At 33.3% G+C, this 57,671-nt stretch carries 52 protein-coding genes, 1 tRNA gene and 3 pseudogenes (2 of these 56 cut by a window edge); 21 read left to right on the top strand and 35 right to left on the bottom strand.

Annotated features, from left to right (window positions below; all coding sequences use genetic code 11):
- Together LQ189_RS00765 and LQ189_RS00760 are read left to right on the top strand one after the other, a co-directional pair.
- A protein-coding gene (locus tag LQ189_RS00765; RefSeq protein ID WP_230153879.1) for a nuclear transport factor 2 family protein crosses the window boundary here: on the top strand, nucleotides 1-61 show its final stretch. 152 nt of this gene lie to the left of the window's left edge; only the last 61 of its 213 coding nucleotides appear in the window; the start codon falls outside the window, past its left edge; the stop codon is at nucleotides 59-61.
- Nucleotides 58-210 carry a hypothetical protein gene (locus tag LQ189_RS00760; RefSeq protein WP_230153878.1) on the top strand — a complete coding sequence of 51 codons (153 nt, stop codon included), beginning with the start codon at nucleotides 58-60 and terminating at the stop codon, nucleotides 208-210. The genes LQ189_RS00765 and LQ189_RS00760 overlap by 4 nt, the downstream gene beginning before the upstream one ends.
- 77 nt (nucleotides 211-287) lie before the next feature.
- Here LQ189_RS00760 and LQ189_RS00755 read toward each other — a convergent pair whose 3' ends face one another.
- Entirely contained in the window at nucleotides 288-2,435 is a 2,148-nt protein-coding gene (locus tag LQ189_RS00755; RefSeq protein ID WP_230153877.1) for a M3 family metallopeptidase, read from the bottom strand.
- Between the two features lie 180 nt (nucleotides 2,436-2,615).
- On the opposite strand from LQ189_RS00755, the gene LQ189_RS00750 reads away from it, so the two are divergent.
- The 4 genes from LQ189_RS00750 to LQ189_RS00735 all read left to right on the top strand — a co-directional run bounded on the left by LQ189_RS00750 (nucleotide 2,616) and on the right by LQ189_RS00735 (nucleotide 7,193).
- Entirely contained in the window at nucleotides 2,616-4,379 is a 1,764-nt protein-coding gene (locus LQ189_RS00750; protein WP_230153876.1) for a DUF885 family protein, read from the top strand.
- 260 nt (nucleotides 4,380-4,639) lie between these two features.
- Nucleotides 4,640-5,374, top strand: a complete 735-nt coding sequence (locus LQ189_RS00745; protein ID WP_230153875.1) for a hypothetical protein — start codon at nucleotides 4,640-4,642, stop codon at nucleotides 5,372-5,374.
- A 47-nt stretch (nucleotides 5,375-5,421) separates the two neighbouring features.
- Entirely contained in the window at nucleotides 5,422-6,432 is a 1,011-nt protein-coding gene (locus LQ189_RS00740) for a sensor histidine kinase (RefSeq protein WP_230153874.1), read from the top strand.
- Between the two features lie 2 nt (nucleotides 6,433-6,434).
- Nucleotides 6,435-7,193, top strand: a complete 759-nt coding sequence (locus LQ189_RS00735) for a LytTR family DNA-binding domain-containing protein (protein WP_230153873.1) — start codon at nucleotides 6,435-6,437, stop codon at nucleotides 7,191-7,193.
- Nucleotides 7,194-7,322: 129 nt separating this feature from the next.
- Here LQ189_RS00735 and LQ189_RS00730 read toward each other — a convergent pair.
- Nucleotides 7,323-7,404 (bottom strand) — tRNA-Leu (locus LQ189_RS00730).
- Nucleotides 7,405-7,515: 111 nt separating this feature from the next.
- On the opposite strand from LQ189_RS00730, the gene LQ189_RS00725 reads away from it, so the two are divergent.
- Entirely contained in the window at nucleotides 7,516-8,904 is a 1,389-nt protein-coding gene (locus tag LQ189_RS00725; protein ID WP_230158593.1) for a dipeptidase, read from the top strand.
- A 303-nt stretch (nucleotides 8,905-9,207) separates the two neighbouring features.
- On the opposite strand, the gene LQ189_RS00720 is transcribed toward LQ189_RS00725, so the two are convergent.
- From LQ189_RS00720 to LQ189_RS00695, 6 genes are all read right to left on the bottom strand, one after another.
- Nucleotides 9,208-9,828, bottom strand: a complete 621-nt coding sequence (locus LQ189_RS00720; RefSeq protein WP_230153872.1) for a hypothetical protein — start codon at nucleotides 9,826-9,828, stop codon at nucleotides 9,208-9,210.
- A gap of 243 nt (nucleotides 9,829-10,071) precedes the next feature.
- Nucleotides 10,072-10,746 carry a HEPN domain-containing protein gene (locus LQ189_RS00715; protein ID WP_230153871.1) on the bottom strand — a complete coding sequence of 225 codons (675 nt, stop codon included), beginning with the start codon at nucleotides 10,744-10,746 and terminating at the stop codon, nucleotides 10,072-10,074.
- A complete protein-coding gene (locus LQ189_RS00710) occupies nucleotides 10,739-11,842 on the bottom strand; it encodes a DUF262 domain-containing protein (RefSeq protein WP_230153870.1) in 1,104 nt (367 codons plus the stop codon). The genes LQ189_RS00715 and LQ189_RS00710 overlap by 8 nt, the downstream gene beginning before the upstream one ends.
- A 385-nt stretch (nucleotides 11,843-12,227) precedes the next feature.
- A complete protein-coding gene (gene lgt, locus LQ189_RS00705) occupies nucleotides 12,228-13,052 on the bottom strand; it encodes a prolipoprotein diacylglyceryl transferase (RefSeq protein ID WP_230153869.1) in 825 nt (274 codons plus the stop codon).
- 17 nt (nucleotides 13,053-13,069) lie between these two features.
- On the bottom strand, nucleotides 13,070-13,429 hold the full coding sequence (locus LQ189_RS00700; protein ID WP_230153868.1) for a hypothetical protein: 360 nt from the start codon (nucleotides 13,427-13,429) through the stop codon (nucleotides 13,070-13,072).
- 348 nt (nucleotides 13,430-13,777) lie between these two features.
- Nucleotides 13,778-14,212, bottom strand: a complete 435-nt coding sequence (locus LQ189_RS00695; protein ID WP_230153867.1) for a hypothetical protein — start codon at nucleotides 14,210-14,212, stop codon at nucleotides 13,778-13,780.
- A 339-nt stretch (nucleotides 14,213-14,551) separates the two neighbouring features.
- Here LQ189_RS00695 and LQ189_RS00690 point away from each other — a divergent pair, with 339 nt between their 5' ends.
- The 5 genes and pseudogenes from LQ189_RS00690 (at nucleotide 14,552) to LQ189_RS00670 (ending at nucleotide 18,335) form a co-directional block, all read left to right on the top strand.
- On the top strand, nucleotides 14,552-14,977 hold the full coding sequence (locus tag LQ189_RS00690; RefSeq protein WP_230153866.1) for a hypothetical protein: 426 nt from the start codon (nucleotides 14,552-14,554) through the stop codon (nucleotides 14,975-14,977).
- 9 nt (nucleotides 14,978-14,986) lie between these two features.
- Nucleotides 14,987-15,361 (top strand): BlaI/MecI/CopY family transcriptional regulator, encoded by a 375-nt coding sequence (locus tag LQ189_RS00685; RefSeq protein WP_230153865.1) that lies wholly within the window; start codon nucleotides 14,987-14,989, stop codon nucleotides 15,359-15,361.
- Entirely contained in the window at nucleotides 15,358-16,710 is a 1,353-nt protein-coding gene (locus LQ189_RS00680) for a M56 family metallopeptidase (protein ID WP_230153864.1), read from the top strand. The genes LQ189_RS00685 and LQ189_RS00680 overlap by 4 nt, the downstream gene beginning before the upstream one ends.
- A 66-nt stretch (nucleotides 16,711-16,776) precedes the next feature.
- A pseudogene (locus tag LQ189_RS00675) lies at nucleotides 16,777-16,875 on the top strand (BlaI/MecI/CopY family transcriptional regulator); the annotation flags it as partial.
- Nucleotides 16,872-18,335, top strand: a complete 1,464-nt coding sequence (locus LQ189_RS00670; RefSeq protein ID WP_230153863.1) for a M56 family metallopeptidase — start codon at nucleotides 16,872-16,874, stop codon at nucleotides 18,333-18,335. The pseudogene LQ189_RS00675 and the gene LQ189_RS00670, both read left to right, overlap by 4 nt.
- A gap of 163 nt (nucleotides 18,336-18,498) precedes the next feature.
- On the opposite strand, the gene LQ189_RS00665 is transcribed toward LQ189_RS00670, so the two are convergent.
- From LQ189_RS00665 to LQ189_RS00600, 15 genes and pseudogenes are all read right to left on the bottom strand, one after another.
- Nucleotides 18,499-18,942, bottom strand: coding sequence for a hypothetical protein (locus LQ189_RS00665; RefSeq protein WP_230153862.1), 444 nt, complete (start codon nucleotides 18,940-18,942; stop codon nucleotides 18,499-18,501).
- Nucleotides 18,943-19,212: 270 nt separating this feature from the next.
- On the bottom strand, nucleotides 19,213-19,515 hold the full coding sequence (locus LQ189_RS00660) for a hypothetical protein (protein WP_230153861.1): 303 nt from the start codon (nucleotides 19,513-19,515) through the stop codon (nucleotides 19,213-19,215).
- Nucleotides 19,516-19,733: 218 nt separating this feature from the next.
- Nucleotides 19,734-20,084, bottom strand: a complete 351-nt coding sequence (locus LQ189_RS00655; protein WP_230153860.1) for a hypothetical protein — start codon at nucleotides 20,082-20,084, stop codon at nucleotides 19,734-19,736.
- A gap of 207 nt (nucleotides 20,085-20,291) precedes the next feature.
- A pseudogene (locus LQ189_RS00650) lies at nucleotides 20,292-20,624 on the bottom strand (IS1595 family transposase); the annotation flags it as partial.
- Between the two features lie 51 nt (nucleotides 20,625-20,675).
- Nucleotides 20,676-21,563 (bottom strand): IS3 family transposase, encoded by an 888-nt coding sequence (locus tag LQ189_RS00645; protein ID WP_255667909.1) that lies wholly within the window; start codon nucleotides 21,561-21,563, stop codon nucleotides 20,676-20,678.
- Between the two features lie 8 nt (nucleotides 21,564-21,571).
- Nucleotides 21,572-21,883: a transposase gene (locus LQ189_RS00640; RefSeq protein WP_158727651.1), complete on the bottom strand. Its 312-nt coding sequence runs from the start codon at nucleotides 21,881-21,883 to the stop codon at nucleotides 21,572-21,574.
- Between the two features lie 61 nt (nucleotides 21,884-21,944).
- Nucleotides 21,945-22,520, bottom strand: a pseudogene (locus LQ189_RS00635) (IS1595 family transposase); the annotation flags it as partial.
- A 515-nt stretch (nucleotides 22,521-23,035) separates the two neighbouring features.
- The gene (locus tag LQ189_RS00630) at nucleotides 23,036-23,920 is read right to left on the bottom strand and encodes a retroviral-like aspartic protease family protein (protein WP_230153858.1); all 885 of its coding nucleotides are present in this window, start codon (nucleotides 23,918-23,920) and stop codon (nucleotides 23,036-23,038) included.
- Nucleotides 23,921-23,928: 8 nt separating this feature from the next.
- A complete protein-coding gene (locus tag LQ189_RS00625; RefSeq protein ID WP_230153857.1) occupies nucleotides 23,929-25,506 on the bottom strand; it encodes a S41 family peptidase in 1,578 nt (525 codons plus the stop codon).
- Nucleotides 25,507-25,586: 80 nt separating this feature from the next.
- Nucleotides 25,587-26,384 carry an AraC family transcriptional regulator gene (locus tag LQ189_RS00620; protein WP_230153856.1) on the bottom strand — a complete coding sequence of 266 codons (798 nt, stop codon included), beginning with the start codon at nucleotides 26,382-26,384 and terminating at the stop codon, nucleotides 25,587-25,589.
- A gap of 118 nt (nucleotides 26,385-26,502) precedes the next feature.
- Nucleotides 26,503-26,718, bottom strand: coding sequence for a GNAT family N-acetyltransferase (locus tag LQ189_RS16285; RefSeq protein ID WP_370634829.1), 216 nt, complete (start codon nucleotides 26,716-26,718; stop codon nucleotides 26,503-26,505).
- Nucleotides 26,719-26,725: 7 nt separating this feature from the next.
- Nucleotides 26,726-27,046, bottom strand: a complete 321-nt coding sequence (locus LQ189_RS16280; protein ID WP_370634828.1) for a GNAT family N-acetyltransferase — start codon at nucleotides 27,044-27,046, stop codon at nucleotides 26,726-26,728.
- 55 nt (nucleotides 27,047-27,101) lie between these two features.
- Nucleotides 27,102-27,929 carry a M23 family metallopeptidase gene (locus LQ189_RS00610; protein WP_230153855.1) on the bottom strand — a complete coding sequence of 276 codons (828 nt, stop codon included), beginning with the start codon at nucleotides 27,927-27,929 and terminating at the stop codon, nucleotides 27,102-27,104.
- A 159-nt stretch (nucleotides 27,930-28,088) separates the two neighbouring features.
- Nucleotides 28,089-28,700, bottom strand: a complete 612-nt coding sequence (locus LQ189_RS00605) for a hypothetical protein (RefSeq protein WP_230153854.1) — start codon at nucleotides 28,698-28,700, stop codon at nucleotides 28,089-28,091.
- Nucleotides 28,701-29,083: 383 nt separating this feature from the next.
- The gene (locus tag LQ189_RS00600; RefSeq protein ID WP_230153853.1) at nucleotides 29,084-30,454 is read right to left on the bottom strand and encodes a saccharopine dehydrogenase family protein; all 1,371 of its coding nucleotides are present in this window, start codon (nucleotides 30,452-30,454) and stop codon (nucleotides 29,084-29,086) included.
- A gap of 180 nt (nucleotides 30,455-30,634) precedes the next feature.
- On the opposite strand from LQ189_RS00600, the gene LQ189_RS00595 reads away from it, so the two are divergent.
- The 3 genes from LQ189_RS00595 to LQ189_RS00585 all read left to right on the top strand — a co-directional run bounded on the left by LQ189_RS00595 (nucleotide 30,635) and on the right by LQ189_RS00585 (nucleotide 33,981).
- Entirely contained in the window at nucleotides 30,635-31,036 is a 402-nt protein-coding gene (locus LQ189_RS00595; RefSeq protein WP_230153852.1) for a DUF423 domain-containing protein, read from the top strand.
- A gap of 64 nt (nucleotides 31,037-31,100) precedes the next feature.
- Nucleotides 31,101-32,702, top strand: coding sequence for a phosphoenolpyruvate carboxykinase (ATP) (pckA, locus tag LQ189_RS00590; RefSeq protein WP_230153851.1), 1,602 nt, complete (start codon nucleotides 31,101-31,103; stop codon nucleotides 32,700-32,702).
- A gap of 178 nt (nucleotides 32,703-32,880) precedes the next feature.
- The gene (locus LQ189_RS00585; protein ID WP_230158591.1) at nucleotides 32,881-33,981 is read left to right on the top strand and encodes a DUF4407 domain-containing protein; all 1,101 of its coding nucleotides are present in this window, start codon (nucleotides 32,881-32,883) and stop codon (nucleotides 33,979-33,981) included.
- A gap of 91 nt (nucleotides 33,982-34,072) precedes the next feature.
- On the opposite strand, the gene LQ189_RS00580 is transcribed toward LQ189_RS00585, so the two are convergent.
- Nucleotides 34,073-35,059: an AraC family transcriptional regulator gene (locus LQ189_RS00580; RefSeq protein WP_230153850.1), complete on the bottom strand. Its 987-nt coding sequence runs from the start codon at nucleotides 35,057-35,059 to the stop codon at nucleotides 34,073-34,075.
- Between the two features lie 139 nt (nucleotides 35,060-35,198).
- On the opposite strand from LQ189_RS00580, the gene LQ189_RS00575 reads away from it, so the two are divergent.
- Entirely contained in the window at nucleotides 35,199-37,460 is a 2,262-nt protein-coding gene (locus tag LQ189_RS00575) for a TonB-dependent siderophore receptor (RefSeq protein ID WP_230153849.1), read from the top strand.
- A 19-nt stretch (nucleotides 37,461-37,479) separates the two neighbouring features.
- Nucleotides 37,480-38,865, top strand: a complete 1,386-nt coding sequence (locus LQ189_RS00570) for a hypothetical protein (protein WP_230153848.1) — start codon at nucleotides 37,480-37,482, stop codon at nucleotides 38,863-38,865.
- Between the two features lie 93 nt (nucleotides 38,866-38,958).
- Here the strand turns inward: LQ189_RS00570 and LQ189_RS00565 are convergent, their stop codons facing one another.
- Nucleotides 38,959-39,672, bottom strand: a complete 714-nt coding sequence (locus LQ189_RS00565; protein ID WP_230153847.1) for a PH domain-containing protein — start codon at nucleotides 39,670-39,672, stop codon at nucleotides 38,959-38,961.
- 121 nt (nucleotides 39,673-39,793) lie between these two features.
- Nucleotides 39,794-40,966 (bottom strand): glycosyltransferase, encoded by a 1,173-nt coding sequence (locus tag LQ189_RS00560; RefSeq protein ID WP_230153846.1) that lies wholly within the window; start codon nucleotides 40,964-40,966, stop codon nucleotides 39,794-39,796.
- 144 nt (nucleotides 40,967-41,110) lie between these two features.
- Here LQ189_RS00560 and LQ189_RS00555 point away from each other — a divergent pair, with 144 nt between their 5' ends.
- The 3 genes from LQ189_RS00555 to LQ189_RS00545 are packed head-to-tail and all read left to right on the top strand — an operon-like array spanning nucleotide 41,111 to nucleotide 46,969.
- A complete protein-coding gene (locus tag LQ189_RS00555) occupies nucleotides 41,111-44,203 on the top strand; it encodes a hypothetical protein (protein ID WP_230153845.1) in 3,093 nt (1,030 codons plus the stop codon).
- Nucleotides 44,203-45,432, top strand: a complete 1,230-nt coding sequence (locus LQ189_RS00550) for a hypothetical protein (protein WP_230153844.1) — start codon at nucleotides 44,203-44,205, stop codon at nucleotides 45,430-45,432. The genes LQ189_RS00555 and LQ189_RS00550 overlap by 1 nt, the downstream gene beginning before the upstream one ends.
- Nucleotides 45,416-46,969: a glycoside hydrolase family 2 TIM barrel-domain containing protein gene (locus LQ189_RS00545; protein ID WP_230153843.1), complete on the top strand. Its 1,554-nt coding sequence runs from the start codon at nucleotides 45,416-45,418 to the stop codon at nucleotides 46,967-46,969. Before LQ189_RS00550 ends, LQ189_RS00545 begins: the two co-directional genes overlap by 17 nt.
- On the opposite strand, the gene LQ189_RS00540 is transcribed toward LQ189_RS00545, so the two are convergent.
- The 3 genes from LQ189_RS00540 to LQ189_RS00530 are packed head-to-tail and all read right to left on the bottom strand — an operon-like array spanning nucleotide 46,966 to nucleotide 49,757.
- The gene (locus LQ189_RS00540) at nucleotides 46,966-48,144 is read right to left on the bottom strand and encodes a glycosyltransferase (RefSeq protein WP_230153842.1); all 1,179 of its coding nucleotides are present in this window, start codon (nucleotides 48,142-48,144) and stop codon (nucleotides 46,966-46,968) included. The genes LQ189_RS00545 and LQ189_RS00540 overlap by 4 nt on opposite strands.
- Nucleotides 48,145-48,161: 17 nt before the next feature.
- A complete protein-coding gene (locus LQ189_RS00535; protein WP_230153841.1) occupies nucleotides 48,162-49,442 on the bottom strand; it encodes a sugar isomerase in 1,281 nt (426 codons plus the stop codon).
- A gap of 24 nt (nucleotides 49,443-49,466) precedes the next feature.
- Entirely contained in the window at nucleotides 49,467-49,757 is a 291-nt protein-coding gene (locus LQ189_RS00530) for a hypothetical protein (RefSeq protein ID WP_086452843.1), read from the bottom strand.
- Between the two features lie 153 nt (nucleotides 49,758-49,910).
- On the opposite strand from LQ189_RS00530, the gene LQ189_RS00525 reads away from it, so the two are divergent.
- Nucleotides 49,911-51,971, top strand: coding sequence for a tetratricopeptide repeat protein (locus tag LQ189_RS00525; RefSeq protein ID WP_230153840.1), 2,061 nt, complete (start codon nucleotides 49,911-49,913; stop codon nucleotides 51,969-51,971).
- A gap of 471 nt (nucleotides 51,972-52,442) precedes the next feature.
- On the opposite strand, the gene LQ189_RS00520 is transcribed toward LQ189_RS00525, so the two are convergent.
- From LQ189_RS00520 to LQ189_RS00495, 6 genes are all read right to left on the bottom strand, one after another.
- Nucleotides 52,443-52,790 carry a hypothetical protein gene (locus tag LQ189_RS00520; protein ID WP_086452841.1) on the bottom strand — a complete coding sequence of 116 codons (348 nt, stop codon included), beginning with the start codon at nucleotides 52,788-52,790 and terminating at the stop codon, nucleotides 52,443-52,445.
- A 105-nt stretch (nucleotides 52,791-52,895) separates the two neighbouring features.
- The gene (locus LQ189_RS00515) at nucleotides 52,896-53,603 is read right to left on the bottom strand and encodes a LytTR family DNA-binding domain-containing protein (protein WP_086452840.1); all 708 of its coding nucleotides are present in this window, start codon (nucleotides 53,601-53,603) and stop codon (nucleotides 52,896-52,898) included.
- 12 nt (nucleotides 53,604-53,615) lie between these two features.
- The gene (locus LQ189_RS00510; RefSeq protein WP_086452839.1) at nucleotides 53,616-53,933 is read right to left on the bottom strand and encodes a histidine kinase; all 318 of its coding nucleotides are present in this window, start codon (nucleotides 53,931-53,933) and stop codon (nucleotides 53,616-53,618) included.
- Complete coding sequence (locus LQ189_RS00505; protein ID WP_230153839.1) at nucleotides 53,920-54,957, bottom strand: ATP-binding protein; 1,038 nt, start codon at nucleotides 54,955-54,957, stop codon at nucleotides 53,920-53,922. Before LQ189_RS00505 ends, LQ189_RS00510 begins: the two co-directional genes overlap by 14 nt.
- Nucleotides 54,957-56,093, bottom strand: coding sequence for an FIST signal transduction protein (locus LQ189_RS00500; RefSeq protein ID WP_230153838.1), 1,137 nt, complete (start codon nucleotides 56,091-56,093; stop codon nucleotides 54,957-54,959). The genes LQ189_RS00505 and LQ189_RS00500 overlap by 1 nt, the downstream gene beginning before the upstream one ends.
- On the bottom strand, nucleotides 56,090-57,671 hold the 3' portion of the coding sequence (locus LQ189_RS00495; RefSeq protein WP_230153837.1) for a PAS domain S-box protein. It continues 1,403 nt past the right edge of the window; 1,582 of the gene's 2,985 nt are visible here — the last part of the coding sequence; its start codon lies off the right edge, out of view — the gene reads right to left on this strand; its stop codon occupies nucleotides 56,090-56,092. Before LQ189_RS00495 ends, LQ189_RS00500 begins: the two co-directional genes overlap by 4 nt.

The following is a 57,671-nucleotide window of genomic DNA, read 5'->3' as shown; positions in this document are numbered from 1 at the left end:
GACGGGTAAAGAAGCTTTGAGAGCTTGGTGGCAAGATGCCTTTGAACGATTACGAGTTTGAATTACAAAGTAAAATCGCTTACTGCAAATGGCGACCGTGTTTTTATGGAATATATTCGTACCGTTGTAGGTGAAGAAGATTTACTTGTTGCAGAGGTCCTTGAAATTAAAGATGATAAAATAATAGCTTCTCGCGTATACCACGGGTAAGCTGTTTTTGATATCAAAAAAAAGCCCTACAATAGCAAAGTGCTGTTCTAGGGCTTTCTTGAATTCAATAACTAGGACTAGCCTTTTAATTTCTTTACTGGCTCTTGTTTTTTGTCCAGACCACGCTTTCTTAAAAGTGGTTCAATGCTAGGCTCAGCGCCACGGAAACGTTTGTATAAAACCATTGGATCCTCAGTTCCTCCTTTTTCTAACACATTTTCACGGAATAATTTAGCTTTCTCTGGATTGAAAAGAGTTGTTGTTTTAAAAGCTTCAAAAGCATCAGTATCTAAAACACCTGACCAAATATAACTGTAATACCCAGAAGAATAGCCGCCAGAAAAAATATGGCTAAAATACGTACTGCGGTATCTTGGAATAATTGATGGAATTAAACCAATTTTTGTCATAGCTGCTTTTTCGAAAGCATTGGTATCAACGGTAATATCTTTGGTTTGTGAGTGATATTCTAAATCTAATAAAGAAGCTGCAAGGTACTCTGTCGTTGTAAAACCTTGGTCAAAAGTTCCTGCTTTTTTTAGTTTGTTTACTAGTGCTTCTGGAATCACCTCGCCCGTTTTGTAGTGCTTCGCGTAAATTTTTAAAACCTCAGGCTCTGCAGCCCAATTCTCCATAATTTGTGATGGTAGTTCGACAAAATCTCTTGGAACGCTCGTGCCTGCCAAACTTCTGTACGTTACATTAGACAACAAACCGTGTAAAGCATGACCGAATTCATGAAAAAAGGTAGAAACTTCATCAAAAGTTAACAACGCAGGAGTGGTAGCAGTAGGTTTTGTAAAATTACAAACGATAGAAACTACAGGAGCAACACGCTTGCCATCAACCGTTTTTTGGCTGCGGTAGGATGTCATCCAAGCGCCACCACGTTTCGACTCACGCGGGTGAAAATCCATGTACAAAACACCTAAGTGCATTCCGTCTTTCTCAGTTACTTCCCAAGCCGTCACATCCTCATGGTACGTTGGCACATTGCTTAATGGTTTAATTTGAATACCGTATAAATTTTCAGTAACCTGAAAAACACCTTTGCGCACTTGGTCTAAACTGAAATAAGGTTTCAATTCTTCTTCGTCAAGATCAAAACGCTCTTTTCTGATTTTTTCAGTGTAATAACGCCAATCGTAAGGTTGAACAGCACCTTTAATACCATCTTTAGCCATCATTTTTTGAATATCGGCCGCTTCATTTTTAGCCATTTCAAGAGCTGGTTTCCACAAATCATTCAATAATTTGTTTACGTTTTCAGGTTTTTTAGCCATCGACTCTTCTAAGACATAAGTTGCGTGTGAAGTATACCCCAATAAGCGCGCTTTTTGACCTCTTAAATTAGCCAATTCTACCGCATTTTTTTTATTATCGGCTGCATCATCATGATTCGCTCTTGTTTGATAGGAATTCCAAATCTGTTTGCGCAATTCTCTATTTGAACTGTATTGCAAAAACGGCATTACACTCGAATTAGAAAGTGTAAAAACCCATTTACCATCTTTCCCCTTTGCTTTAGCATCTGCGGCAGCGGCATCAACAATTCCTTTTGGCAAACCTGCTAAATCTTTTTTATCAGCAACAACCAATTCATAACCGTTGGTTTCAGAAAGTATATTTTGTCCGTACTTTAAGCTTGTAAGCGATAAAGTTCCGTTTATTTTTCGCAAGGTTTCTTTATCAGCTGGAGACAAATTAGCGCCACTTCTAACAAAATCTTTATAGGCATTGTCTAAAATCTTAGCTTGCTCTAAATTCAAACCCAAACTTTCTTTTTGGTTCCAAAGCGACTTTACTCTTGCAAATAATTTTTCGTTCAAGTAAATGTTATCGCGGTGCGCCGATAAATTAGGAGCTGTTTCTTTGGCGATATTTTGAATCTCCTTGTTGGTATTAGCAGAGTTCAAATTTGAAAAAACCGTATTCACATTGGCTAACAATTCACCTGCATTTTCCATTGCTAAAATGGTATTCTCAAAAGTAGCAGGTTGCGGATTATTTGCAATAGCATCAATTTCAGCTTGATGTTTCGCAATTCCTTCTAAAATAGCAGGTTTAAAATGCTCGTTCTTGATTTTGTCAAACGGCGGAACATTGAAAGGCGTGTTATAAGCCTGAAAAAATGGATTCATAGTCGTGTATTCTTGTTTTTCTTGTGCTTGGATGGTAAGTATATTTCCGATGACCAGCATCAGAAAAAGGGATTTCTTTCTCATTTCAATTTGTTAATTAGTAACGTAAATTTAACCTAAATCCTTTTCATACACCAATCACAGCTTTGCCTTAACTTAATTTTATGATAAAGAAGAGCTAGTTCTCTAAAAGGATTTCAAGATCTTAATTTAAGTATTGAAATAAAATCAATACATTAGCTATTTAAATCACAAACCGAAATTATGAAAAAAATAACCGTTCTACTTTTTACAGTAACAACTGCCCTGCTATTGGTAAACTGTAAATCTGAAAATAAAAAACAAGATTTTACTAGCTTAACCAAAAGCTATTTTGACGATAAGAATGCGCTAGATCCATTGGGTGCAACCCAAAGTGGTCAAAACCAGTACAACGATCAGCTACAATTTGAAATGACCGATAGTTACAGAAAAACGCAAGCTGCTTTTTTTGACAAATACCAAACTGCATTGCAAAATTTTGACGTAGCGGATTTATCTGAAGAAGAAAAAAACAGTTACGAAATCATCAAATGGGAAATAGAAGTTGGAAAAGAAGTGTTAGAACAGCCAACTAATTTAATTCCGGTACATCAATTTTGGGGAACACACTTGACTATGGGTCAGTTTGCAGGTGGAACTGGCGCTCAGCCTTTTAAAACAGAACAAGATTACACCAACTTTTTAAAACGAATGGACAAATATGCCGTTTGGATTGATTCGGCAATGGTGTACATGAAAAAAGGATTAGACAAAGGAGTGGTTTTACCAAAAGCGCTAACCGTAAAATTGATTCCGCAGTTTGCGTCGATGGAAACTCCAAATATCGAAGACAATTTATTTTATTCGTCGATAAAATTAATGCCAGCATCTTTTCCTGAAAGTATAAAGAAAGATTTAACGGCAAAATACACGGCAACAATCACCACTAAATTGATTCCGCAGTACAAGAAAATGGCTGATTTTCTGAACAAAGAATACCTGCCAGCATCAAGAGCAACAAGCGGAATAGGCAGTTTACCTTTTGGAAAAAAACTATATGCGGCATATGTAAAACAATGGACTACCACCAATAAAACTCCTGAGGAAATTCATGAATTAGGATTGAAAGAGGTAGCGCGACTGACTGCCGAAATGGAAAAAGTAAAAGCACAAGTTGGTTTCAAAGGGACTTTGATTGAGTTTTTTGAAGAAGTACGTAATAAAAAAGAATTAAAACCTTTTACCAAACCAGAAGAGGTAATTGCCAACTTTAACAGCATTTACACCCGAATTAAACCTAATGTTGACAAGCTATTTGCTTTGCAACCAAAAACAAAATTCGAGGTAAGACGCACTGAAGCTTTTAGAGAGCAAACCGCTAGTGCCGAGTACAATCAAGGAACGGCTGATGGAACGCGTCCGGGGATTTTTTATGTTCCGATACCGAATGTAAAAGAATACAACATGTATGGCGACGAAGATTTGTTTTTACACGAAGCCATTCCGGGGCATCACTTTCAAATTTCATTACAGCAAGAAAACAAAAGTCTTCCAGATTTCAGAAAATTCAATTGGTTTGGCGCATACGGCGAAGGTTGGGCTTTGTACACTGAAAGTTTAGGTAAAGAGTTAGGTTTATACCAAGATCCGTATCAATATTTTGGAATGCTAGGCAACGAAATGCACCGTGCGGTACGTTTAGTAGTTGATACTGGTTTACATTCGAAAGGCTGGACAAGAGAACAGGCCATTAAATATTCCTTAGCCAACGAAGCTGAAAGTGAAGCGAGTATTATTCCAGAAATAGAGCGCTACATGGCTATTCCAGGTCAAGCTTTGTCTTATAAAATTGGACAGTTGAAAATAATGGAGCTTCGCAAAAAAGCTGAAACTAAATTGGGTACCAAATTTGATATTAAAAAATTCCATGAAAAAGTATTGGAATCAGGTGTGATGCCTTTGGCTTTATTGGAACAAAAAATTAATGAGTGGGTTGAAGGAAAATAAAAACAATCATATTACAAAAAGCTTCTCACCACGAGAAGCTTTTTTTTGAGCCTTGCTGAACCACAATTCACTGACTCAACCTCAGCATACATTCGTAAAAGTACCGCAGCGTTTTAATTAAAAAAACACTTTTACTTCTATATTTCATTTCAAATTTCCCTTGTTTCAAGTTCATTTTCCCCTAATTGAGAATTCATCCGTTTTTAGGCACTCATAGAGCTACTACTTTAGCAGCATAGAAATCCTTAAAACAACATATCATGAACACAACCGATGCAAAATTGAAATTTTTAACGCGCTACTCAACTTTTTTAACCTTACTAATGCTTTGCTTTTTTTTATTCTCCTTTAACAAACTAAAAGAGATTGAAAATTTTGAAGAAATCAACGTAAAAAGAATCAATATTATTGAAAACGATGGCACTATACGAATGGTTCTTAGCAATAAAGAATTGCAGCATTCAGGCAGAATGGATGGCAAAGATTGGGAAAAACGAGAAAGACCATCAGGACTTATTTTCTTTAACGATCAAGGCGATGAATGTGGTGGACTTATTTATCAAACAAAGCAAACAAAGAACGGCTTGATTTCTGGAATGTCAATTACAATGGACCGCTACAAGGACGATCAAGTTTTACAACTATCCAATCAAGAGTCAATTGTTAATGGCAAAATCATGTCGCAACGTGGCATTAACATCAATGATTATCCTGCAGAAAGTAACATTACTACAAGAATGGAACTCTTTGCTCAAGCTGAAAAAATTACCGACCCTGAAACACGCAAAAAAAAGATAAATGAAATATATGAGCTACATGGCGAACGCAATCTATTGTTCTTGGGCAAAACCAGAGGCAACTCTCAAGGTTTGTTTTTAAACGATGCCACAGGAAAGCCCAAACTAATGATTTATGTTGACGAAAAAGGCAATCCTAAAATACAAACATTCAACACAAAAGGCGAAATGAAAAATGTGATTGCCGAAGATTTGTAAACTGATACTCCTTACAAGGTTTTATTATATTTGTAAAAACAGCAGGAATGAAAACAAAAAGTAGTCTAAAAAATATTTTCTTCACAATACTAGTGGTAATTGGTGTCAACACTACACAGATTTATACGTTGTACCAAACACGTAAGTTTGGTTCCATTAATTTTTTCGCAATCGAAGATCATGTTTTTGGGCTCTTTACTTGTTTGCTGGCCTTTATTAGCTCTTACTTATCATGGCAAATCATCTCTAAAAAGCAGTTCAAAAATACCCAAAAAATCATACTGTCATTTGTATTTTCCTTATTGGTATTTGCTGTTTTTACCAGTGTATTTTTTATTTGTTACCGCTATTTAGTACACGGCTTACCTACGTCAACCTGGCTTTTGATTGGTAATATTGCTTTCGGAATCACTACTTATCACTTATACACCTGCGGGTTTACGCTAATTTACCTTTATTTTAATGATTCTAAAAAGTTGGAACTCGACATAGAACGATTAGAGCGAGAAAAGGAAATTTTTAAATCTAAAATGCTACAAAAAAACCTTGAACCGCATTTTCTATTCAACAATTTGAGCGTGCTTTCTAGCTTAAGTCATAAAAATCCAGAAGATTTAGAAAACTTTATCGACGATTTTTCGGGAGTGTACCGCTATTTTTTAGACCATTACGAACAGGAAATTGTACCACTATCTGAAGAGCTTGAATTTACAAAACGATACCGTAATCTAATTGAAAAAAGATTCAACAACGCTTATAAAGTTGTTTCAAGCATCAATGACACAACAGGATTTATATTGCCTTGCACTTTGCAATTAGGAATTGAAAATGCCATAAAACACAACAAGGCAAGCGAAGAAAATCCTCTGATTATTGAATTGTATCGAAATGAAAACACGATATTCCTAAAAAACAAATTGAATACGATTGAAAAACTAAACAGCTCTAAACTAGGAAACCAATACCTAAAAAAACACTACAAACTCATGTTTAACTTGGATGTCATTTTCACAAAAACAGAAAATGAGTATTGTGTAGCAATTCCTTTAATTTACTAAATATGAAATGCATAATCATTGAAGATGAAAATCATAATGCCGAAATCATTAGGAATCACATTCATAAATTTGACCCTAACATTACTATACTTGCTCAAATTAAAAGCAATGAAGAGTTGCGCAATTGGGCTACAAAAAAGGAAACTGTAGACGTAGTTTTTTCAGACATTGAGCTATTAGATGGAACGGTTTTTTTATCGTTAAAAGATAATATGATCAGCGCTCCTATTATTTTTACAACAGCCTATAATACTTTTTATCAGGAAGCTTTTGACACAAATGGAATTGGATATTTACTAAAACCTATCAGTTACAATCGCTTTAACGAAGCCATGCAAAAATTCCTCAACCTAAAAAAAAAAGAGGAAAACATCGTTAACTGGCATGAAATGGCAATGTCATTATTACAACGCGAAGAGAAAAAATACAAAGAGCGAGTTATCATTAAAAATAATGAAGGAATAGCTATGCTGAACACAAATGAAATCGCAGCAATAGTAGCAGAATCAGGCAAATGTGTTGCAATTGACACCTCAGGAAAAGAACATACCTTTAAGGATACTTTAAGCGAATTGATACAAGAACTCAATCCAAAAGTGTTTTTTCAAATCAACCGTGGCGAGATTATTAATATTAATTGTATTTTAAAAATTGAAAATTACTTTAATGACCGCTTAGCAATTCAGTTAAAAAACTATAAAAAACGTTTCATTACAAGCACTTCATCAACAGCTGAATTCAGACGCTGGATCAATCAATAAATTCCAAAAGAAAGCTTCTCGATTTGAGAAGCTTTTTTCGTGCAGATAATAGTTCTTCCCGATAAAATCGGGATAAACTTCTCGTCCTAACTCCACAAAAAAAGCCCAAACTTTCGTTTGGGCTTTTCGTGCGGATAATAGGACTCGAACCTACACGCCTTGCGGCACCAGATCCTAAGTCTGGCATGTCTACCAATTTCACCATATCCGCGTGCAATTGTGGGTGCAAAGATACACTTAACTTCGAATATTCAAAACAATTTTGATAAAAAATATTCATACTCTTTTTTGTACTTTTGAAAATATAAACAACATTCAACTAATGGAAAACATAAAAGCATACGTTCAAGAACACAAAGAACGCTTTATCAATGAGTTAATCGAATTATTAAAAATTCCTTCCGTAAGTGCTGATACTGCATATTCGCACGATGTTTTTGAAACTGCCGATGCCGTAAAAGCCAGTTTAGAGAAAGCCGGCTGCGATTTTGTCGAAATTTGCGACACACCAGGCTACCCAATCGTGTATGGCGAAAAAATCATCGACCCTAATTTACCTACCGTTTTAGTCTACGGACATTATGATGTGCAACCACCAGACCCAATGGAATTGTGGACGTCTCCCCCATTTGAACCCGTAATTAAAAAAACCGATATTCATCCCGAAGGCGCCATTTTTGCCCGTGGAGCTTGTGATGATAAAGGCCAAATGTACATGCACGTAAAAGCGCTGGAATACATGGTACAATCAAACACTTTACCTTGCAACGTCAAGTTCATGATTGAAGGCGAAGAAGAAATTGGTTCCAAAAGCTTGAGCTGGTTTGTAGAACGCAACCAAGAAAAACTTAAAAATGACGTCATCTTAATTTCAGATACGGGAATGATCTCTAACCAGCAACCGTCTATCACAACCGGATTGCGCGGTTTGAGTTATGTAGAAGTGGAAGTTACAGGACCTAATCGCGACTTGCATTCTGGCTTGTACGGTGGCGCCGTGGCAAACCCTATCAACGTGTTGGCGAAAATGATCGCGTCTTTACACGACGAGAACAACCACATCACCATTCCAGGTTTTTATGACAATGTTGAGGAATTATCACTTGAAGAAAGAGCCGAAATGGCCAAAGCGCCCTTCAGCTTAGAAAAATACAAAAACGCCCTGCAACTTAACGATGTGTACGGCGAAAAAGGCTATGTAACAAACGAAAGAAACTCCATCCGACCAACGCTAGACGTAAACGGAATCTGGGGCGGATACACCGGCGAAGGAGCCAAAACAGTAATTGCCAGCAAAGCATACGCCAAAATCTCCATGCGTTTAGTGCCTAATCAAGACTGGGAAGAAATCACTGAATTATTCACCAAACATTTCACCAGCATTGCCCCTGCAGGCGTAACCGTTTTAGTAAAACCGCATCACGGCGGGCAAGGCTACGTAACCCCAATAGACAGCATTGGCTACAAAGCAGCAAACATGGCGTATACCGAAACCTTTGGCGTACCAGCCATTCCCGTGCGTTCCGGAGGCAGCATCCCTATTGTAGCTTTATTCGAAAAAGAACTGAAATCAAAAACCATCCTCATGGGATTTGGTCTCGACAGCGATGCCATTCACTCGCCGAACGAACACTTCGGGATCTTCAATTACCTCAAAGGAATCGAAACCATACCGTTGTTTTACAAGTATTTTGTAGAATTGTCAAAATAGATTCTGTCAAAACCCACATCATCCGCTCTCCACAGGGCGGATTTTTTTTTTGGCGTTCCCTTGTTGCATAAAATCCTTCTTGAAAAACACCATTCGTCAAGCAACAAGGTCAGGCTGTACGTTCTCAATCTTTTTAGCCGCAAAAAAAAGGCGTCTAAAAAGGATTTCCACTTCCATCCTTAACGCAAAATAGTGCTCGTTGATAGTTTTTTTAGAAGAGATAAAATGCTGCGATTATACAAAACAACTTGACACTAAGTCATATTCTAAACTATTGCCAAAACTGTAAGTTTGTATTATTTTTTAGTTGAAATGTATAAAATCTGTGTATCTATTGATGTCGTATTTGACTTTAAATCTTTGTAGTTCAGTATAATCTAATTTTGAAATAATAATACTTTCATCCTTAATTATCTTTGATTCATATAAGTTGGGCAATATTATTTTTTCAAAATAATCCGATAAAAAATTAAATTCTTTTGAAGTATGAACATAAAAAAGATGTTTATGAAATTCACCATTTAAAGTGAATGACACATAGTTTTCAATTCCATCATAATGGCTATCCTCATCTTCCCGCTTATTTTTATACGCAATTAAATATATTTCTATATTTTTTAATATATTCCAATCATAAGATACATATTCATCATTTGCCCAAATCTTGACTTCCTTTTCACTAAAATCTATGAATTTATTTTTTTGAATTATTTTTAATGTTGTAAACTTATAATCACTAAAATAATTAAATGTCATCAATCCAAAAAAACCAATAACTAAACTCCAGCAATAGATTAATTGCTGTGTAAAAACACCGTAAGTAAAAGGAAGAAAGATAAATGCAACTAAAAATAAAATCAAATAATTTTCCAATTTAGTTGCCGTTGGATGAATTACAATTGGAAAAATCAGATTTTCACTCATTTCAGATTCAGTTTTTATTTTATCATTTTCTTTCGCACAACTTTAGTCTGTGCTGCATAAAATCAATCATTTTGCAATTTTCTATTTTAAGATTTTTATTTGATAGCGTTGGAAATCTTTATGAATTTGAAGAGTTTTTTCAAAGATTGATATTTTTGGGATTGGTCAGGTTGGAGTGGAAAGAATTGAGATTTTTTAATTAAAAACAAATTTTCGAAATACAAATCAATCATTAAAGTTTGCCTAAACTCCAATTTCGACAAAAGGCTGGTAGTCGACGTTATTTTTCATATTACTAATGATTCTGACACCTTCTTTATGTATGTTTTCAATAAACGTCTCTAAAATTACCAAATAATTTTCAACGTCTTGGTGTGTTAATGTCGGTGTTGAATCTTGATGAAGAATATTATTTCTTATGTTGTTTAAAGAATTAAATTTTTGATAAAAAATTTTATTTTCTTCTGAAGCAGCAAACTCATTAAAACCAAATTTTTTCAATAGTTTAGTTACTTCACTTTGTCCGTGTTTACCATAACTAAATTTTGAATTGATTTCAAACTCATTACATAATACTTCATCATTACCCAATATTTTTACAAATTTCATTAATATTTCACCCCTTTTAGTTGGGTTGTTCTTTTTATTGTCCAAATCCTTAATTAAAATATCGATTAGATGTTCTTTAATGTAGGCTTCTAATTGTTTATTTGAAAAATTATTTAAAATATAGTATCCAAACTCCTCTAAAAAACACTCAATAAATGATTCAAATTTGCCACATAGTAACACAATTGATGATTTATTAAATGTTCTATATTTAAGATTATCACTTATTGACAAATTTGCATTTTCAATAAGAATATGAATTTCCTTGATTGCTTCCTTAAAATCATTAACCGATTCAAAATTATCCATTGATTATATTTTTTATCTCTGAAATCCATCTATTAAGTCTGTAATTTAAAACTTTTGTATCGGAGGTACCAATAGTTATGCTGTTTCTAAATTCAGAATCATTAATTACTAATTCTTTGTATCGAGCAAAAATTTGGTCCTTATATTCAATCAATTTTTCACTTGGCAAAACAGTTGTACTGATGAATAGTATATCCATTAGAGACCTATTTAAAGTAGATTCATATTGCTCATCAGAATTAAACCTATTAAAAGCATTTACTGAATATATCTTAATAATTGTCTTAGCTGTATCTTCAATCATTTCATCTAGTTTTATTAATAGAGATTGATCAAGATTTTTGTTTTTTAATAAGTATTCATTTATAAAGGTTTTCATTCTTCCTTTATAATTTTTAATTTGGTTTTCATTTTCATCATAGTTATCTAATAAAGCTAAAAATCTTAAAATTAATTCGCAATCAGACATTCTATTATGTGGCGTTTCCAAATTAAATAATTTCAGGATATTTGGTTTTGATACTATTTCTTTTAGTTTATCATTCATTGAACCTCTATAAAGACAATTTCTTAACTCTTGGTCATTCAATTTGACTGCACCTGTATTTAATCTCATAAAAACATCGTATTTTATTTCAGGATGTGAATCGTGAGAAATTACTATAATTCTTAAAAGTCCATTTCTTAATACACGAACTGCTTTAGGATTAAGAGACTTAATATCACTCTTGTTAAGTTCTGTAAGTATTTCTAAACCTGATAATTTATAATCTCTCTGAAAAAAACGATGCAAAGAATTTAACCTTTGTAATCCATCAATGACTGTCCAAGAATCATCTGCTTCTTGTGAAACATATATTACAGGAATTGGTACGTTCAGTATTATAGATTCAATAAGTAATGATGATTTTTTATTATCCCAAATATAATTTCTTTGATATTCAGGGTTTAAATTTATATCGCCATCATCAATCATACGAACGATGTCAGAAACACTTTTATCGTAAGCTTGAGTATTAATTTTTCGTATTTCTTGGGGGATTTCAGTAATTTCAGTTTCTTCTGAAATTTTATCATCAAATTCTAAATTTTCCATTTTTAAGTTTTTATTTAAGATTCTTATATTATCAGCAACAATTAATCAGTACAAAAACAAACCTACTGAAACAAACCTACTGAAACAAACCTAAGCCTCGCAACATTATCAATAGTCTGTCTCAACATGTGTTCTCCAAATATAAACAAAAATTCTTACGTTCTCTACATCATTAGCGTTAAATCAATAACACTACGAAATCAACAGTAACTTTTGAAAAATTCATGATTTAGGTTCGTCGTTAGATCTAAATTCCTTGTTTTGATATTGTACAATTTATTGAAATCTAACGTTTTGATTCATCCTTATTTTACAAATCTGAAACAAGCTATTTAGTAAACAATTCACAACACTGTTGTTTAACCTTCACTGCTCTGGATTTTTATTACGAACGCTTTCTTGTTACATTCTTTCCCATAAAGTAGATCCCAATTGCTATAAAAGGCAGACTCAACAATTGGCCCATATTTAATAGCATTCCCTCTTCAAATTCTACTTGATTGATTTTGACAAACTCAATTAAAATGCGCATCGTAAAAATTAAAGTTATTGCCAGACCAAACAAAAATCCATTTCCTAGGGTAATGTTTTTCGTTTTGTAAATAGCAAAAACAATCCCGAAAATGAACAGATATGCAATGGCTTCGTAAAGTTGGGCTGGATGTCTAGGAACACTATCAATCTTACTAAAAATAAAGGCCCAAGGCAAGGTTGAGGGATTGCCTATCATTTCTGAGTTCATTAAGTTGGCAAGTCTTATAAATACAGCTCCCAATGGCGCAACAATAGCAATCAAATCTAGTATTTTCAGGTATTTTATTTCGTATTTTTTTGAATATAAAAAAAGTGAAACAATCAACCCAACGGTCCCGCCGTGACTGGCTAAACCTGCATAACCACTAAATTTATATCCTCCGTTTATCGTTTTTTGAATGGGTAAAAAGATTTCTAATATGTTTTTTGAATAATAGTCAAAATCATAAAACAAACAATGTCCCAATCTTGCTCCAGCAAAAATCCCTATAATTCCATATAGAAACAATGCTTCATGAGCGCTATCTTTTAGGTTTTCTCTTCTATAAATTATTTTAAGAATATACATGCTTAAAAGCAAGCCACTGGCAAATAAAAGCCCATAATATTTTAAGGGGAAACCAAAAATGTTTATTATTTCGGAATCAAAATCCCAATTGATGTATAGTGTTGTCATCTCGTTCTGTGTTTATTTTAATCTAGTAAAATTGTTGGATCAAAAACTTCTTTTCTATTTTTTAAAATTGTGTCAAACTCTAAATTATTCGAATTTTCATAATATTCTTCTTCAGTATTATATATTTCCAAAATCTTAGCTTTAATTTCTGTATCAGGTTTTTCCAAATAACTCTCACACAAACATAATGCTAATTCGCGTTTTGCTGATTCAAATTCCCATTGATTTGAAATTGAATTATTTTCATCGATTTCTTTTTGTCCATTACCAAAACTCATGTATTCAACTTTACAATTTCTGAAAGTTATAGTTTTAGTTTCGTCTTTTTTACAAGAAATAATCGTGAAAAAGATTATCAAAAAAATAATTCTATTCATAACTATTTGTATTTTTATGATTGTCCTTGTAAGGTCAACAGTGGCAATATAACAATCATTGCTAATAGTATTTTTTTCATTACTTCAGATTATTTACTTTTTTACTTTAATTACTTTAATGTTACTTTTTAACGCTGTTTTCTAGGAATAGTTCCTGCATGTATACACAAGTACAAATCTATTTTTAAATTAATTCAAAGGCTAAAATCTGTTGTATTAGCTATTGGCTGTTAGGCACTTTCAAGTTAAATTAAGATTCCAATCTTATTTTTAAGCTCCCGTTTTTCAAGCATATGTTGACAAATATGGATTTCATTTTCCAATAACAATTTTTCTGAAATAAATTTTCTAAAGATAAACAGTTGCGATTCCCAATAAACCAAAAATTACAAATGAATAAATAGCTAATCTCATAAATTGTTTACATAATTTATACATTTCATAAAGATTAGCATCTTGTAAATTTTCAAAATCTTCATTTTTAGTAATAAATCCTATATCAACTATTTTGCCTCGGTCATATATATTTCCATAATCAATAACATATTTTCGAAACAAATCAAGATGTATTTCTTTAAGTGCTGAACTAAATTTGTATACTCCATTGTATGAATTCAAAGCAAAGACAGGAAAAGTTGGTATTACAAATACAATTGGAGCAAAGTTTTTAATTGGTTTTGGAAAAATGAATAACCAAATAATACTTAGCGAAAGTATTGAATAAAAATATATCTTAATTTTAGTTGATTTATGCATTCTGTAATTTAGGATTCTAAATTCCATTTTTACTTTTTAGGATTTTGTCCACAAATAAAATCAATTCTATAAGTGTATTTTTATTTTTAACTTTAACTGATCGCAAACTGCTATTTCTACAAAACAAACCTTAATAACAAACCTAAATCAAGCTACATTTTCGATGGTCTGTTTCGATTTTCCTTGTTCAAATATAAACAAATTTCTTACGGCTAGACAGAGTATACTGTTAAATCGATATATGGCTTTAGCAAGACTCCATTTCAATTACTCCTGTAAATCCTTGACGGACATTTTTTTTACAAAACATTTGTTTATTTCAAATTTTACTCTACATTTGTAGAGCAATGTTTCAAACTGTAGAATATGAAAAACCGCAATTACTATTTTATCATCCTTATAAGCCTCTGCATCAGCCTAGCAAGTTGCAGTATCAATCAAACTAAAAACGGTTACAAAACCGGAAAATGGATAGAAAGTAAGGAGTTTATGAAAATTGAATCTAGTGCTATCGGTCGTTATCGTAAAGGAAACAAAATCGGAACGTGGAAGTACTTCTTGGGCGAAAGATTACTATCTCAAGAAAAATTTAAAAAGAACAGTTGCCATGTAATTAAATACCACAACACTGGAAGAATACAGCAAATTGGATTCTCAAAAAAACACCTAATCGACTCAAAAGAAGAATGGCTGCCCACCGGATATTGGGAATTTTATGACTCAGAAGGAGTTTTACTAGGCACCAAAATCTACGAAAAAGGAATACCCGTTCAAGAAACATACACCAATTAAAAAATACACATGCAACAGCTGACCAACGCCGAAGAACAACTCATGGAACACCTTTGGCAACTCGAAAAAGCCTTCATGAAAGATTTACTCGAAGCTTATCCAGAGCCAAAACCTGCTACCACAACGGTTGCCACTTTGCTAAAACGCATGATTGACAAGCAATTTGTTGCGTACCGCGAATTTGGAAACTCAAGAGAATATTATCCTTTGGTCAAGAAAACCGACTATTTCTCGAAACACGTTAACGGATTGATTAGTAACTTTTTCAATAATTCGGCATCACAATTTGCTTCTTTCTTTACTAAAGAAACCAATTTGTCGCAAACGGAACTGGAAGAACTAAAGAAAATAATTGACAGTGAAATTCTAAAAAAGAAAAAATGACCGACTTTCTAATCAAATCGACCCTCAGCCTTGTGGTGCTTTTAGGAGTGTATCACTTGTTGCTAGAAAAGGAAAAAATGCACCGTTTCAATAGGTTTTACTTGTTGTTTGCTTTGGTTTTTTCAATGGTGATTCCGTTTATAACTATTGAAGTTGTTCAGGAAATTGCACAACCCACAGTAACACCCGGAAATATCCAAATCCTACCAACAACTGCCGTTGTAGTGGAAGAGACGAACTATTTTGCCATAGCGCTTTGGGGTTTGTATGGGGTAGTCACAGTCGTTTTAGGGTTTCGATTTCTGCGTAATGTAGTGCAGATTTCAAAAAAAATGAAGTCTAATACCCCGATTTCATACCAAAATGCCAAACTGATTTTGGTTCCCGAAAAAACGTTACCGCATACGTTCTTGAATACGATTTTCATCAACGAAACGGAATACAACAACCGTGAAGTTGAAGCCGAATTGTACACCCACGAGCTTACGCATGTGACTCAAAAACATACTTTGGATATTTTGTTTATCGAAGTATTGAAAACCGTTTTTTGGTTTAACCCTATTTTTATTTTTTACAAAAAAGCCATTCAACTCAACCACGAATTTCTCGCCGATGAGAAAGTAGTGGATTCCTATAACGATGTTCCGTCTTACCAATCTTTGTTGCTTTCAAAGGCAAACGCGAACCCAACTTTTTACTTGGCCAGTAATTTGAACTATTTAATAACTAAAAAACGATTACTTATGATGACTAAAACCACATCAAACTCAAAATCAATTGCGAAGAAAATTATTTTGATACCTGTTCTATCTGGACTATTTTTCTTGTTTTGTTTCAAAACTATTGCTCAAGTAAAAAACATTGCACAAGTTACCACCAAAACTAAATTTACAGCAAGTAACGATTCCCGAAAAGATGAATACTTCGCTGGAGTTAGAGTGGTCATTCATGATCTTGTAAAAAACAAGAAAATTGACAGCAAATATGAAGACATAAGTGAAGAGTACAAGAAAAGAGTTTTTTTCTATGTGCCAACTGGCTTTGAAAAAAAATCACCAACAAGTCAAGAATTAGAAAACTTTAAAGATCCTAAAAAATACGCTATTTGGATAGATGGGGTTCACCAATCCAATAAAGCATTAAACAATTTTAAACCTAGTGAAATTGCTTTTTTTCAAGGTAGTAGCGTTTCAAAAAATGCAAGAAGCAAGAAATTCCCACAGCCTTACCAATATAATTTTTACACACATAATTATTTCGAAAAAAACTTAAAAAACTCGCACAAGAAATTCAGTGGAGAAAAATTAGAAGTTACAATTTGTAAAGATAAAAACACAAGACCAATCTGAACTAAATAGTTGATAGTAACATAGACTAAAAAAACTAAACTTTTATCTCCTTTCTAGATAAAAGTTTGGGCTTCCTTCTTTACCAAAGAAACCAATTTGTCGCAAACGGAACTGGAAGAACTCAAGAAAATAATTGATAGTGAAATTCTAAAAAAGAAAAAATGACCGACTTTCTAATCAAATCAACCCTCAGCCTCGTGGTGCTTTTAGGTGTGTATCACTTGCTGCTAGAAAAGGAAAAAATGCACCGTTTCAATAGGTTTTACTTGTTGTTTGCTTTGGTTTTTTCAATGGTGATTCCGTTTATAACTATTGAAGTTGTTCAGGAAATTGCACAACCCACAGTAACACCCGGAAATATCCAAATCCTACCAACAACTGCCGTTGTAGTGGAAGAGACGAACTATTTTGCCATAGCGCTTTGGGGTTTGTATGGGGTAGTCACAGTCGTTTTAGGGTTTCGATTTCTGCGCAATGTGGTGCAGATTTCAAAAAAAATGAAGTCCAATACATCCATTGCATACCAGAATGCTCAATTGGTTTTGGTTCCCGAAAAAACGTTACCGCACACATTTTTGAATACCATTTTCATCAACGAAACGGAATACAACAACCGTGAAGTTGAAGCCGAATTGTACACCCACGAGCTTACGCATGTGACTCAAAAACATACTTTGGATATTTTATTTATCGAAGTATTGAAAACCGTTTTTTGGTTCAACCCCGTTTTCATTTTTTATAAAAAAGCCATTCAACTCAACCACGAATTTCTCGCCGATGAGAAAGTAGTGGATTCCTATAACGATGTTCCGTCTTACCAATCTTTGTTGCTTTCAAAGGCAAACGCGAACCCAACTTTTTACTTGGCCAGTAATTTGAACTATTTAATAACTAAAAAACGATTACTCATGATGACTAAAACCACATCAAAAAGAAAAGCCATTACCAAGCAAGCCTTGCTCTTGCCTGCGATAACAGCGCTACTATTTTCATTATGCACTAAGGTTGTAGCGCAACAAACAGCTACCAAACAAAATGCGCAAACTAATAAATCAGAAGGTTTGTTTAAAACCTACTACGATAAAACGACATTTAAGGTAAAAGATGAAAAAGGAAAAATTGCCGCAGAAAAAAAGTACAATGACTTAACTCCTGCTGAAAAAAAGGCGATTCCTTCGATAATTTCAAAAGAAGAAAGACTACCAACCAACGAGGAACTTTTAACCAAATTAAGCAACGGCGCTCCTGAAACTATGGAAATTGATCCGTTTAGCCTTGAAAATAAGATTGTAAAAAAAGGAGAAAACGACCTCTATAATACCTCAGAAATACTGGAAAAACCAGATTTCCCAGGTGGAATAATGGAGTTTTACAGATTCGTAGGTAACAATTATAAAACTCCTGAACAACCCGATTTAAAAGGGAAAATTTACATCACTTTTATTGTCGAAAAAGACGGCAGCATTACCGATGTAAAAAACCTCCGGGATATTGGTTTTGGAACTGGTGAAGAGGCAATACGTGTTTTAAACTTATCCCCAAAATGGATTCCTGGAAAAGTAAAAGGCGAGCCCGTACGAGTGCTATACAGTTTACCAATAACTATACAATCAGCCAAATCCTAATTAAAAACAAATCCGCTTCAAGACTAGACCTGAAGCGGATTTGTTTTTAAAATATTGTTGGTTTTAGATGTTGAAATCCTTTATAATACGAAATTGTTAAGGCGATTTTTAAATATCTTATATTCCTTACAAAGAGGAATATGTAATGAGATAATCGTGAATTTTAATAAAAATTGATTATTGTATTTAGACCTTTTGTTAGAAAAAAACAAATACCAATTATTAATAGATTTATTAAAGCTCTAAAAATCCATTTCCGATTTGATAAGTTGTAGTTAATTCCTTTTGAAATCACAACGCAAATCCCCATTAAAAGAAACCAAACTGCAAAGAAAAGTGAAATTTCACCTCTTATTACAGTCGTTACTAAATCGTGAATGAGTCCACAAAAAACAAATGTCAACACTAAAGAAAATCCAGCTGGAAATACTTTTTTTAACGGTCGAAATACTTTTGTTCCTAAATAATAGCCGAAAATTGGGTTCCAGAAATTCCAAAAAGTTGAAAAATTATTTGCACCAAGCGACCTTTCTAAATTATTACGAAGCGAGTTAGGGTGTCCGATTGGAACGCCATTTCTCTTTTGTATATATTCGGATAATTTCATTTAATGTTATTCTCTTCGGGTTTTTAAATGATTTTTTCTTGGCACTCGTCAAGTTGATGACTTCACTTTGTTTTTTTTTATTTCCTGAGTTTCTGTCGCATTATTGCTAACGCCTTGGTAGTACAACGGGTTTGGTACTAAATTAAGCCTATTCTTCGGATTCTCCACTCGAGCGATAGCGAATAGACGACGTAAATCATCTTAAATACAAAACCAACTTTCCATTAAACCAAATGCCCAAATCCGTTGTAGCTGTTAGTGGCAGTATTGTTATGATTTTTTAATTAAGTATGTATTCTTCGTTCCAATTGAAAATTTTACATCTTTGCTAGTTACGGCAAAAACACTTGAATTATTTTTAGCTTTTACATACGCAAGAGCACGTCCAGATTTATGTCCGACAACATTTGTTAGTAACATGTGTTCTTTTTCTCCTGGAATTTCTACTAGCATATATTCGTAAAAATCTTCAGACTCATCAGAAACATTCAAACCAACTTTATAAATTCTAAATCGAGTTCCTGAATAAAATTCCTCTGAATCTTCTAGTTCCGCAAGTTTAATCATTTCCATTTTTAATATCGTTCTTTAATATTGCCACTAACGTCTTGCTAGTAGGCGATGGTCGGGGTTAATAATCCTTAATATTTTGGTTAATCACTATATTTCAAATACAAAACCATTTTTCCATTAAGCCTAATTCCCGACTATTGCTTACTAGCTGTTGGTGGCTGGTTATTCTATTAAATTCTTATTTTCAAATTATGAAGGTTAGAGGAAATTAATAATATCTATACACCAATTAATTCACGAAATACTTTCGCTAATTCTAATCTCAAGTCTCTTATTTTAGTAGCAACTTTTTTTTCTGCATCTTTCCATAAATCTAAAGAACCTTCATTTTCTGGAAACCTAAAATCAGTTCCATCTGATTCATATTTAGCTTTTGTTTTTGCTTCTATCATTTGTTCTATTATATTGCGATAGTCTTGAACTGCAGTCGAAAGTTGTGTACATAAACTTTCGGAAAAATATATTCGACTTTTCTCCAACCTTTCCAAAGTTTCTTGGTATTTTTTTATAGCATCATCTTCTCTGTTTTTTTCAGTTGTCCATTCTGAACCTTGGAATAACGTTGTCAAATGTTCTAGTTTTTTTTCAAGTTCATAGAAATCTTGATAAATGTTTTTTATAACGTCAGCTCTTTCTTCGTGTAATTTTGAAAACTTAATTTGATGTTCAGTTTTTGAAATTTCGAGTTGATTTTTATGATTTACAATTAGAAGTTCAGAACTTTTCGCAAGAAAAAATTTGCCTAAATAAATAATAATTTGATTGTCCGTTTTTTGTCATAATCCTGTGATGCCTGCAATTACTAACCTATCGAATAGTTTCTCTTCAAAATATCTTCTATTTAACTTGTAAACAAACTCATTTAGGTATAATTGAAGATATTTCCCTTTTATTTTATGATAATTTCCTAAGAAATTTCGCTTAGCATTACTTATTGCAATATGAACCCATTTTAAAGTTTCTCTTGTTGTTTCTTTATTGGATTTCTCTGTTATGTGTATTTCAACAAAGTCCGCAATGTCAATGTATGATGTGCTTTTGTCTGTAAAAAGAATACTTTTCTCTGAAATTGATTCTTTAATGGTTTCATTTATCTGCTCAGAAGTATGGTGTTTTGACCCCTATAAAACAAGAGTATTATTCTAAATTTCGATTATTATTTATGCGGTTAATTTTTTCATTAAAATTAGATGCTTATCCTGGTTCCATTTTTCTATTGGTGTAATGCGTCCTAAAAGGCCATGTAGCCTAGTATTATTATAGAAGATTACATATCTTTTTAATATTAGCTCAATTTCTCCAAAAGTTCTATAATCAACTCTTTGGAACACTTCTTTTTTTAATATTCCGTGATAGGCCTCAATATGCGCATTTTCTTCTGGTGTTGCTACATGTGTGAATTCTTGCTGAACTCCTATGAGTCCAAGGTATTCTCGAACACTTTTGGCAATAAATTGACTTCCATTATCACTTCTTATCACAACACTTTCAGGGTATTGGTATTCCAAAAATAAATCTGAAAGGAAAGCAATTACTTTGTCTTGTTTTATAGAAAATGAGAAAAAATCCTTTAATATTCTGCGAGTATGAACGTCTATTATAGATAGTAAATAAGCATTTTTACCTACGTTTGGGATCCAAACCATCTTAATATCCATTTCTAAACATTCAAAAGGTTTAGTGGTGTTTACTTTTCTATACTTTACAAATTTACGACCAGAACCACTCCTTTTTATTCTGTTTTCTAGTTTTAACAAACCCTCTTCTCTCATAATTCGGTACAACTTTTTATGATTAATTAAATAACCCTCTCGTTGTAAATACGAAGTCATTAAACGGTAACCGCAGTCAATAAACTCATTACTTAAAATGCCTTTAATAGATTTAATAACCGCGCCTTGACTTACATATCCTTTAGATTTATTAAAAGTAAATTCACTAGGTTTAATACCTTTTTTATTTGAGCTTGGTCTTCGGTAATAACTACTTTGAACCATTCCTACTATAGTAATAATTTTGGTTTTACTAATCTTATGTTTACTATAAATACTATCTACTAAATCTTTCTTGGATCGGATGTCCCAAACTTTTTTTTTAAAAGTTCACGCCCAATTTCTAATTCGATTTCCTTGTTAGCTAATAATTTGCGTAGAATTCTGTTTTCTTCCTCAGCTTGCTTTAGCTCTTTACTACTAGTGTCATAAGTTACTTTTAAACCAGCTTCTCCCTGCTTCTCGTGTTTCTTCTTCCAGCTATACAAAGTGCCAGTGCTAACGCTGTATTTACGGCACGTTTCAACAACTCCTAATTCTTCTGAAAAGGATAGGATTTCTAGCTTTTCTTCTAAACTCCATTTCTTGTATTTCATATATCAAATGTACTATTTGAAATTTAAAATATCACTCCGAACTATTAAGGGGCTAAAATATATGGTCTGTCAAAACTTTTGCTTTGAAATATCTACATTGATTTGATTTTTTTCCAGTTTCAATATCTTCTAAAACTGTTGACTCAGCCATGATTGCGGTATTCATTTTGCCTACAGCTCCACGTCCACGAATTCCTTTTTCTTGCTCTATTTCTGATGATTCAACTGCAAAATAGCCTTCGTCAAATTCAATCATTCCTTCCAAAGTATAACGAGCATCTCTATTTCCCATTGCTTTTCGCAGCTTATGAACCATCGCCCAAACTGGCTCGTATCGTTTTAAGCCAAGCTGTTTTTGAATTTCTTTACTAGAAAATCCTTTCTTAGTTGCAGTCATTAAAAACATCGTTTTATACCATACCAAAAATGACAAATTAGAACTTTGCATTATTGTTCCACTTCGTAAAGAAGTTCTACTTCTACATTTTTTACATTCATAACTCCAAACACTTTTTATCCAAAAATGCTCTTTGCTTCCGCATTTACATTGAACTCCAATCTTGTCTCTTTCTTCTTTAAAATGAAGTCTACAAGATTCTTCACTGCCAAAATTTGCTGTAAAACTGAATAAATTCATCTGCTTTTTTTATCAAATATAATAGTTTTTCTTGAATTATGAGTAATTACGGACAATCAAAATAATAATAATTCCAATTGTAGTTCCTCCAATTGAAAGAGTAAGCATTTTTTCTAATAGTTCCATTTTTCTTTTTTTGCGATTCTGATTTTAACTTGCCACCAACTTTAATATAACCAAAACAAACCTTCGTATACACAACCAGACGTGTACAGATAATCTAAGTTTTGTTTCGCTTTGGGCCTTCCAAATATATTAAAATTTTCTTACCATTTAATAAAAATCAGCAACTGAAAACTGGGCTCGCGTGAAGGATGGCAGCGAAAATCCTTTGTGTTTTTTCTTTAAAAACACAAAGATTGTAGTGTACAGCCTGACCCGAAGTTTTTCACGGAGGGGCACGCCCAAGAACTCAAATCACAAGCATCTTAATTCGGGACTATTTTGGGAATTACCACATCTACTTGGCACAGAATAATTATTAAGCCTAAAAACTAAATCTTGCCAAGTGGCAATTATAGGCTATTTTCCTTTTGATCTGTGTAATTATCGTTAAATAAATGATTTGGTTTTAGGTATACAAAATTGTTTTGAAAGTCCAAAAACACAGTAAACCTTTTCAAAACTTCATTACCCAAAATGTGAATGCTTTTATTTTTCAACGGCTTATTGGTCGTTATTTGCTGGATAGGAATGTTTTTTAGGGTATGCTTTCCAATTTTCAAAACTTTTAGTATTGAGGTAATAACCGGAATTTCATTTCCTTGCGCTCCTTTCATGATGACTTTTTTTACAACCTCCATTTTTTCAATTGGAAATTTACTGTGTTTTAACAAATCGTTATCTAACATTACTGTTCTTTGGTAACCTGTATCAAACAAAAAAAAGTCCTTATTAGAAATTCCGTTTTGTTTAATCATACTTTGAATTAAAAAAAGGTCTTTATAAAATTCTATAGCGAGTTTCGTGAATTTTCCATTTTTTTCAATGCTATCTGGTAATGTTGCATGGATGATCAATAGTTTTTTATCATAATTAATTTCAACAACTTTATCTTTAAATAAATCCCAACCAAATCTCCCGTCTGTTCCGTGTCCTGATAATGCTGCGTCATAAACTTTGGTTTTATACGTTGCGTTTCCAAGTTTTAAATTGTAATGCGTATTATACAGTTTTGGAATGGATTTAAGCTTATTTTTTAGAGCATCATTTGTCAAAACCAATTCAGTAGTTCCTGTATCAAAGTTAAGATGTAGTGTGTCTTTTTCATTGAAAATGGCTTCTATAATAATTGTATTTTCCTTGTTGATTATAAACGGAATATTCTCGCTAGTTATTTTTAGTTGAGCCGAAACACTACTGCATAGCATTAAAAAATAAACCAATAATTTTTCTTTCATTTTTAGTGTTATTGTAGTTCAAGTTCTATTACTTTTTTAAACATTGGATCTTTCTTCATTAAGAAGTTTTTCCCTAAAATATCTTCATTTGTTGTTGCACGATCATGCAAAAAATCAATAGGATAGGTTACAAAGTGTTCTACTTGGTTCTGAAAAATATCAGCTACTGTTTTGCAATCTGTAAAATCAATTTGAGGTTCTACTCTAAAAATCAATTTGCTATACGGTAGACTAAATACGGAGGTTCTTGCTTGAACACCTCCTAATAAATTTGGTGTTTCACCTATACTAATGATACGTTTAGTTTTATAGGCTAAGCTAGATAAATTACTTGCCGAAGAAAATATAAATCTATCTTGTAATACATAGATAGGACCCTCAAAAGGAATTAATTCTTTCGATGGATAGAAAAAACTAAAATTGGGTATCTTACTATAAAACATTTCAAGATCTTTTAGTTTTGGGCCTTCTTTGTCAAAGGTTAAACCATATTTAATAATAGAATCTTTTTTTAATCCGTTTAATGGGCTGAATATATATCCTATAGTCAAATTCATCTTCAAGGTATCCTTTAGTATCTTTCCTAAAAACTTACCATAGGTATTATCACTACCTCCTCCATTTCCTCGAACATCTAATACAATAGATTTTACAGCAAACTTATTTATTGTTTTTTGAAAACGATTGATCAAAGTATCCCCCAGTTTTTCATCCATCGTGGGTATTTTTCCATAAAAGAGTTGCTCTTTTTCAAAGTAATGTGTAATAACAGGATCTGTATTAGTATTGTAACCAAAATTATTTTTTTTCTGTTCTAGAAAAGTAACCGTATCATCTTTAGTAATAGTTACTGTTTTGCTTTTTTGCTTGGTATCAACGAAGGTTAATTTTAAATGGTTGTTTTTATATATTTCTCCAACTGTATAAAAGTTCTCATGATAGACTTTATTATTAATCCTGTCCCACCTTAGCGGAGAGATTAATTCTTCCATACTCTTTACAAATTGATGAATTTCTTTACCATTACAACTTACTAACTTCATTGAGGCAGGATAACTTATTCCTTGATAAGAAAAGGGCAATAAATTATAGTATTCACCATTGATGTAAGCAAGTTCTAATTTTGTCTTAGTATAAAAGTTTTTATTTAAAAAATCGTCATATTTATAATTATGAGGAAAGTCTAGTGTATCTAATTCTGCAATACCCTTTGGAATCCAATCCTTTTTTATGATATCCAACAGCCATTTACCTGGTCTACTAGTGTGCCCGTCTTGTGCTACATTTAATGTTTTTTGTACTAAAAAAAGATAATCCTCCATACTTGTTTTAGCGGTGATTTTCCTTTTGAGGTTATTAGTATGCTTATCAAAGTCAATTTTCCTTACTTCTTTATTAAATTGAATAATTGGGCTTACTTGCTTTATATAGGACACTAACGAATCATAATCCGTTAACTTCTGTGAGTGGGTAAGTTGCGGAGTATTTTCAAGGTATTTATGAAGTTTCGGGCTATTTTGCGCTTTGATGTTGGAAAAACTCAATATTAAAATAACAGTGAAGAACTGGCGAAGATAGATTTTCATTTTTATATTTTTCAGTGAAATGCAAAAGTATATTTCCTTAAAAAATGAAAATTGTACAAATCTGCCAAATATTTTAAATGCTATTCCAAATTCCAAATCAACGTATTATCAACCTGAGAACTTGATTGTTTAAATTGAGAGGGCGTTATATTTGTGTATTTTTTAAATGTTTTTATGAAATGTGATTGATCTGTGAAATTTAATAAAAAAGCAATTTCTATTAACGGAACATTTTTTAAAATGAGAGACATCGCTTCTCTAACTTTTTTTATTTGTAAATACTCTTTGGGAGTAGTTTGTAATTGATTTACAAAATACCTGTGTGTTGAACGATAGCTTTTGCATAACAAATCATTTAAATCCTCTATTTCATTTGCCCGTACGGTTTCGTTAAACAACAAACTATTGGATAGCATTTCATCTCGTAAAATAGAAATAAAAAAACTTTCAATTTCATTTTGAATCAGTTCTAATGAATCATTGCTAAAAACAATTTCAAACAACGGATTCCAATTTTTGTTTTCACTCAATATATTATTCTTAAAAATATTTTGTGAAAGTTGCTCGCCAAAAATAGCCTCTAAACCCAATGGATTAAAGTTTATACATAGCTCTTGATATGGCTGTTTTGCGATAATCTTAATAGGTTGTTTGTAAATACCTGTTAAGTAACTACTGTTTTTTGTGGAAGGTAAAATACGATATTCGTTTGCATTTAATGCGATCATTTCTCCACCTTTAATTAAACTAAGACAATGATTCGTATTTGGATAACACAACTGACTTATCATCTCATTATCACCTTTAGTCAAGAATAAAAAATATTGAATAAATTTTTTCAATAAAGGGTTTTTAGGGTAAACTATCTTTGTTTTCATTTTATTCAATTAACGTAAATCTCCCCAATACAAAATCATTTTTCGATTAAGCTGATTGTCTAAATCAATTTTAACAAGTCTTAAAATTAGGGCTTTTTTTGTTGATTTTTTAGTTCACTTATGATTTAGTTGTCTTCAGTTTTGCATAAATGTCAAGACTTATAAACTTACCATTTTTAATTTCGCATTCTTTCATCGTTCCTTCGTGTTGGAAATCTAGTTTAGCCATTGCATTTTTACAATTCTTATTTTCAGACTCTACAAATCCTTCAATTCTATGAAGTCCTAAATTGTCGAAGCCATAATCACAAAGTAGTGGCATCGCTTCTTTCATAATTCCGTTACCCCAGAAGTCTGAAATTAACCAAAATCCTATTTCTGCTTTTTTTATGTTCTTTACTTAAACTGTTGAGTCCGCCTGCTCCGTAAAATATCTTGTTGTCAGCTGAGCAAACAGCCCACCAAATTCCTGTTTCGTTTTTTTCAAGGTCAGCAAAAAAAGTCATTTGTTCTTTCGTTGCTTCCAATGTTTGAAAACTCACTCCATAATATTTGATAATGTCTGGGTGCGAAAGTCCTTTGAAAACATTCTCAAGGTCGTCATCAACAAATTGTCGCAGTAGAAGTCTTTCGGTTCTTAATATTGGAAATTCTGTTGTCATTGTATTTTTTGCTGTTAATGGATCGTTGTGTTAGAGGCTCTTGGAGGCATTTTTTCTATTTCACGCGGTCTTTTTTCTTTAAATCCTCTCCTTTAACGCCACTTTCAAACTCAATTTTTGTAGATATAAATCCTTGTTCTACTGTTGGTATTTTTGCATTAAAATGTAAATGTGGTGTAGTTGTATAGCCTGTCATACCACTAATTGCAATTGCTTGTCCTTTAACTACAAAATCTCCCAACTTAACTAGAGAGCCTTTGTGGTTTAAATGCACATATTGAGTGAAGATTCCGCTTTGTGGGTGGTACATGGTTATATAATTACTTTTGTCATTTTTTAACCATTTTTTGCTGGTTCCATAATCTTTATAATCTTCAATTAACCCAACTACATAACCACTATCAGCACTTGTTATTGTATCTCCAATTTTTAAATCAAAGTCTATTGCGTATTGACTATATAATGTGTTGTGTGAGAATTTTGCGTTATAGGCTTGAATGATTTTATACTCTTTGCCTTTTGGGAATGGGTAAGAAACTTGATTTTTTAATATTTTTTTATTTAAATCTCCGTATCCAATAAAATATTTTGTTTCATTGGCATGATTGAAATCGCGGTATTTAAAACTAATTACAGTGTCTTGTAATTCTCTTAATGTAATATGACCAAACAAATTTTCGATATTTGGGTTTAGAGAATCTTTTACTAATTTAACATTTAAGGGACATTTTAGAGGATTTTTTAAGTGGAAAGATATTGTGTTATTCTTGAATTCTCTATTGAAGTTGTACGAGAACGAATAGTATTGCTCTTTTGGAAGTTTTCTCAAACTTGAACAAGAAGCAAATACTAGTATTACTATTAAAATGGTATTTTTCCTCACGATTGTTATTCTATAATTGCACAACATCCTGCTGCTTTGCAAAGGCGGGTTTGGGTACTAAATTAAGCCCGTTTTTTAGATTAGCTAAATTCCATGTACAAAACCAACTTCCATTAAGCCTATTGCCCAAATCAGCTGTAGTTGCTGTTAGTTGCTGGCTTATTGAGCATTTTCCTTTTCGCAATAGTTATTGTAATCAAATATGACATCTGGAATATTCTTTTTACTTAATTTTTTGTTTCTTATTCTATCAAGTATACTTTGACAATCCGCAAAATAAATCGGAGCACTTTTATTGAAATTTGATGAAATATTAGTTGCGTATTTCTCAGAATTTCTTTTTACAAAATAATCCGTTTGTATCGTCTCATCAGACATAGACTTATTCGTAGCCATATTTTCAATACCTTGATCAGAAAACGGATTAACTAAAAAGTTTCGAGTTAGTTTTATTTTTCTATATAGATTTACAATACCTTCTTCAATAACCTCTAATAATATTGGCGGAGCATTTTCTTTTAATTTCACATATTCAAATCGTTCTGCAAAACCATATCCAGAGAAAGTTATTCCTTTAATTGATTCGTAATTCCATTGACTAATTTCATCTTTTAATTCTAACTGAAATAAAATTTCATTCTTTTTTATTTCTCCATAACCTGATATAGTGGTATAGTCATTGAATTGAATTGTCGCTTCTCGCATTTGACAAAAGCCATTGTTTATTGAGATTAAAAAAAATAGTAAATAAAAAGTTTTTTTATATTTCATTTCAATATATTTTATCGTCTGATTTTCGCTTGCCACTAACTTGTAAATAAGCAAAACAAACCTTCATATACACAACCAAACATGTACAGATAATCCAAGTTTTGTTTCGCTTTGCGTTTTTCAAATATAAACAAATTTTCTTACTATTTAAAAAAAATCAACAACTGAAAAATGGGCTCGCGTGAAGGATGGCAGCGGAAATCCTTTGTGTTTTTTCTTTAAAAACACAAAGATTGTAGTGTACAGCCTGACCCGAAGTTTTTCACGGAGGGGCACGCCCATACTTCGGCTACGCTCAGCATAAATAATGAATCTAAAAAAACAAATCCGCTACTTACTGAAAAGGAGCGGATTCATCCAACTATAAATCTAAAAAAAAACTACTAACTAAACTCTTTATCAGGATTGTATCCTAAATACGGCATGGCGGTTTCATTGAAGATTACGCCGTATTGTTCTAACTCTTTTAAAATAGGCTCATATACTTCCTTGCGAATGGGTAATTGTACGCCTGGCGTGGTGATTTTGCCATTCAGGATTAATAATGTAGCCATGGCAACGGGTAAACCTACGGTTTTGGCCATGGCGGTATAGGTTTGATCGTCACCAAGACAAACCATTTTTGCATCTATTTGTTCTTTTTTGCCGTTTATCTCGTAGCCAAATTTATGGTACATGACAATCATATCTTTGTCCTCTTCTTGTAAGGTCCAGCTATCGGTTAATATTTTCTCTAATATTTGGGCTGGTGTGGCGTTTGTTAAACCTACTTTTTTGTTAGGATTGAACAAATCGAGTTCTAATAATTTGTCCCACATGATGTCGTCTTGGTCAATTTTGAGAATCAAACGTGTCTTGATTTCAACAGAATCGGTAGGATGATACGGCAGAAACGAGTTGACAAATTCGCGGTAGCTCATGTTCTCGGAGTTTTCCATGATGTAACTGTCATCGGTCATGCCAAGTTGTACAAACATGTTCCAAGCTTTAGAAAAACCCACTCTACGGATGGTGCCACGGTATAAAGTAAGTACATCATCAAGGCCATACACAGAGCGGTATTTTAGAGAATCTCTGTTAGAATACGCCTCAAAACGACCGTAACCTTCTACTTGCAAAAACTCGGTTCTACGAAACAAATTGCAATAGGGTATGTATTTGTAGGTGCCTTCTTGAATAAACTTAGCAGCGCCTCCTTGACCTGCCAGCACCACATTGCGCGGCGCCCAAGTAAATTTATAATTCCAAAGATTCGTGTCTGATTCTGGAGCTACTAATCCGCCACAAAAGGACTCAAACAAAATCATTTCGCCACCTTTCTCCTTAATTTCATCAATCACTTTCATGGCACTCATGTGATCAATTCCCGGATCAAGTCCGATTTCATTCATGAAAATAAGATTATTTGCTTTAGCTTCAGCATCTAATTCTTGCATGGCATCACTTACGTATGAGGCCGTTACCAAGTGCTTTTTGTACGTGATACAATCTTGTGCAACCTGAATGTGCAAATGTGCGGGCAGCATTGAGATTACAATGCTGGCATTTTGAATGGCTTGTTGCCGTTGCTTTTCATCAAAGATATCAAGGGCGATTGCGGTAGCATTAGGATGGTTGTTGGTTTTTTTCTGGGCCAAAGCCAGTGACAAGTCACCAATAACGAGATGCAACTGCTCTTGTTCCGATTTTTGAAGCAAATACCGAATTAAAGAAGAGGCCGATCTTCCTGCGCCAATGATTAAAATTGTTCTCATTTTTATATATTTATAACACAAACATACATAATTGTTGTATTTATAACAAATGAAGTGTGATTATTTTATTTATAACCTACAAATAAAGCACTTTTTTTAACATGCTTTCGCCAAAACAAAGGCCTCAAAAACTTTTAATTTCATTTGAGATCAAATACTTTTGTACTAAATACAAGACCCATGAAAAAAAGAATCATAGCCAGCGGTGCTGTTTTAGGAATGATTGCTATAATTTTAGGAGCTTTTGGCGCGCATGCCTTGAAAAAAGTTTTATCAATAGATCAATTGGTAACATTTGAAACTGGAGTGCGTTACCAAATGTATCATGCTTTGTTTTTACTTTTCATAGGGAACTATGATGCGCTTTCACAAAAAAAGCAAAAAGCCATTTATTACTTAGTGCTTTCGGGCGTAACATTATTCTCAGGATCTATCTATCTTTTGGCTACCAACAGCCTCACTTCATTCGATTTTAAAATTATCGGATTCGTAACGCCAATAGGCGGTCTCCTACTAATTATTGCTTGGTTTGTGTTATTGACATCAATATTTGATAAAAAATCACAAAATCATCAGAATTAAAGGCTAACTGAAATTTAATTTCTACTTTTGTAGTCTATTAAATGTAACTATACACACTAAATTTATGGACAATACTATGCATTTCTCGCAATCGATTTCGTTAACAGATTTAGGAATTGAAAACGTAAACATTCATTACCAGTTATCTCCAGAAGAATTACACAATATTACAATACAATCAGGTCAAGGAGTTGAGAGTTCTACAGGAGCTTTAGCCGTAAACACAGGAGAATATACAGGCCGTTCTCCACAAGATCGTTTTATTGTGCGTGATAGCATAAGCGAAGATAAAGTTTGGTGGGGTAAAGTAAACATTCCGTTTGAGCCTGCTGCTTTTGAAAAACTATACAATAAAGTAACTGCTTACTTATCAAATAAAGAAGTTTATGTACGTGATTCTTACGTATGTTCTGATCCAAATTACAGATTAAATGTGCGTGTGGTAACCGAAACTCCTTGGGCAAACTTGTTTTGCTACAATATGTTTTTAAGACCAGAAGCATCAGAAATAGCTAGTTTTACACCAGAATGGACGGTACTTTGTGTACCAAGTTTTATGGCTGATCCAGCTGTAGATGGTACACGTCAAAGTAATTTTGCTATCTTAGACTTTACTAAAAAAGTAGTTTTAATAGGCGGTACAGGATATACAGGAGAAATGAAAAAAGGAATTTTCTCTGCATTGAATTTCATCTTACCTGTTTTCAAAAACACATTGCCTATGCATTGCAGTGCCAATGTAGGCGAAAAAGGAGATACAGCTATCTTCTTTGGTTTGTCTGGAACAGGAAAAACAACTTTATCAGCTGATCCAGAACGTAAATTGATTGGTGATGATGAGCACGGATGGACTAATGAAAATACCGTTTTCAACTTTGAAGGAGGTTGCTACGCCAAGGTAATTAATCTTAGCGAGGAAAACGAACCAGACATTTTTAGAGCTATTAAAAAAGGAGCTATTCTTGAAAATGTAGTGTTTAAAGACGGCACCAATGAAGTAGATTTTGAAGATGTAAGCATCACTCAAAACACACGCGTAAGCTACCCAATAACACATATAGACAATATCCAACCAGGATCTATAGGTAACAATCCTAAAAACATATTTTTCTTAACTGCAGATTCATTTGGTATTTTGCCTCCTATTGCAAAACTGACACCAGGTCAAGCAGCATACCACTTTATATCTGGTTATACCGCTAAAGTTGCAGGAACAGAAGCAGGAGTAACAGAACCACAGCCTAATTTTTCGGCTTGTTTTGGAGCGCCATTTATGCCTTTGCACCCAACGAAATATGCTGAAATGTTAAGCAAAAAAATGAAAGATGCGAATGTAACGGTTTGGTTAATCAATACAGGTTGGACTGGTGGTGCATACGGAGTAGGAAGCCGTATGAAATTAAAATACACAAGAGCCATGATCACAGCAGCACTTAACGGTGAGCTTGATAATGTAGCTTATGAGAACCACAAAGTTTTTGGAATTGCAAAACCACAATCGTGTCCTAATGTTCCTAGTGAAATTTTGAATCCTAGAAATACTTGGGAAAACCCAGAGCTTTACGATGAAAAAGCATTAGAACTTGCTCAAAAATTCAAAGAAAATTTTGCAAAATTTGAAGAATTTGCCAATCCAGAGATTATGGCAGGTGCTCCACTAGCATAAGTTAATTATAATTCAACACTTGTAAAGCCGTTCGTAAAGAGCGGCTTTACTTTTTTTATGCGGTAAGACAAAAGAAATCAACATTTTAGCATGCGATTCGTTTTTTGGCGTTAAATTTGTAAGTAATCAAAACGTCCTTGTGACAAAAAACACAAATCAATCAAAACAATCTACAATCATGTTAAAACAATTTTTTATTCTATGCTCAGGCGCAGACAAAGACCTTCTAGAAACCTGTTCAGAAGGTGAGCAAACAAAATATGTAGGGATAGGTGCCACCGTATTCTTTACAGCCGTTATGGCTTTTTTAGCCAGTGCTTATGCCCTATTCACCGTATTTGACAGTGTTTATCCAGCAATTGCTTTTGGAGTTGTCTGGGCTTTTCTTATTTTTAATTTGGATCGTTTTATTGTTTCTACTATTCGAAAACGAGATCAGTTTGGTGCCGAATTTTTACAAGCTACACCCCGAATTATTTTAGCGGTAATCATTGCCATTGTAATCTCAAAACCCTTAGAAATTAAAATTTTCGAAAAAGAAATCAATACTGTTTTGTTGAAAGAGAAAAATGCGATGGCTTTAGCCAATAAAATAGAGGTAGCTACGTATTTCAAAAGCGATTTAGACAAAAACAAAGCTGAAATTGACAAGCTGAAATTAGAAATAACAACCAAAGAAAAAGAGGTTAATACCTTATACGAAACCTATATCAAAGAGGCAGAAGGAACAGCAGGAACCAAAAAACTAGGCAAAGGTCCTGTTTTTAAAGAAAAAATTGCCAAGCATGATTTGGCCAAACAAGAATTAGACACATTACAAAAAATCAACTTGGCCAAAATTGCTGAGATGGAAAAAAACACAAAAACTTTACAAGCTGATTTAGACAAAAAAGTGACCGAAACTCAACCTATTATTGATGGATTTGATGGTTTAATGGCCCGAATTAATGCCTTGAACAAATTGCCTTGGTTGCCATCGTTTTTTATAATGTTGCTATTTTTAGCCATTGAAACCTCGCCAATTATTGCAAAACTTTTGGCTCCAAAAGGCGAATATGATTTTAAATTAGAAGATCTTGAAACCGCATTAAAAGCAACCATTGAACAAGACAAATACCAAAGGTCTCTTCTGGTAAAAACAAGTGAAAGCATGCATAACAAAGTATATGCTGACATCGCCGATGATAAAAAACTGTATGACCTACAGCGTAAAAACGCCACTGATCTATTAGAATTACAGTCTAATAATTTTGTAGAGAAGCAAAAGAGAACGCTTTAAGTCAAAGGTCGAAAGTCATTAAGTCAAAAGATATTTTACTGCCTTTTGACTTTATGACTTTCGACTTTAAGACTTTTTCTAGAAAACTTCTTTATTGCTTTTGTCTAAAACTAACCGGCGTAAATCCATAAAACTGTTTGAATGCAGCCGAAAAATGGGATACATCTTTGTAGCCACATTGATACGCCACCTCGCTTACATTTAAAATTTCATTTTTAAGTAATTCTTTTGCACGTTCCATTCTGAGTTGCGTTACATACGTTTTTATGGTACAATTAAAACACGATTTAAATCCTTTTTTTAATTTAAACTCATTCAGTGCAATAGTTCTGGAAAGCGCCGCTAGCGACGGAGCATTTGTATAATTTTCTTGCAAGATGACCTTGGCTTGATCTAGCTTAACCCTATCTTCATCATCACTAACCACCTTATCATCTGCATTAGTTAACATCTCTAATTGAAAAATGAGCAGCTCCTTAATTTTAGATTCTAGATACATTTTTTTCACAAGCCCTTCAAATTTACAAGTATTAATTTCATGAAGAATCCATTGTATTCCAGAACTAAAAGGCGCATATTCATTTGACAAATAACTCGTAATCTTAGATTTAATGTGCTTTGAAAAAACTTCATGAAGTTCCCAATTGGCATCAATTAATTTCGAGTAGTAATCAGGAGCCATAATAATTGTAAAACAATCGAGTTTTTGCAGGGCGGGAATAGTATACGTTGCCTTAAAATTAGAAGCGTAAAAAATATTGTGTGTGTGCTCCACAGAATTTTTATCACCCTCAAGATCTTCTATTTGAGCCATTGTATGTGAACTCGAGAAAAAATTCATCACAATAGCTTCATTCACAATATGAACTTCGATGGCTGTTGCTACTGCAAAAAACATTTGTGCGTTAAGAATCAATACACCATCTGCTACGTGATACTGAAATGTAATTTGATCTGTTTCGTCATTCTTTGCCTGAATAGTTTCACTACAAAACAAACCTCCAGCGTTTTCATACTCATTGGTATCTAGTGATAAAATGGGCTGTTGTTGTCCTACAATTCTTGAAATAAGTTTCAAAATATAATCCGTTTTTACAAAGTTATAATCCGTTTTTCCCTATTCGATACAGGGATGAAGGCGGTATTTTTGCACAAAATTATTTATATTAAGTCTAATTAAGAATTATTTTTAGTTAAATATTACATTTAAAAAAAACATGTTTAGTAAATATACCTATCTCTTGTTGTTTCTATTTACGTTGCTCCCCGCCTTATCGCAAACAAGCAACACTAACAACAAAAACTTTAAAATTGATAAAACTAACGCAAATGACACTATTACTGAAAACCTAAGAAGTGTCATCGTAAAAGGAAAACCTAAAAAACAAAAATTAGAGACAAGTGGATTTGCAGTAGCCATTATTGAAACCAAAGAAGCCTCCTTACGCAACTTAACTACTAATGAATTACTTGATCGATCTGTAGGAGTTAGGGTAAGGCAAAATGGCGGCATAGGATCTAATGTGGAGTACAACTTAAACGGAATGTCTGGCAGTGCTATAGGAATGTTTATTGACGGAATAGAAATATCAACTTTTGGCTCCTCATTCAATTTAAATAATATTCCTCCCGCTATGATTGAACGTATTGAGGTTTACAAAGGTATTTTGCCTTCGCATTTAACAGGCGATTACGTAGGAGGAGCAATAAATGTAGTTCTTAAAAAAGATGTTTCAAAAAATACAGCAACTGCAGCAGTGTCTTACGGCTCGTTTCAAACTTTTCAATCTGATTTAGGAGTCACTTTGCGAGACAAAAAATCGGGTCTTTCCTTTAGAGGTTCTGGCTTTTATACCTACACGGATAATAGTTTTGAAACTTGGGGCAGGTCAACCACATTTGTAAATCATTTGCAGCAAATTACCAGACCTTATAGAGCCAAACGATTCAACAATACTTATAAAGCAGTAGGAGGACGCTTTGAAGCTGGCTTCACAGATACGAAATGGGCTGATCAATTTTTTATAGGTTACAACGGATCAAGCAATTACACTGAGATTCCGCACGGCATTACTATGGCTGTACCCTATGTGGGCCGATTTAACGAAACTAAATCACATGCATTACTACTAAATTATACTAAAAAAAACTTTTTAGTTCAAAATTTAGCTCTGAATATCAATGCGGTACGAAGCGAACGTAGCACCTACCTGCAAGACACCATAAGCTATGCATACAACTGGGACGGAACCATAAGAGAAGTAATTGAGTTTGGCGAGCGAGTTCCTTTGCGTACCAATGGCGGACAGCAAGGTCCTAAAACAATTACCAATACCGATAGAAAAATTACAAATGCAAGATCAAACTTAGGTTATCTTATCGCGAGCGGACATCGTATTTCTCTAAATCATAAATTCGAAGCGACCAACAGAAAAGATGAAGATTTATTAAACCCTTCCCTCAGAGAACTTGCTACCAAAAGCTTGGTTACAAAAAATATTGTTTCCTTAAACTATGAAGCCGAAAGTTTCAACAAAAAATTAATTACCAATTTACTAGGCAAGTACACTACAAACAAAACCAATCAAACAAAATATGAGATTGTGACTATTGATGGAGTAAACACGATTGTACAGCGTGAAAGTAGTACGTCAGACTATAATTTTGGATATGGAGCAACAGCTTCTTATCAAGTGATAGAAAAACTATTTATCATTGGCTCCACTGAAAACTCCTATATTATGCCTACCGAAAACCAATTGTTTGGAGCACCTGAAATTAATATCTTATCCAACCTTACCTTAGAACCAGAAAAAAACATCAACTACAATTTAGGTTTTAGATGGGGCCCAATTGATTTTAAAAAACACAAAATATCTTTCTATGCCAATGCCTTTTGGCGAAACGGCTTTAATAAAATCACACAGCAAGCTGTTGATGTATCTGAAATTGAAGAGGAATCAGATGCGGATATCCAAACCACAAGATATGTGAATCTTGGTAAAACACAAGCGCGTGGTTTTGAAGCCGAAATTATTTACGTGTTCAATAACAAATTGAATGCCTCTGTAAATTTTTCGAAATTCAATAATATATTCAAGCTAGAACGAGACAATAATGGTTTGCCACATACTTTTTTTGGTCAACAAGTCCCAAACGAACCTTTTTTGACGGCTAATGCCAATATTCAATACAGACTTAATAATGTGTTGCAAAAAAATTCGGTACTCAATCTTTACTACAACACCGGTTTTGTAGGTGAATATTATGTAGTGTGGGGACAACCTGATTGGTCCTTAACTCCAAGTCAATTCACTCATGACATCGGTATCAGTTACGGATTTCCATCCAAAAAGCTCATTGCTAGCGTAGACGTAAAAAATATTATGAACGCCGAGATTTACGACAACTTTTCGATACAAAAACCTGGTAGAGGAATCTATTTCAAATTGAATTACACCTTTAGTACATTTTTATAATCAAATTAAAATCAATATCATGAAAAAAAATCTATTTAAAATAACTGTCTTAAGTACTGTAATGACAGCATTTTCTTTGGGAAGTTGCAGCAATGACGACTCAGAAACAGTTACACCTCCAGCAGTTGATGCCACACGATGGATTACGCTTACTGGATCATTCCCAGATGCAGCAGGAACAGCTGGAAACGGAGGAACGCGCGCTTATGCGATAACACCTCAAAATGCAGCAAATCCAGATTATGTAGTTGATTTATTTAAACTGAACGGATCTACTTACGTGGAAGGTTTTGCATTAAAATCAAGCCGAACTGCCCGTGTGCAAGCATCAGCAGATGGAAAGTTTTTGTACAATATTCAGTATACTGGTACTGAAGGCGGTGTTTTTAATAAATACAGCGTAACAGGCGCTGGAAAATTTGAAGAAGTAGGATCTGAATTGAACACCTCTGTAATTTTAGGAACTTCACCACGCTGGGTAAAAGCAGCAGAAGGCGTGGGCGTAGGTGTCTCGTTTGGAGATGCACTAGAACCCTTCACAGGAACAGCTCCTAATTATGTTTATAGAAATCCAAAAGGAGTAATTAAAATTGCCAATATTGACTTGAACAATACAGCAATTACAAATACTGGATCGATCAATGTTGATTTAGGAGTCGATTTAGAATCAAAAGGATACCACATCTGGAGAGCGGATGTACCCGTTTTAAACGAATCGAAAACTAAACTGTTCATAGGTGTCGGCATAAGAAGACATAATGTTAATGGTACCGTAACTACAAATGCTACAACTGGCGCCATTACAGGTTGGGCAACTACTACGAATAGAGATTTAGGAACAGTTTCGTATGTGGTGGATTATCCTTCTTTAAAAAATCCGAAAATTATCATTTCTGATAAAAGCATCATTGATAACTTAGGTTACCGCACCTTGACACAGTATGTAGGTACTGATGGCAATTTGTACCAAGCAACTGCTACAGCTGGTCCAGACATTCTTAGAATCAGTAAAGCAACCAACGAATATGACCCATCTTATCATTTTAATTTGAACACTGCATTAAATACTACAGGAGCGAGTATTAAAGCGTGGAGGTATATTAAAGACGGAATTGCAATTGTGATGTACACCGTAACAGGAACTAATGGTGGATATGTTGCTTTGATAGATTTAAATACTAGAACAGCAACAAAGTTAGCAACAGAAGTTGAAACTGATCCCGCATTAACAACTACTTTTGGACAATTTCAAAACATAGGCCTTGTAGGTGATAACGTGTATTTACCCTTTACTCCGGCTGGTAAAGATGGTAATATTTACATTGTAAACTGGAGAACTAAAACTATTACAAAAGGTGCAAAACTAAAAGCAGCTTCGGGTAGTTTTTATTTAGGTGCCTACTAGAATTATATTTCAAACTAAAAAAATGAAAGTCCTAAAATCAAAAGTAAACTATCTTTTGACTTTAGGACTTTTGACTTTAAGACTCCAACACTATTACATGTGACTCAAAATTTCTTTCTTGAAGGCATCGTATTCGCCTTGTAAGATCAAGCCGTTATCGAGTAGTTTTTTATAATTCTGTAGTTTTTCAAACAATTCGTCTTGAGATAAACCGGCAAGTCCTACTTCCTTACTTGTTTCTGGCGCTGCTTGCGCTTGTTCCTTTTCATAATTATAGACTGGTGGCTGTGCTACAGGCATGATTTCGGCAAAACTGGTTACTTCCTCGGTTTCCATTTCCTCTATGATTTCAGCATCAGGAACAACGGTAGCTGGTTGCACTTCCTCAACAGTTATAGCACTTATAGCACCTGTTTTTAAAATATCAAGTTGCTCCTTGGCATACGTAAAAATTTTACGCGCTTGTATTTTTGGAATATAATCAATAGATACTTCCATATTAGTGCGTGTAGTAAATGAAAACTCAGATCCTAAAATGTTTTCCTTAACAAAAGTTCCCTCTATTTCATCCCAAGTATAATCAATGAAGTTCATAGATAGCCCAAGGTTTTTAGGCTGACAAATAATGATTCGCTTGTTAGTAAGGACAATACTGTCTGGTAAGACCGTAATAGCGGGTTTTTTTTGTACCGCTATATACCCTACTTCCTCGTTTTTCATTAATAAATCACTCAGCTTAGCAGCAATTTTTTCGATTGCTTTTGGGTCTTGGTCTTCGTTTAAAAATTTTTTAATTTGATCTATCATTTTGTTTACAGTAGTTTTAGACTTTGTATTAATACGCTGTCAAAAGTAATACCAATTTTATTTTTTTTGCACTCAAGGTGTGTAATTTTGTCTCCTTATTTTAAAATTTAATTTTACACAATTATCTGTAGTGAATAGCAATTTGGCCTATTTGGAATACAATTTTCAAGGAATCTTTAAAAGAAAGTTTAGATCCATCAGCATGAATCCATCTTTTTAAGGGCTGTTCACAAACTAGTTTTTTAGTTTCTTCGTCCCCGTACACTTGTTTCATTCGCATTAAAATTTCTACATCAAACAACCACTTGGTCAAAAACTTGGTTTGAAAGGTTTTTTCAATCACATCTTTACTCATGATTTTAGCACCACATTGCGTGTCATTAAATTCCATACCAACTGTTTTTCGAATGATAAAATTAATGATTTTACTAATAATGGCACGAGCAGATTCTTTAGTAATATCAGCACCCATACGGGCCATTCTAGACCCACTAACTAATTTAAAATTTGATGTAGATATGGTGTTTACAAGGTCATGAAAATCTTCAAAATCTGTAGATAAATCCGCATCTAAAAAACCGATGTAATCAAATTGATCTTGTTTGGCTAGGTGAAGCATCCCTAATCGTACTGCTTCGGCTTTGCCTCCATTTTTTTCACAATCATAAATACTAATGTGATCTTCATTTCCTTCTCTTAATTTTTCAAGAACTTCAAGGGTTTTATCTTTACTACCATCATTTACAAAACACAAATGGTATCCTAAATTTGAATTAATAAAAGCTTTGAAGTCGTCCCCTAACAAACGAAGTTCCTCATTATAACATGGAATTACAACCCCAATACAGTTGTTTTGAATGATTTGATTTTTTTGCGTTATTTTAGCCGGCTTACCGCCAACACCTATCAACCGTTTTACACGCGCTCCTATCTCACTTAGACTGAGTGGTTTTTTCATGTAATCATCAACTCCTAAATCAAATCCTTTTACAATAATATCCTCCTCTGTATTACCCGATAAAATCATAACGGGAGTATTATGCCCTCTAACTACTTTTATGTGTTTTGCAATTTCAAGACCATTGTACACATTAAGTTCTTCCTTAGTGATTTCCTTTTCATTAGAATAAGGCATGTTAATATCAGCTATAACAAGATTGGGCAGATGCAAATCATAGCTTTTAATTCCATCAGAAATGGTATTGGCTGAAAATACTTCGTAACCTAAATCGACAAGGCTTTTTTCTAAAGAGAGTATCACTAACTCCTGATCGTCAATAATTAATATTTTCATACTTATGAGTTTAAGATAGATTGGTTATCGTAAATATATCAAATTTGATTTGAAATACACAATAAAATCTTTGTTAATGACTGCCATCTAGCGTTAAATTAACAGTTTTATTAATACATTTACAAAAACATCAATACAAACTGGATGTCTACTGAAAAATCAAATAAATATTTAATTGTAGCCCTTCTTATAGGAGTGGTTTTTCATGGTAGTGCCATATTTTTCACACTAGAAAGTACGTATGATGCATTGATTCATATGTTTTTTGCTAATCATTATGCTACAAGTTGGTTTGAACCCTGGAACTACAGTTGGTACACCGGTTTTACAGTAATGGGGTATCCGCCACTAGTGCATCAGGCAATAGGATTATTATCGCTACTAGGTGGTTTAAAGTTTGGTTTATTTACCGTGGCCATTATTGGTATTCTTTTGTTTATAACAGGAGTTTACCGCTATACCCTATTGATTACTGCCGATAGAACGGTAGCTGGTTATGCTGCCCTCGTGGCCGTTTTCTCGTCATCGTTTGTAGAAACCTTGCATATTTTTGGGCAATTGCCTAGCATCGTGGGTGTGTCAATATTAATGCACTGTATGCCCGAAATCTATCTTTGGATAAAAACTGGCAAAATCAAGAACCTTCTTAGTGCCTTTTCATTGCTTGCAGTAACCATTTGTTCCCATCATGTAACCCCTATTTTTGGGATGGTTTTCTTTATTTTCCCTTTGATAGGTACTGTTGTTATGGATGTATCTCGGGAAAAGGTAAACTCCTATAAGGAAATACGATTCAAATTATTTGTACAAACCTTGTTCAAACTCTTAAAAAGGATAATCATTTTTGGAGCTGGTTCACTAGTGCTTATTGTCTTTTGTATTTTTCCGTATTGGGTAAATTCTAAGGCAAACCCTATCACGCAAGTACCCATACCTCATGGCAGCCGTGATAATTTTCTAGAAGTAACCTCATCTGGGTTAATGTTTTTTGTCATACCCTGGGGAATCCTATTTTTTATTTTACCCTATGTATTTTACCGTTATTTCAGCAAAAGATACATTTGTTTTGGATTGTCAATCACTTTGCTCACCATACTAGGAACTGGAGGTACAACGCCCATACCGCTTAAGGTTTTAGGAGAAAATGCGTTTAACATTCTTACGCTTGACCGTTTTACCCTTTGGGCTTCTATTATGAGTTTACCCATGTCTGGAGAGTTTGTATACCGCTTAATTGAAGGCGATTTAAAAACGGCTATTCAAAATAAATTTGGGAATATTTACCATCGAATTCTTGGTGCAGCCTTTGCGGGTTCTTTTTTATTTTTTGCCAGTTTTACAATTACTCTAGGTTATTTTAGACCTTTTCAACCCCAAAAAATAAATACACTCCCGCTAGTCAACTTTTTAAATCAAGATCAGCACGATCAATGGCGGTATTTACCCTTAGGTTTTGGGGATCAAATGGCAACGTTATCCTCACAAACCAATGCCAAAACGGTTGATGGAAATTACCATTCCGCCCGAAGATTACCCGAGCTTACCTCACGAGCAATAGAGCGACTTGAGAATTCTAAATTTAGAGGTATGGAAGGAATTGGTTCTTTGCAACAATTTTTAACCGTACCTGAAAAATACAATTTAAAGTATGTGTTTTCTAATGATAAATTTTATGATCCCATACTTTATTTTTGTGGATGGCACCGCCTTTCTCAATTAGAAAACGGCATTATGGTTTGGGAAAGACTTAATATTGCTCCTTTGCCAAAAGTACTTCCTAAAGATGAGGTTCCAGTATACCTTAAACTAATGTGGGGCATTATACCAATACTTACCATTATCATAGCCTTTGTTGTGAATGTGCAAAGTATATTTTTTAAAGCCTTAAAAGTTAAAGACGAACCAAAACCAGACTTTTTTAAGTTTAACGTTTCCTATACCCAGTTTCCCCTAAAACTCATTGGTGTTTTACATTTTTGGGTTCTCGTGTTGTTCATCATTATGGCTTTTGGCGGATATAAAACTTACATCGCCAATGCTACCCAAATAAGCCCTGAAAATGTAGTTAAGAGCTATTATGATGCTCTCGATTTTAAGTTTTATGAAAAAGCACATTCTTTTATTGACCCAAAAAGTAAACTCTCGATATCACAATTCATGCTGGAAACATCTGTTGCTGATGGAATATTAAATTCATATGCAAAACTAGATGCCATAGAAATTAAAATTATTAAAAAAGCAAATCAGAGAACAACGCTAGTTGCTAAAACAAAATGGATTACACCCTTAGAAATTATCAATAAGGATTACTATCACGAAACTATCAATCGCAACGGAAAATGGTTTATACTTCCTCAAAAAATGCCATTAGACATTCCACCTGATCAATTTTTATCTAGCAATTTAACAGAGTATTACAAACAAGGACGACGAAAAATTACGACCCAACAAACCTATCATGAGGATGTATTAAAGCAACCAGAGCTTGAAATCCTATCGGCCAAATTAATTCAGTATAACAATGAATACATGATTGTAGGGGAATTACAAAACCTTGATAACAGTCCTGCAGATGTTATTGTAAAGTCTACTTTGTATAATAAATACGACAAAGAATTGGCAACATTCAATGCCAAAGACGCTATTAAACATAAAATTTTACCTAAAGAAACGACTAGTTTTAAAGTAAACTTTGAAGAGATTTCTTGGTTAAAAAAAGAAGTACACAAGCCTACCACATTCAACCCTAATGAATATACCCCTAAAAATATTGCCGAAACACCGTCTAACTTTGACATTCAATCAGCAGGAAATGTAGCTATAACAGATTTTTATATACAAGTAGCTCTTTCTGACCTAGTGGTAGAAAATAACCATCTTAAGGGTACACTTTTTAATTATGGGATTCAAGAAGTAACCGTTCCAGAATTGATTGTGTCTTATTACACAAAAGAAAAAGAACTTTTATACGTTGATCATTATTTTGTTAGAGAAGGTATTCGGGTACAACGCAAGCAATATTTTGATTATCCATTACTTGACTTAACGCGTTGTAAAATAATACTTTCATCGCTAGAAAATTGTTTTGTAAATGGTTTACCCAATAAAGATCTGGCGCAAACTATTGTTCCTAATAGAAATAAGGCCATGGAGAAAGAACTTTTACAAAAAGTAAACGGAAAAGGTTTTAGTTATGTTAAAATTGAATTGAACAACTATATTGGTAATCCTAAATAATGAAAAAAATAGCAGTCATTCTCCTTTGTATCTTTTGCCTAGTCGTTTTTGCAGTTGTAAAAACAACTAGTACTGCAGCTACAATTACATTGGATACATCCCAAAAAAAATTTACTGCGGGAACCCCAATACTACTTCAGTTTTCTTCACTAAAAGCGGTTAAAAACGCTGATTTATTTTTGATTCATTCCTACGGAAAAACAATCGTTAAGGGAAAAGTTAACAAGAATAAATTGCGGTTTAGTATTCCCGAATTGTATGCCAAAAAAACGGGAACTGTTTCTTGGTATCTTATCCAAGATAGAAAGAATATTGCGGCTGGACAATTTGAAATTGTTCCTAATGATGTCACGCCTACTTTGATTGAAAATTATTTGGGTCCAACTACCATTCTCACAGGGCAAGATCATTACACAATGATGGTTGCAATCCCCACGGACAGTTATGACAACCCAAAAACAGACAACACCACTGTGTTTATAAAAGATCAATTCCTAGATGACATTACTGTTACCACTAAGAAAACGGCTGATTTTATAGCATGGAAAAACATTTACTCCAGAACAGTCTCGGGGAAAATGCTAATTTCAACACAATGCAATACGGCATTATCAAAGGAATTTGAAACAGATATAACGCCATCAATAGCTACAAACTTTACTATTGATTATGCTAGAAACCATCAATTTGCAGATGGAAATCAAATTACCAAACTAAGAACTTCGGTCATTAAGGATCAATTTGGCAATTTAGTAGGAGACGGAACCTTAGTTACATTTCAAGTCACTACAAAAAATAATAATTTCCTTAAAACATTTGCAGCCACAATAAATGGCGTGGCAATTGCACAGTTGTTGCATCCGGATCACAAAGAAATTTATACGGTAAAAGCCTATGTTACGGGGATGGCCGAGAGCAAACCAATACAAATTGCGTATCAAGCATTGATAAAAGATTTTCCCTATCAGTTTCTTGAAAAAAATCGAAAAATTGTGGTAGGACCATTAACAAGTTTCATGAATCAAATAGTTCCTGATGGAATAAAAGTAGAACTAAAAATATTTCATAAAAATAAATTAATAGAAACAAAAATTGTTGAAAGTGCCAAAGGATTAGCTACATTTATACTATTACCTCCTTTTTACAAACAATCCGCATATCAATTTGAAATTACCACTCTTGGCGTAACCAAGAAAACCGAAACCATACCGTATGAAAATTATCAATAACCGAAATATTTACAAAGCGGCCTTTATACTATCGTTTATCGTGATTAGTATTTTTACGCTATTTGGTATGGCAAAAATTTTGGATTACTTAAATACTGGTGCTGACAGAAGTGCCATGTTACACCTTGAAACAAAAAGCGAGGATGTATACTTACCAAAAGTGACCTGGACCAAAATTGAAAATCCAGCGCGTAAAATGGAGAAAAACACACTAGGAAAAATTGAACGGGACTACCTTTTTTCTTGGCATATAAAAAACAAAGCTCTACAAAATAACATCCCAAAAGGCATTGACGATTATTATACCATGAATACTCGTGATAATCTATACAAAGTCATTCAACACAATAAAGCACAAGAAATTACAATAGAAAACACCACACTAAAACACTTTCCTGAATTAGAATTCTACAGTGAAGACGGACAACTAGTTGTTTTTACAGATAAAAACGTGATTGAGTTTCAAAAAATCTATCTCAATAAAAAGTTACTAACCACGGTACAAGACACCGCAACATACAAAGTAATGATGCTGCTTGAAGATGGCTACTGGCGTGTGCGTCATTTTCAAAAAATGGAACCCTCTCCATTTGCTAAAGACTCCATACAACCAGAGCCCGAGTACAGTATTCAGGAGGATAAAATTCTTAAAAACAAAAAACAATTTGTAATCAAAGGAATTAATTACTATCCAAAAAATTCAGCTTGGGATACCTTTGGGGAACAATTTCACAAGGATACTATTGCAAAGGATTTTGACATCATCAAAAAATCAAATTTAAACTCTATACGGGTTTTTATTCAATACGATGATTTTGGGAAAGCAAATATAAATCCTGAAAAGATGGTTAAACTTAAAACCCTTTTAGATTTGGCTGCAGCCAAAAATCTAGGAGTTATGGTAACCTTATTTGATTTTTACAGCGATTACTCATTAGACAGTTGGACTTTAACACACAGACATGCAGAGCAAATAGTATCAACATTTAAAGACCATAAAGCAATCATAGCTTGGGATTTAAAAAACGAGCCTAATTTAGATTTTGAAAACAGAGGTAAAGAAAATGTTTTGCAATGGCTTGACCACATGGTAACGGTTGTCAGAGAAAATGATCCTAATCATTTAATAACTATTGGCTGGTCAAACTCTGTTGCTGCCTCACAACTGGCTGATAAAGTAGATTTTGTTTCGTATCACTTTTACAATGACATGCAACACTTAGAGTATGAAACCAATACTTTAATTAAAACTTTAAAAAAACCAGTTGTAATCCAAGAATTTGGAGTTCCATCTTACGGCGGGATTTGGAATTTATGGGAAAGTAGTTTAGAAAATCAAGCCCAATACCACCAAAAAATGCAAACGTATTTCAAGAAAAACAACTATTCCTTTATGTCTTGGACATTATATGATTTCCCAAAAGTACCGGATCAAGTAGCTGGAAAATGGCCTTGGCAAAAAAACAGACAAAAACAATTTGGGTTCATTGATGTTAAAGGCAAGAACAAACCCGCTTATAAATACATCTCGAATTAAAGTTTAGATTTTATAATTTTTTTAAACGTTGACAAGTACATATCTGTAATAGTTCCCATAGATAAGGCGCTAGCAGCTATAAAATTTTGCATGGCAATAGCCTTACGGTTTTCATCGTTATTGATTATTTTTTCAAGAGCGGCGGCCAGTGAAGCGGCACTTTCTGGATTAAAAAACTCGCCTTTGTACCCTTCTTCTTCAACTAATAAAGCAAGATCGCCCAAGTCTGGCATTACCACAGCCTTACCATAACTTCCTGCTTGATGCAACACTCCTGAACTTCCCGTGGTAGATGTATATGGAAAAGCAACAACAGTACTGTCACCAAAAATAACTGGTACATCTTTTTCTTCAACATATCCAGTAAATCTAATCCCTGGCGTGTCTTTGTATTTTTCTTGAACTCCTTTTAAGTAACCAGGAGTATTAGGACTATCAGTTCCTGCAATAACTACTTCTATCGGTTCTGAATTGTGTTGTCTTATAAGAATTGCTGCCTCAATTAATATTTCAACTTTTTTGTAAGTTCCAAACTTTCCAAAAGCCATAATTTGTTTGGGTCCTGGAACCAAATCAAACGAAGGTTCGTCAATGGTATCAAAAGTTCCGTGTGGAATTACTATAACATTATTTACATTGTATTTCTTTACCAATACATCTACATATTTATTGATAGTAACGGCCACAACATCCGATTTTAGTATAAATTTAGTTAATGAAGTCCCTACGAAATTATAAAATCGCTGCGCTAATTTATTATCTGTAAATCCGGCACTTTCTAGATCTACTTGCTCAAGAATATTGTGCAATAGAGAAACTGTTGGGATAGAATTCATTCTTAAAATCCATGGAATTAAGAGTCCTAAAGCCGCTGGAACCTTTTTATCGCCAAATTTCATGAACTGTAAATTAATTAAAACAGCATCAGGTTTTTCAGCACGTATGGCATCCATGATAGAAATAATGTTGGTGTAACTATTAAATGACCAGCATTCCCTCACCTTCACTTTATCACTGTTTTTAAAGTCCAGTTGCTTGGCATCTTGAGTTTTATCACACAGCAAAATCACTTCTGAAATTTCATTTTTTTGTGCAAAATTTTTAACTAAGTGATATCCATATTCATTCAAGGTTACTTTGCTGGGTGGGAAAGCTGTAATTACGGCTAGTTTCATGTGTCTTAAATTTGGTTTTATACTAAGGCGCTGGTTTTTTTATTGTGTTCGAATCGGTTTTTATAAATAAAGTAAAGCAACTGGAAAAAAAGTAAAGTTACCATGGCAATAATTTGCATGTGAACCACTTGCTCCAAAGAGTTATGGTAAAAAATAATTAAAACAATTTGTGTACATCCCAAAACTGCCGATACAACAACAGGAACATATTGATTCAAGGATAAATAGTAGTAGGCAAAAATATTAGCCACTGCAAAAAGTGAGGTTGCAAGCGCATACTTCCAAAGTAAGTAAGAGATAGAAACATAAGCTTTACCAAACATGATTTGCACTACGAAATTTGGAAATATAGCGGTAAACAAAACAATAAAGGAAGATAAAACCACAATATAACTCACATATTTAAGCAAAATAGGAAGCGTATCCTGATTGTCTTTTTTCATTTGAATCACTTTAGGTAACAAAAGCATTACAAACATCCAAGCCACAAAATACACCACGCGCCCTATTAAGGCAAGTGATGCATACAAACCCGCATCTTTGTTATTAAAAAAATGCTTGACAAGTATAATATCACTATTATTAATAATGATTTGTGTACACTCATAAAACGCTGTCAACGCAAAAAACACCACAATAGATTTGTGATTGATACTAGCATTGCTATTAGCCTCAACTTTACTAAAAATTGTTTTTTGAAATGGAAGTAATCCAGCTACAAAAGACAGTAAAATACCTATAGCAACTACAACAGAACTAGGAATTGAAGGCAAAATCAATAAGAACGGAATTGTAAATAGCAACCTGCTCCCCATTTCGGTTTGGTAAGTAGTAGCTAATCGAGAAAGGTTGTTTTGACCTTGATACAAACCCCTATTTACACTCATGACAAAATACAAGGGAACACCAAAACCAAAAATATAAAACATAGAGGCGGTTTGAGTATGAAAAAGTGCTTGAAGTTCCTTGTGAAAAAACACAATGCCAAAACCTAGAATAATGCCAAGTATAACAGCATATTTCAAAATAAATTTAAGAAACAATAACAACTTGTTCTCTTGAAAAAGAACAGCATATTTTGCAGCAACTATTTGAAAAGTCATCCCAACAAAAGAAAGTATCAGTAAGAGTGTAATTAATATAGCCGCATCAGAAAATGCCTCGGGACCTAAAAGCCTCCCCAAAATAAGATTGTACAAATAATTCCCTCCGTTTACCAATAATATGGTCAACATAAAAAGCTGCTCAGGACCTAGTTTTTTGGGTATTTTTGAGGTAATACTTGCAAGTAGTTTCATTTGAGACACATTATTAATTCAATATTACAGTAACACATCAGTTGAGCCAAGTGCATCAAAACAGGCCGAAATACATTTATTTTTTCTACCAATTATAAAAAAAGGTTTTTCATCTTTTTGGGCTTTATCGTATATGGCAAGAATATTTTTGGTTGTATACGCATCCATTGCCTCTACTTTTTCAAATGAAACCACTAGTCCGTTTAACCTTGACAATAAACAGTTTAAATGATTTTCTAAATATACACTGTTTTCTGAAGTCAACAATCCTTTAATTTCATAAACTCCAGAATTGTATGTAATGTGTACTGCCATCTTATTAATATTGAAGTTGGAATTAGTTTCGTTACCAAATATCGCACATTATTAAAAACAAGCATTAATACTTAGATGAATAACCTGAAAGTGTAGACGAAATATTACGATTTAATACTTAACTTGCAATAACGAATCTTACACCTAACCAATATGAATTTACTACAAAAAATTGCGCTTGTATTTATAAGTATATTTAGTTTTACACTACAAGCACAAGACATGAATGTGGGATTTAGCCATCTAGAAAAAGGAGAGTTTGCAAAAGCAGAACTTTTTTTTAAAGATATCCTTAAATTTTATCCAAAAAATAAAACAGCCCGACTATGCTATGCAAGAGCAATTGGTTTAAACAATCAAGCTCCAGCAGCACTTGAAAATTTCATTCAATTAAAGAGTGAATATCCTGGAGATTTAGAAATAGAATTAAATTATGCCGAATCTTTGCTTTGGAACAAAAAATTTGACGAAGCTAAAGTGTTCTACAGCGAGCTTGTTCAAAAAAACCCAACCAATTTTGTAGCGCATCTTGGCTTTGCCAATACTTTATCAAACTTAAAAGAATATCCTACTGCATTAGCAAACGTAAACAAAGCCCTAGAGTTGTCACCTGCAAATCCAGGAGCTTTGGTTTCCAGAAAATATATTAAATTAGGGTATGGTTACCAATATGTGAATGAAAAAAAATACGCAGAAGCTGAGGCGTTTTATGATGAAATATTAGTTGATTTTCCATTAGACAAAGAAACTCTCATGAATAAGGCAAACATGTACCTCATCACAAAAGATATTGACAAAGGGAATGCGGTTTACCAATTACTATCAAAAGACTATCCCGTACTGGCATTAAATGGGCTTTCACTTCTAACACATATTGACAATAAAGAAAAAGAGGCCTTAAAACTAGCTACTGAATCCTTATCATTGTCACAAAGTATTACTGATGAAAATTTAAAAAAACAAACTCAAGAGCGCTATGTACAAGCCCTGATATGGAATAAAAAATACAAAGAAGCTAAGATATATATTGAAGAGTTACTCCTAAAATACCCCAATGAAAATTGGGTTTTATCACTTGCCGCTACGCTAGATATTTACAAAAGTAATTTCCCAGAAAGCATCACCTATTATAAAAATATTTTAGAAAACGACACTAAGTCATTTGATGGAAATCTTGGTATTGCCAATGCTTACAAAGCTTCTGGCGAAACTAGTATGGCGTATCAGGCAGCCTTAACAACCTTATCTATTTTTAATAATCAAGGAGATGCACTTCAATTTATAAAAAAAATGAAAGAGGATTTTACTCCTTTTATCGAAGAAAAATTAAGCTACTCATTTGATAACGGAAACAACACAGCGCTTGCGTCAAGAACTGCAATAACATTACCTTTATCAACAAAATGGACTGTAAATGCAACTTATCAATATCGTAAAACAGACAATACTGTTACGTTAATAAATGCTATAAGTCATGATTATCTTCTAGGTGCAAGTTATCAATTCCACCCTAAAATTAGTTATAGTTTTGAAGCTGGTGTAAACAGTGCTACCTCTATAAACACTAGTTACAACCAGCTATTGCTGCATACATATTTCAAAATGAAGCCTATGAAACTTCAGGATCTTGAAGTGGGTTACAAACGTGAAATGCAAAACTTTAACACTGATCTTATTATCAAGCAAATTGCAACCAACAATTACTATTTAAATTATAATTTGAGTACCAACTTTAATTTTGGTTGGTTTACCCAATATTTTTTCACTTCGCAAACAGATAACAACAATCGTAATTTATTATTTACCTCTTTTTACTATAACTTCCTCTCTAAACCTGTTCTAAAAGGTGGATTAAACTATCAATATATAGCTTTTAAAGATCGTGTTCCTACTGATTATTTTAGTCCAAAGAAGTTTAATGCGGTAGAATTATTTCTAGAAGTTTTAAAAGACGAAAAAATTATTGAGTCTAAATCCTGGTTTTACAACGCAAACCTAGCAACAGGTTATCAGTTTATTGAAGACAATACAAAACAGTGGACCTATCGTATTCAAGGAAAACTAGGCTACAAATTCTCGGATAGGCTGTTGAGTAATATTTATGTAACCCGAAGTAATATTGCCTCTACCACGGCCTCAGGGTTTACTTTTAATGAATTTGGTTTAAGAGTAAAATGGAATTTAACCCGTGAACCTTTGTTTACCCTCAAGTAATACCACTTGATACATTTTATTTACAAAGAAAGACTGCTTGTAGGCAGTCTTTCTTTGTTTTGCTTAACCTCATTATAAATATTAAAATTGATTTGATTTTGCTTTAAAATACAACTAGAAATCACGAAATCTTACTTGAGTATCAAAGTTTAATTTCGAGTAAAAACAAAAAAGACTGCTCGTGGCAGCAGTCTTTTTTTACTAACTCAACAATGAAACTAAAAAATTAAACTTGCTTTTAAAAAACTATTTATACTAACAAGGACTATTTTCACAATCCATTAAAACAGTATTTAAAAAATTTGATTTGGGATCAAAAAGGGTTTGCTTCCTAATTGCTCTACAAAGATACATTCAAACTAAAGATAGAAAGTAATGTTTTCGATAAACGATTGATAACCTTCGGTAAACGGTTTAAGACTGTAGGTAAATGAAATTTTGTAAGAATAATTTTTGGTAGAAGTTTTTATTTTAGTTTGCTAATTGTAAATCGTCATTATCAATACCAATTGCTTTGCGCGCTTCGGCAGTGTTAGGAAGGTATACCACATCATCCAGTATTTGTAAAAAAGGTCGTATTGTGGCAATACTTACAATAGAAATAGAGGGGTTGTTAATACTTAACTTTATAACTTCATGCTTAGTTAATGGACCTGCCCAATCTAAATTGTAACAGTAACCTAACGCATTTTTCCTTACGAAAGTAATATTAACATCATTCATTACAGTCCATTTTGTGGATACTAAAAAATAACCGGATAACTCATTGTTTGAAGAATCAAGAGCTAAAGTTACTGCATTGGGTAGATTTACTTTCATAATTGTCATTTTAAATACAGATCTAAAGTAACAACATTATAGACTAAATGCAAAAATAATCGATGAAATACACTTTTTTAAAAAAATTGTAGTAAATATTATATATTACAAAACATTAATTCGTTTTAAAAGTTCTGTTTTGTTTGACCTACTTATTGGGATAACATCTTTTGCAATGAGAACACTATTATCCTCAATATCGATAATTTTTGTAACATTGATTATAAAGGAACGGTGAATTTTTAAAAATATATCTTTTGGAAGTATATCCTCTATTTTTTTCATTGCAGAGTGTACAATGTAATTTTTATTATCTGTTTTTATATGAATATAATCTCCTTTTGCTTCAATAACATTCACTGAGTTATTGTCTATTTTAATCAATCTTCGATCTATGTTTACATAAAAATGATCAGGCTTTTCTTCAGCTTGTATCGTTGTATTTACTTGTGGCTCGTCAGTTTTTATTGCTAAGACTTTGTGAACGGCTTTTAAAAAACGTGACTCGGTAATAGGTTTTACAAGATAATCTACAATACATTCATATTCAAAGGCTTCAATAGCAAAATCTCTGTCAGATGTTACTAAGATAATATGCGGAGGATTTTTTATGGTTTGAATAAAATCAAAACCAGTGAAATTTGGCATGTGAATGTCTAAGAAAATAAGATCAACATGATTTTGATTCAAAAATTTTATTGCGTCTATGGCGCTACAAAACTCTCCAATACATTCAATATCTGTTGATTTAGTTACAAATTGAGCTATTATGGCTCTTGCCATTTCTTCATCATCAACAATAATGCAATTCATATAGCTATTTATTTAGAGTTTTATAACAAACTCCTGCATAGCTTTTAAAATTGTTTCAAAATCATTTTTTAAGGCTACGGAGTCATTATTTAAATTATGCTCATAATCAACAGCAATATAATAACTTTTTTCGAGACCTAGTATAGAAATTTTATGTTTCAGTTTATGAACAGATTGTGCAGCATTAAAAAAATCTAATTCTTGCATGTATTTTTCATAATTTTCAACCTCTACTGGCAACTCTTTTTTTAGGATGGATAAAATTTTTGCCTTAAATTGCTCATTGTCACCAGACAATTCATTTACATAGTTTAAATTAGGTGTTTCCATGATCCTTTGGTATTGTGAAGAAAAAAGTAGTCCCTACTTTTTCTTGGCTTTCAAGCCAAATTCTTCCTTTATAAAATTCTATTATTCTTTTAACGATAGAAAGTCCTATGCCTGAGGAGTTATCGTCATTTTGTAATTTAGAAAAAATATCAAATATTTTGTGCTGGTATGCATGAGGAATACCTATACCATTGTCTTTTATTTGAAATAAATATTCTTGCTCATTTTCGGTACTGGATATCTCAATTTCTATGTGTTCTTTATCATTGTATTTAAGCGCATTTTGTATTAGATTTTGAAAGAGTTGTTTCAATCTAAAATCATTTCCCATTAAAACAGGAAGATCATTAGTTATGCTAATGTCTGCATTATTTGGAATTTCAATAGTTTTCAAAAAATCTTGCACAACATGATTAACATCAATAATACGTTCTTCATGCGTATGATTTTCAATAGAGGAATAGTTTAAAATCCCCTTAATAAGAGAGTCCATTTTCTCTACATTTAACAAAATCCTATTCAAAGATTTTAGATTGGCTTCATTCAATAGAGACTCATTATCCTGAATAAACCAGTTGATCAAAGTATCAATACTACGCAAAGGTGCCTTTAAATCATGTGAAACCATGTGAGCATATTCATTCAATGCTTTATTTTGTTTTTCAAGATTAAACAACAATTCTTCTCTTTGTTTATTAATTTTTACAATTTCAATAGATTGTTGTTTAATATATTCCGAAGAATCAAAAACCTCTGTATTTGTCATAAAATCTTGCCCAACACTCATAGAATCAAGAATAGACTGTAAGTTTTTATTTAATTCTTTTAGGCTTTTAGCTTCATCCCGCAATTTTTGATTCGCCTCAAATAATTCATCGGAGCTAATTTTCATAGCCCTTTGCAGCATCTCTATTTGGCTTTCATAATTTTGGTACGATTCATTAACTGCATCCAAAAAAATATCCAAGTCATTAAGACCTCCCGCAAGTTTTTTATCTATCTGACGTTTTAGTAATGAATGCATTATTCGCTTATTAAGGTTAATGTCATCGTTTGATTGTGTAATTCACAAGCAGTCTCCCCATTAAAAGGAGCCATTTCACCATAAGAATAAAATCCTGCAATAGGAACTTGTTGACCAATAACCTCTCTTACATGCTCTATTTCTTCTTCAACACGCTGACTCATTACCAATTTCCTCCCAATACAGCTTACCAAAAGAGCTAATTCAGGGGCTTTAGTTCTATTTTTCATACCGTAATTTGCAGCAGTATTGGCTCCTTGTGCAATCCCATCAACTGATGCCATCATGAGTTGAACTCTTGAATTTACAGGTACATCACCTGCAAGGATCATAGACTGTGTATCATTATCAATATTTAAAATAGTACGTACAACTGGTTCTTTCTTACCATCTGGTGTTACATTTAAAGGATATAATAAAGAGGCTTGTGGAAGTTCACTGGATTTATCTCCTAGATATTTTTTATATAAGTCTAAAGCTGGTTGACCATCAATTTCATACAATACATTTGCTACTGACTTTGTGATAACGCGCTCTGGGCCAAAGGGAATCCAACCACCAAAACTAGCATACGAAACCTCGAATGTTGATCCATAAAAACCAATAAGAACCACTTCTCCTTCTTTTGGATCTTCCTTGTATGAGGCAAGTGTTTTTTCAAAACGTGCATCATCACCACACATACCGCCTGTAATAGATAATCCAGAGTCCTCCATATTAGTCTCAAGGCCAGAAATCAAGGAACTTCCGTTTACAAAACTCCCCTCTGAAAGTACAAATAAATGTTTAAGATTTTCCTTCGGCATTTGCTCATACAAGTGCTCACCAAGAAGTTTAGCATCTTTATTATGGTCTAAAATATTATCTCTTTTAACTATAAAACTTGATTTTTCAAACTCGATCGCTACCACCGAAATGGAATCGTCATTTACACTAGAGCCTGAAATTTCACCTGAAGTAGATCCAAAAACTAGATCCTCATACGGAAACTCATTACGAATATCTTGTAAAACCTCACTATTTGCTAATAATAGACGATTCCCAAAAACCAGTACAAGTGGGTTTAGTAATTTTGATTTTTCTTGTATATAGCTCCAGCCACCTCGGGCTAATTTACTTGCTTGAATAATTTTCATGATTCTTTTTTTAATTTCACAAAAAAAGTGGTTCCGACCCCCTCTTCACTTTCTAACCAAATTTCTCCTTGATAAAAAGTAATAATTTTTTTAACTATTGATAGACCTAAACCTGTTGAATGTTTACTAGTTGTAAAAGATTTAAAGGTTTCAAATATTTTTGAATGGATTGCTTTTGGCATCCCTACACCATTATCTTTTATAGAAAAAATATAATTATCACCATCTTCAACAGCGCTAATTTCAACTAATCCTTGACTTTTATCAATATAATTTACAGCATTACCAATAAGGTTTTGAAACAATTGCTGTATCCTAAATTTATCTGCATTAATGCTAGGCAATGTACCTAAAATAGATACGCTAATGTGATCTGGCAAATGAATAATATCTATAATACCTTGAACAATTTCATGCGTATCAATAATCTCTGGTTTTACAGCTTCTTTATCAATTTTAGAATACGTCAAAATTCCTTCAATAAGATGATCCATTTTTTCGACTTTATGCTCAATTAATGAAAAATATTTTTGAGTTGGTGCGTCAAAGCTATCTACATTCTCCTCTTTAATCCAGGTAATCAATGAATTAATACTGCGTAAAGGAGATTTTAAATCATGTGATACTATTTGCGCATAATCCTCAAGCTCTTTATTGGTTTTTGCTAAATCTGATAATAAATTCTCTTTTTGGGATTCCAGCTCTTTTTGAGCGGTAACATCTTCCTCAATGGCAAAATATTTTATTAATTTCCCGGCTTTATCATAAAGTGCCTGTCCTTGAATACGTACCCAATATTTCTCTTTGTTTTTTGAATAATTAATAATCTCACAATTAAAAGGGAGACCCTTTTTAATTTGATTTCTCAAATAAAGAATCACTTCAGGATTGGATTCTGGACCTTGTAACAAAGCTCCTGGCCTTTGACCTATAATTTCGTCCTTAGAATACCCTGACATTCTTAAAAAACTAGCATTGGCCCATTCAATTCGACCCATTCGATCTGCAATTATAACCGAATTTAAATTTTTCTCAGCAATCAACGATAACAAATACAATTGCTGCTCTTGATTTTTTTGATCAGTAATATCAAGATGAATGCCTATGGATCCTATTAAATTACCTTGTAAATCATAATTTGGAGCACCACTAATAAGCCATATTCTTTCTTTTTTATTTTTATCATAGACTTGCAACTCATAGGAATCTGTTAATCCATCAGATCTTAATTTATCTTTTGTCTTCAATACATTCTTACCACTTTCATTAACAAAGATTTCTATAGCATTATTCCCTATGAGCTCTTGCTGTGTATAGCCACTCATAGTTGTAAAACCGTGATTGGCCATGGTAATGTTATTATCTAGATCAACTTCAAGCAATCCTAGATTCATATTTGCAATTATTCCTCTGTACTTTTCTTTTTCTATTTGTAAACTTTCATCGTACCTTTTTTTAAGAGAAATATCCTCAATCATGGCAAAAAATTGGGTAACCTCACCATTTGCATCAAGTATGGGCTGCCCTTTGGCCTTGACCCAAAAAGAACTACCATCTTTTCTTCCGTGCTTCAGTTCA

Origin of the sequence: Flavobacterium sp. CECT 9288 (assembly GCF_918731615.1) — a bacterium.
Lineage (GTDB): Bacteria > Bacteroidota > Bacteroidia > Flavobacteriales > Flavobacteriaceae > Flavobacterium.
Note: the sequence above shows the minus strand (reverse complement) of the source record. Positions and strands in the feature narration are given on the sequence as shown.

What these genes read in the sequence shown, in the direction of transcription:
- LQ189_RS00755 (WP_230153877.1), bottom strand. Translation starts at nt 2,435, where the DNA reads ATGAGAAAGAAATCCCTTTTTCTGATGCTGGTCATCGGAAATATACTT.
- LQ189_RS00750 (WP_230153876.1), top strand. Translation starts at nt 2,616, where the DNA reads ATGAAAAAAATAACCGTTCTACTTTTTACAGTAACAACTGCCCTGCTA.
- LQ189_RS00745 (WP_230153875.1), top strand. Translation starts at nt 4,640, where the DNA reads ATGAACACAACCGATGCAAAATTGAAATTTTTAACGCGCTACTCAACT.
- LQ189_RS00740 (WP_230153874.1), top strand. Translation starts at nt 5,422, where the DNA reads ATGAAAACAAAAAGTAGTCTAAAAAATATTTTCTTCACAATACTAGTG.
- LQ189_RS00735 (WP_230153873.1), top strand. Translation starts at nt 6,435, where the DNA reads ATGAAATGCATAATCATTGAAGATGAAAATCATAATGCCGAAATCATT.
- LQ189_RS00725 (WP_230158593.1), top strand. Translation starts at nt 7,516, where the DNA reads ATGGAAAACATAAAAGCATACGTTCAAGAACACAAAGAACGCTTTATC.
- LQ189_RS00720 (WP_230153872.1), bottom strand. Translation starts at nt 9,828, where the DNA reads ATGAGTGAAAATCTGATTTTTCCAATTGTAATTCATCCAACGGCAACT.
- LQ189_RS00715 (WP_230153871.1), bottom strand. Translation starts at nt 10,746, where the DNA reads ATGGATAATTTTGAATCGGTTAATGATTTTAAGGAAGCAATCAAGGAA.
- LQ189_RS00710 (WP_230153870.1), bottom strand. Translation starts at nt 11,842, where the DNA reads ATGGAAAATTTAGAATTTGATGATAAAATTTCAGAAGAAACTGAAATT.
- lgt (WP_230153869.1), bottom strand. Translation starts at nt 13,052, where the DNA reads ATGACAACACTATACATCAATTGGGATTTTGATTCCGAAATAATAAAC.
- LQ189_RS00700 (WP_230153868.1), bottom strand. Translation starts at nt 13,429, where the DNA reads ATGAATAGAATTATTTTTTTGATAATCTTTTTCACGATTATTTCTTGT.
- LQ189_RS00695 (WP_230153867.1), bottom strand. Translation starts at nt 14,212, where the DNA reads ATGGAATTTAGAATCCTAAATTACAGAATGCATAAATCAACTAAAATT.
- LQ189_RS00690 (WP_230153866.1), top strand. Translation starts at nt 14,552, where the DNA reads ATGAAAAACCGCAATTACTATTTTATCATCCTTATAAGCCTCTGCATC.
- LQ189_RS00685 (WP_230153865.1), top strand. Translation starts at nt 14,987, where the DNA reads ATGCAACAGCTGACCAACGCCGAAGAACAACTCATGGAACACCTTTGG.
- LQ189_RS00680 (WP_230153864.1), top strand. Translation starts at nt 15,358, where the DNA reads ATGACCGACTTTCTAATCAAATCGACCCTCAGCCTTGTGGTGCTTTTA.
- LQ189_RS00670 (WP_230153863.1), top strand. Translation starts at nt 16,872, where the DNA reads ATGACCGACTTTCTAATCAAATCAACCCTCAGCCTCGTGGTGCTTTTA.
- LQ189_RS00665 (WP_230153862.1), bottom strand. Translation starts at nt 18,942, where the DNA reads ATGAAATTATCCGAATATATACAAAAGAGAAATGGCGTTCCAATCGGA.
- LQ189_RS00660 (WP_230153861.1), bottom strand. Translation starts at nt 19,515, where the DNA reads ATGGAAATGATTAAACTTGCGGAACTAGAAGATTCAGAGGAATTTTAT.
- LQ189_RS00640 (WP_158727651.1), bottom strand. Translation starts at nt 21,883, where the DNA reads ATGAAATACAAGAAATGGAGTTTAGAAGAAAAGCTAGAAATCCTATCC.
- LQ189_RS00630 (WP_230153858.1), bottom strand. Translation starts at nt 23,920, where the DNA reads ATGAAAGAAAAATTATTGGTTTATTTTTTAATGCTATGCAGTAGTGTT.
- LQ189_RS00625 (WP_230153857.1), bottom strand. Translation starts at nt 25,506, where the DNA reads ATGAAAATCTATCTTCGCCAGTTCTTCACTGTTATTTTAATATTGAGT.
- LQ189_RS00620 (WP_230153856.1), bottom strand. Translation starts at nt 26,384, where the DNA reads ATGAAAACAAAGATAGTTTACCCTAAAAACCCTTTATTGAAAAAATTT.
- LQ189_RS16285 (WP_370634829.1), bottom strand. Translation starts at nt 26,718, where the DNA reads ATGAAAGAAGCGATGCCACTACTTTGTGATTATGGCTTCGACAATTTA.
- LQ189_RS16280 (WP_370634828.1), bottom strand. Translation starts at nt 27,046, where the DNA reads ATGACAACAGAATTTCCAATATTAAGAACCGAAAGACTTCTACTGCGA.
- LQ189_RS00605 (WP_230153854.1), bottom strand. Translation starts at nt 28,700, where the DNA reads ATGAAATATAAAAAAACTTTTTATTTACTATTTTTTTTAATCTCAATA.
- LQ189_RS00600 (WP_230153853.1), bottom strand. Translation starts at nt 30,454, where the DNA reads ATGAGAACAATTTTAATCATTGGCGCAGGAAGATCGGCCTCTTCTTTA.
- LQ189_RS00595 (WP_230153852.1), top strand. Translation starts at nt 30,635, where the DNA reads ATGAAAAAAAGAATCATAGCCAGCGGTGCTGTTTTAGGAATGATTGCT.
- pckA (WP_230153851.1), top strand. Translation starts at nt 31,101, where the DNA reads ATGGACAATACTATGCATTTCTCGCAATCGATTTCGTTAACAGATTTA.
- LQ189_RS00585 (WP_230158591.1), top strand. Translation starts at nt 32,881, where the DNA reads ATGTTAAAACAATTTTTTATTCTATGCTCAGGCGCAGACAAAGACCTT.
- LQ189_RS00575 (WP_230153849.1), top strand. Translation starts at nt 35,199, where the DNA reads ATGTTTAGTAAATATACCTATCTCTTGTTGTTTCTATTTACGTTGCTC.
- LQ189_RS00570 (WP_230153848.1), top strand. Translation starts at nt 37,480, where the DNA reads ATGAAAAAAAATCTATTTAAAATAACTGTCTTAAGTACTGTAATGACA.
- LQ189_RS00565 (WP_230153847.1), bottom strand. Translation starts at nt 39,672, where the DNA reads ATGATAGATCAAATTAAAAAATTTTTAAACGAAGACCAAGACCCAAAA.
- LQ189_RS00560 (WP_230153846.1), bottom strand. Translation starts at nt 40,966, where the DNA reads ATGAAAATATTAATTATTGACGATCAGGAGTTAGTGATACTCTCTTTA.
- LQ189_RS00555 (WP_230153845.1), top strand. Translation starts at nt 41,111, where the DNA reads ATGTCTACTGAAAAATCAAATAAATATTTAATTGTAGCCCTTCTTATA.
- LQ189_RS00550 (WP_230153844.1), top strand. Translation starts at nt 44,203, where the DNA reads ATGAAAAAAATAGCAGTCATTCTCCTTTGTATCTTTTGCCTAGTCGTT.
- LQ189_RS00545 (WP_230153843.1), top strand. Translation starts at nt 45,416, where the DNA reads ATGAAAATTATCAATAACCGAAATATTTACAAAGCGGCCTTTATACTA.
- LQ189_RS00540 (WP_230153842.1), bottom strand. Translation starts at nt 48,144, where the DNA reads ATGAAACTAGCCGTAATTACAGCTTTCCCACCCAGCAAAGTAACCTTG.
- LQ189_RS00535 (WP_230153841.1), bottom strand. Translation starts at nt 49,442, where the DNA reads ATGAAACTACTTGCAAGTATTACCTCAAAAATACCCAAAAAACTAGGT.
- LQ189_RS00530 (WP_086452843.1), bottom strand. Translation starts at nt 49,757, where the DNA reads ATGGCAGTACACATTACATACAATTCTGGAGTTTATGAAATTAAAGGA.
- LQ189_RS00525 (WP_230153840.1), top strand. Translation starts at nt 49,911, where the DNA reads ATGAATTTACTACAAAAAATTGCGCTTGTATTTATAAGTATATTTAGT.
- LQ189_RS00520 (WP_086452841.1), bottom strand. Translation starts at nt 52,790, where the DNA reads ATGAAAGTAAATCTACCCAATGCAGTAACTTTAGCTCTTGATTCTTCA.
- LQ189_RS00515 (WP_086452840.1), bottom strand. Translation starts at nt 53,603, where the DNA reads ATGAATTGCATTATTGTTGATGATGAAGAAATGGCAAGAGCCATAATA.
- LQ189_RS00510 (WP_086452839.1), bottom strand. Translation starts at nt 53,933, where the DNA reads ATGGAAACACCTAATTTAAACTATGTAAATGAATTGTCTGGTGACAAT.
- LQ189_RS00505 (WP_230153839.1), bottom strand. Translation starts at nt 54,957, where the DNA reads ATGCATTCATTACTAAAACGTCAGATAGATAAAAAACTTGCGGGAGGT.
- LQ189_RS00500 (WP_230153838.1), bottom strand. Translation starts at nt 56,093, where the DNA reads ATGAAAATTATTCAAGCAAGTAAATTAGCCCGAGGTGGCTGGAGCTAT.